Raw genomic sequence first — 57,671 nt, 5'->3', positions numbered from 1 at the left:
GTTTGCAAGAGGGCATCGCCGCCTGTTTACAGCATATTCAATCAACGGAAGTGAGCTGGCTATGAGTGAAACACAGACCGATGTAGACAATATTTTCCTCAATCCAGGTAGCGAGGATCTGACAGAAACAACCTATCGACAGCTACTGGAAATGATCCAGCAGGGACGGATCCCCACCAATATGCCATTGCAGGAACGGGCGCTGGCGGCCGCGCTGGGGGTCTCGCGCACGCCGCTGCGTGAAGCCTTCAGCCGTCTGGTTGGCGGCGGCTTCGCGACGCGGGTCGGTCGTGGGCAGCTCATCGTGAAAGAGCCCACACTCCGCGAATATCTGGAGATACTGCAACTGCGGATTCTGCTTGAGGGGGAGGCTGCGTTTGCCGCCGCGTCCCGCATGCCGACGGAGCAGGCGCAATCGGTGATTAGCGTGTTGGCTGCCCACCGTCAGGCGCGGGACTTTTCCGCTTCTGAGAATCATCGTATCGATAACCTGGTCCACCAGACGATTGCCGCCCACTGCGGCAACGCCATGCTTGAAAGCATGATTTTTGATTTACGTATTAAAGCGCGCACTTTTGACCAGAACGGCACCGTCGCCCGCTTCGAGCCCGGCTGCCAGGAGCATATCGCGCTAATGGAACGCATTCTCGCCGGTGATGCGCCGGGGGCCAGAGAGGCGATGGTCTTTCATCTGACCCAGGCGCGGGCCGGTATCGTCGCCCGATTTACGGCAATCTGAGTAGGGAAGAAGGGTAATGAACAAACTGAACGAACAAGCCAATGGGGTTTACATTATTTCCGCGACGCCGTTTACCGACAGCGGCGAGCTGGATTTAGCCAGCGCGGATAGCCTGACCGATTTCTATCTCGAAAAAGGCGTTAGTGGGATCACTATTCTCGGCATGATGGGCGAGGCGCATAAGCTTACCGAAGAAGAAGCGTTGAGCTTTATGCAGCGGGTGCTGGCGCGGGTGAACGGGCAAGTGCCGGTGGTGGTTGGCGTCAGCCATGCTTCCCACCGTCATGTGGAGCGTCTGGCGAAAACGGCGATGGATAAAGGCGCTGCCGGGGTCATGCTGGCGCCGGGTCCGAATCTGGCAACCGACCCGCAGGTGGAAAACTATTTTCTTAGCGTTGCGAAGCTGCTGGGCAACGAGGTGCCCATTTGCCTGCAGGACTTCCCGCAATCGACCAAAGTTCATACCTCTGTTCCGGTGATGTTGCGGCTGATCGAAGCGCTGCCGCAAATCGTGATGCTTAAGCATGAGGATCTACCGGGAATGCGCAAACTTAGTCAGCTGCGCAGTCAGAGCGAGGCGCAGGGGCTGCGCCGCATCAGCGTGCTGGTGGGTAACGGCGGGCTCTTTTTGCCGCAGGAGCTGGCGCGCGGAGCCGACGGGGCGATGACCGGCTTTGCCTGGCCGGAAATGCTAGTGCAGGTGTGCCAGGCCTATGCCGAGGGTAATCCGGGACGCGGTGAGGATATTTTCGATTGCTACCTGCCGCTGCTGCGCCATGAGTTTCAGTACGGCATTGGGCTGGGGCTGCGCAAAGAGGCGCTACATCGGCGCGGGGCGATAAAAAGTGCAGCTGTCCGCCAGCCGGGGCCGACTCTTGACCGTACCGATCTCCAGGAACTGAGCGGGCTGATGGCTCGCCTGGAACGCAAACTTGCCGACAAGGGGCTGAACTGATGGATTTTATGATTAGCGGAAAAACGGCGCTGGTTTGCGGAGCGGGAAGCGGTTTAGGGCGCGCGATGGCCCAGGCGCTGGCCGCTGAAGGCGTAAAGGTTGCGGTAACCGGACGCAATGAAGAAAAGCTGGCGGAAACGGTGGCGCTGATTACTCAGGCCGGAGGGGAAGCCCGGGCCTGGCGGCTGGATCTGACAACTCCTCAGACCTTCGATACGGTCCTTGACGAGATCCGTCGACGCTTCGGTGCGATAACCATTCTGGTAAATAACTCGGGCGGTCCCGCGCCTTCCACCGCTTCTGGCGTTGACGCGGAGGTCTGGCAGCAGCAGTTTAGCGCCATGGTCAGCTCGCTCATTCAGTTAACCGATAAGGTGCTTCCCGATATGCGTGCGGAGGGCTGGGGGCGCATCATTACCAGCACCTCTTCCGGCGTAGTCGCGCCGATTGCCAGGTTAGGGGTATCAAATACCCTGCGCATGGCGCTGGTGGGATGGTCGAAAACGCTGGCTGCGGAGGTTGCCGCCAGCGGAATTACGGCGAACGTGTTGGTGCCGGGACGCATTGCCACCGAGCGCGTTGGTCAGCTTGACGCCGCGCGCGCCGGGCGTGAAGGGATCAGCGTTGAGACGGTGCGCAGCAGCAGCCAGCAGACCATCCCGGTCGGACGCTACGGTCGCCCGGATGAATATGGCGCGGCGGCCGCGTTCCTCGCCAGCCAGCAGGCGTCGTTTATCACCGGCAGCGTGCTGCGGGTTGATGGCGGCATGATCCCCTCTCTTTAACGTGGAAAATGCCGATGAATGAGGCTATACGTAGTCCGACCCTGGTGATTCGTAACGTGCTGCTGTTTGATGGCGGCGGTGAGCCGCCGATACCCGCGGATGTGGCGATTACTGGCGAATTTATTACGACCATCGGCGCACCGGGTTCGCTGGCCGGGGAACGTATCGTTGAGGCGCACGGCCTGGCGCTGGCGCCGGGGTTTATTGATGTTCATACCCATGACGACCGGGCGCTGTTAATGCCGGGGATGATGACCGCAAAATTGTCCCAGGGCGTGACGACGGTGATGACCGGCAACTGTGGTCTGAGCCTGGCGCCGGCCCGAATGGCGAACGTTCCCGCACCGCTGGATCTGATAGCGACTCCCGAATGGTTACGCTTTCCCCATTTTGCCGACTATCTGGCGGAGCTGGCCAGTAGCGGTATTGCCGTCAACGCCGCCTGCATGGTAGGGCATACTACGCTTCGCGCCAGCGTGATGGGGGATTCTCTGGATCGTCGCGCCAGCGAAGAGGAGTGTTGCCGGATGCGGGAACTGCTTGAAGCATCTCTTGCCGCCGGTGCGTTTGGTTTCTCGACCGGGACTTTTTATCCGCCAGCGCGGGCTGCCACTATCGATGAGATTGTCGCGGTGGCTGAACCCCTGGCGCGCTACGGGGCGTTCTACGCGACCCATATGCGTAACGAGGCTGAAGCGGTGCTGGACTCGCTTGATGAAACCTATGAGATTGGCCGTCGGTTGGGGGTAAGGGTACTGATCTCTCACCATAAATTAGCCGGGGTGAAAAACCATGGTCGTTCGCGGGAAACGCTGGCCAGTATTCAGGCCGCCCGTGCTCGCCAGCCGGTATCGCTGGATTGTTACCCCTATAACGCCTCATCCACGACCTTAAACCCGGACTTTATCGCCAGAGCGGCCAGGGTGCTGGTGAGCTGGTCGACGCCGTATCCCCAGCATGCCGGACGGCTGCTGGCTGAGATTGCGGTCGAATGGGGCATTAGCGATGAAGCGGCCGCGCAGCGGCTGATGCCCGCCGGAGCTATCTATTTCATGATGGATGAGGATGATGTCCAGCGTATTCTGGCTTTCCCGCCAACTATGATTGGTTCTGACGGCATGCCGCACGATGAGCATCCGCACCCGCGCTTATGGAGTACTTTCCCCCGCGTACTGGGTCATTACAGTCGCGAACTGGGGCTGTTCCCGCTGCACACGGCGATTAATAAGATGAGCGGCCTTCCCGCTGCTGAACTGGGTATTGACCGTCGCGGGCGGATTGCCGCCGGGCATTATGCCGATATGGTGCTTTTTAACCCACAGACGGTGCAGGACAGCGCCACTTTTGCGCAACCACGTACCCGGGCTGAAGGTATTGAGAAGGTGTGGGTCAATGGCCATCTGGCCTGGGATGACGGTGAAATCCGCCATCAGACGGCGGGGCGGGTTATTCGACGCTAAAAAAGTACCGTTCACCGGCTCGGGCCAGCGTTGATGGCTGGCTTCGGTGAACGGCAGGAATTATGTTGAGGAGAGCACGCGGCTTAAAAAATCGCTCACCGTCTTCATGCATAGCTCGCGCTCTTCCACGTGCGGCATATGGCTTGAGGATTCAAAAATGGTCCACTGCGCGCCGGGGATGTGGTCCATAAAGGGCTGTACCACTTCCGGAGTGGCTTCATCGTAGCGCCCGGAAATCAGCAGCACCGGAATCTGAATTCGCGCGAGGCGGTCGATAATTGTCCACTCTTTCATACTGCCGATGACGTGGAATTCGGTGGGGCCATTCATCGCGTGATACACCGTTGGGTCGGCATCCATCGCATCAAAGGTGCGCCGTACTTCCGGCGGCCAGGGATCAAGCCGACAGACGTGGCGTTGATAAAATACTGCACTTGCTGCCTTATATTCTGCACTGTCCAGGGTACCCACAGCCTCATGTTCGAGCAGCGTCTGCTGGACGTCGGCAGGGAGCTGCGCCCGGAGTTCTGCTGCGCCCTGTAGCCACAGCGCCATTGAGGCCGGAGAGTTGGCGATAATCAGCGCTTTCAAGCCCGTTGGTTGCGTCACGGCGTGTTCCGCGCCTAGCATGCCGCCCCACGATTGACCGAGCAGGGCGTAATTATCGGCAATATCGAGATATCGCAGCAGGTTATCCAGTTCGTCGAGGAAGAGCGCTGGTTGCCAGAAATCGGCAGGATGCTGCGGCAGATGAGTTGAACGGCCGTTGCCAAGCTGATCGTAGTGGATCACCGCTCGCCCGCTGAGGGCGATATCACGGAACGCATCGACATAATCGTGCGTACATCCCGGCCCGCCGTGGGCAATAACCAGCGGCGTCAGTCCACTATGGGTATCGCCGCAAATACGAAACCAGGTTTGGTATTCCCGAAACGGGGCGTAGCCTTCGCTAATGGTGTACATGAATGATCTTTACCCTGATAAGTGGACCGGCTTTCAGGGTAAAGGGTCGCAACCAACGCTGAACACTAGCAAAAATGCTAGTTCTTAGCTGTCGAGCAGACGGTAATGCAGGGCGCGAACCACCGCCTGTACGCGATTGCTGGCGCCGAGTTTTCTGGCTGCGGTATTCAGGTGCAACGTCACCGTTGCTACCGAGCGATGCAGTTTGCGGGCGATCTCTTTGGCGGTGAGCCCTTCAGCAGACCACGCCAGACATTCGCGCTCACGATTGCTTAGCTTCACGTGGCGACAGGTCAGCATGGTGCTGTCGAATAGCGGAAAGGCCGACTCCTGGAACTGGTGGGCTATCAGCATCAGCTGCGCCAGGGTCGCGCCGATTTCCCGTTCCTGACGCTGGCCGGTATGGATGCCGGTGAGGGTCACGAATCCGCCGTTGGGGAGATGCAGGGGAACCGTTGCTCCGCAGGGCATATTGTGTTCACGCATATAGTCGGTGACGGCGATAGCATGATCGTCCAGCCTGCCGCGCAGCATGCTACTGTCTGGTCGTTGATAGGACCAGACAAAGGGCGCGCAGCTCTCCAGCGCACAGTGCTGTACTGGATCAACCTGGTAATATCCTCGCTCGCACCATAGCTGGCGCATATCCTCCGGCACATTGCACGTTTTCAGCAGAGATGGCGTAATCAGCTCTCCCTCCAGCGAACGCGGGACCGGCGTGTAGTCGTAAATGACCGCGTCAAATCCCAGCGTCCGGGTGTGTTGGAAAAGCCCTATGAATGCGTCATCCAGGCTGGCTGCCTGGGTGCTGCCGGGGCGTTCAAACTCCAGTCGCATATAACCCCCTTTACGTTAAACGAGACCTGCGACGGGCACGATTTGTGCAAATCCGTCAATAGCTCGCTCTGAGGTATGCAATTCCGATGCCGTCCCGGCGCAGCGCAAAACTAGTATTTTTGCTAACTGTTCAGCTTCTGACGTTGCCGTTAGCGTTAAGGCAACGCCACACCAGCAGCATCGACGACGAGGAACACACCATGTGGAGCGAAATAGCGCCCGATCAGTGCCATAACATTGCCGTGGATGGTTATAACGTCGTGGCTTATCAATTTGGCGATGGCGATGAGACCGTTCTCTGCCTCAACGGCGGACCGGGGCTGCCCTGCGACTATTTGCGAGAGGCTCACTCCTGCCTGAAGCAGCACGGCTACCGGGTGATTGCCTTTGATCAACTGGGAACCGGGAAATCCGACCGACCGGATGACGCCAGCCTGTGGACCATGGCGCGCTACGTACGTGAAGTGGAAACCGTCCGCCAGGCGCTGGGGCTCGGTAAAGTGCACCTGCTTGGTCATTCGTGGGGCGGATGGCTGGCGATTGAAGTGGCATTGCACCATCCTGGCGCAATTCGCTCGCTGATTCTCGAAAATACCGTCGCCGATATGCCACATCTGGTGCAGGAACTGAACCGCCTGCGCGGTGCGCTGGGACCCGAAACCGTCGCCATGATGCAGCGCTATGAGGCGCTGGGCTGGCTGGAGCACCCGGCCTATCAGGCGGCGATTACGCTGCTTAATTATCGCCACGTTTGCCGCCTTGATGTGTGGCCCGAACCGGTTAAGCGATCGCTTGAGGACTGGAATATGGGGCCGTATATCACGATGCAGGGGCCGAACGAATTCCTCTATACCGGTAATTTAAAAGCGTGGAACCGCAGTGCTGAACTGGGTTCGATCCGCTTCCCGTGCCTGATAACCAGCGGGCAGCATGATGAACTTACCCCCGCCTGCGCCCTGAAGATGAAGCAGGGACTGGCGAACGCCGAAATAGCCATTTTTGCCAACAGCAGCCATATGCCGTTTTACGAAGAGCCGCAGGCTTACTACCCGATACTGCTCGATTTTCTGGCGCGCCAGCGCGATGCGGGAGGCTGTTGATGCATCGTTACCGCTTCCTGCTTTTTCGCCCGCTGCAGCTGCTGCCGGTTCTGCTCGGCATCAGCTTGATCACGTTCATGATGGTGCGGGCGATCCCCGGCGATCCGGCGCGCATTCTGCTGGGGGTTCGCAGCACTCCGGCTGCGCTGGCCCGCATTCGCGCGCAGTTTGGTCTTGATGAGCCGCTATGGGTGCAGTACGGCTTTTTTCTGCGTAACCTGCTGCAAGGGGAGCTGGGAAAGTCGATTGTGTATCGAGTGGATACCCTGAAGCTGATTGGTTCGCGTCTTGAACCGACGCTGTGGTTGGTACTGGGTAGCGTTCTGCTGGCTATTGCCTTGACGGTGCCGCTGGCGGCGATTGCCGCACGCCAGCGTGGACGTCTCGCCGATCGGCTGATTCGCCTTTTTACCACCGCCGGGCTAGGGTTTCCGGCGTTCTGGCTCGGCATCATGCTGATTTTGCTGTTCAGCATCGTGCTTGGCTGGTTTCCGGTTTCCGGCTACGGCAGCGATTTTTTAGATCAGCTACACCATATGGTTCTGCCGTGCCTGACCGTGGCGCTGGCGCTTTCAGCGGTATTGATTCGTAACCTGCGTGCCAGCCTGCTGATGGAGATGAATAGCGACTACGTCGTGGCGGCGCGGGCGCGCGGGCAGCGGGAAAGACGCATCTTCTGGCGGCATGTACTGCCCAATTCGCTGGTGCCGACCATCAATCTGCTGGCGGTAAATATTGGCTGGTTAATCGGCAGTACGGTGGTTATCGAAAGCGTATTTGCCATCCCTGGTCTTGGGCAACTTCTGGTAAAGGCGATTTTTAGCCGTGATTACATGGTGGTTCAGGGCGTGGTCATGGTCTTTGCCCTTGCCACCGTGGCGGTCAGCCTGCTTGCGGATATTCTGACCGTGGCTCTCGACCCGAGGATAAAACTATGAAGGCGACAGCGACGTTTTCCCGTCTGCGTCAGCGGGTTATTCCGCGTCAGCAGGCGCTATATGCCGGGCTGGCAATTGTCGGACTGTGGTTGCTGGTGGCCTGCCTGGCGCCGTGGATAGCGCCGTTCGATCCGATTGCTCAGGACGTGTCCTCCAGCCTGCTGTCTCCGGGCGGCGCGCACCCGTTCGGTACCGACAACTTTGGTCGCGATGTCTTTTCCCGGGTGCTATGGGGAGCGCGGGTTGATCTGCAAATTTGCCTGCTGGGAGTACTGTTCCCCTTTATGCTCGGCACCACGCTGGGTGCGCTCTCCGGCTATCTCGGCGGCGTCGTGGATGCGCTGGTGATGCGGGTGATCGATATCGTGCTGGCCTTTCCGTTTCTGGTATTGATGTTGGCAATTATTGCCATCCTTGGGCCGGGGCTGAGCAGCTTTTATATTGCCATGGCAATGGTGGGCTGGGTCTCCTATGCCCGGCTGGTGCGCGCTCAGGTACTGACGCTGAAACAGCGCGATTTTATTCTGGCGGCCCGTAGCCTGGGCTATGGGCACTTGCGCATTTTGTTTCGCCATCTGTTGCCGAATGCGCTGACCGGCGCGATCGTTTTTTCGATGTCCGACTGCGTTCTGGTGCTGCTAAACGGAGCCTCGGTGAGCTATCTCGGGCTCGGCGTGCAGCCGCCAACCGCTGAATGGGGCGTGATGGTTGCCGAAGGGCAGAGCTTTATCACCACCGCGTGGTGGATAACGACTTTTCCGGGGATCGCCATCGTGCTGTTGGCGATGGGGTTCAGCCTGCTGGCCGATGGGCTAGGGGATAAGTTAGGGGAGCGCGTATGAGTTTGCTTAAGGTGAATCACCTGACGGTCACGCGTGGTGAAGATATCGCGCTGGTGGATAACGTCTCGTTAAGTCTCGAAGCCGGTGAGATGCTTGGGCTGGTCGGCGAGAGCGGGTCGGGAAAAACCGTAACCTGCCGGGCGCTGATGCGCCTGCTGCCGGGGGCCGGACTGCGGATTACTGGCGGCGAGGTTCTGCTGGGAGGGCGCGATATCTCGTCCCTGAGCGAAGGACAAATGTCGGCGGTGCGCGGGCGGGAAATCGGCATGATTTTCCAGAACCCCACCAGCCACTTAAATCCGGTGATGACCATCGGGGAACACATTGCGGAAAGCCGCCGCCTCCATTTTGGCGCTAACCGTCGTCAGGCGCGAGAGGATGCGCTGGCGCTGCTGCGCCAGGTGGGGATCCCGGACCCACAGAATCGGCTTAATAACTATCCGCATGAATTTTCCGGCGGCATGCGCCAGCGGGCGATGATTGCCGTTGCCCTCGCCCCGGAGCCCGCCCTGCTGATTGCCGACGAACCGACAACCGCGCTGGATGTGACCGTACAGATGCAGATTTTGCGCCTGCTGAGCGACCTGCGTGCTGAGCTGGGGCTGGCGGTCATTATGATCACTCACGATCTCGGCGTGGTGGCGCAAACCTGCGATCGAATTGCGGTGATGTACGGTGGCCGACTGTGTGAGGTGGGCGACAAGCGAGAAGTACTGGCCGGGCCGCTGCACCCATACACTCGCGGACTCATTGATTGCCAGCCGGTCAGTGAAGGCGGGCTGGGGAGGTTGACGACCATCGACGGCCAGCCGCCGGTTGCCGACCACTTTCCATCGGGCTGCCGTTTTCATCCGCGCTGTCGACGCGCCGATGCGTCCTGCCTGCACCAGCCGTTGCTGCTCGACGGGCAGGCTAGTCATAGCCATGCGGTAGCCTGCCATCATATATTGCCGACGCTTACCCGGCGGGAGGGATAATGGCTTACCCTAACTGGCCGCTGCTTGAGGCCGATAATCTTTCCGTCACCTTTCCGGTTTCCGGCGGGCTTTGGCAAGCGAAAAAAGTGGTGCATGCGGTTAACCAGGTCACGGTGCAAATTTATCCCGGCGAGACGCTGGGCCTGGTCGGCGAGTCCGGTAGCGGTAAAAGCACCCTTGGACGGGCGCTGCTGCAGCTCGAACGGGTTGCTGGCGGAGAGGTCCGGTTCGATGGTCAGCGTATTACTCATGGCTTAACCAGCGATATAGCCCGTCTACGCCAGCAAAGCGCGATGATTTTTCAGGATCCTTTTGGGTCATTAAACCCGCGCCAGACCGTGGGAGAAAGTATTGCGGAGGTACTGTGCGTTCATCAGAAGGTGCCGCGCGCGCAAGTTGCTCAGCGGGTCGCGGAACTGCTCACCCAGGTTGGCCTGCGTGCGCAGCAGGCCAGCGCGAAACCTTCTCAGCTTAGCGGTGGTCAGTGTCAACGCGCCGGTATTGCCAGAGCGCTGGCTATTGAACCGCGGCTGATTGTGGCGGATGAGTGCGTTGCGGCGCTGGACGTCTCTATTCAGGGGCAGATCGTGAATTTATTGATGGATCTGCGGGAGAAAATGGGTCTGGCGATTCTGTTTATTGCCCACGATCTGGCGATTGTGCGTCGGCTCTGCGATCGCGTCGCGGTGATGTATCTCGGGCGAATTGTAGAGGAGGGGCCTGCGGAAGTGGTCTTTACCCGCCCCCTGCATCCTTATACCGCCGCACTGGTATCTGCTATCCCGGAAATTGACCCGGATAAACCGCTGCCAAAGAATTTGCTGGGGGGCGAGCCGCCCAGCCCCGTCGCTGTTCCACAAGGCTGTGCATTCCATCCGCGCTGCCCTTATGCGCAGGTGCAGTGCCGCACCGGCGAACCACCACCAACCCGGCAGATTGCCGACCGCGCTTATGCCTGCGTATTGAACCATGCGGGCGATGAGACCGTTTATCCTTTGACAGGGGGATCTTTTGATGAAGCACAGGCAAGTTAAATTACTGGCGGCGAGCGTTTTTCTGGCGCTCAGCGTGGTGAGCGAAATAGCGCAGGCGGCAGGGGTATTGACCATTGGCCGTCGCGAGGACAGCACCACTTTTGACCCGATAAAATCGGCGCAAAATGCCGACAACTGGGTTTTTTCCAACGTCTTCGATCCGCTGGTACGGGTGGATAAAACCGGGACTAAGCTGGAGCCTGGCGTGGCAGAGAGCTGGACGATTTCCCCGGATGGTAAGGTCTATACCTTTAAAATTCGCGATACCAAATTCTCTGATGGTACAGCGCTGACCGCCAGCGATGCGGCGTTTAGCCTGTTGCGTATCCGCGATGATGAAGGTTCGCTATGGCGTGATTCCTATAGCATTATCGCCAAAGCGGAGGCCACGGACCCGCGCACCCTGGTGGTCACGCTGAAATCGCCCTCCGCGCCATTCTTATCGCAGCTGGCGCTGCCGAACGCCTCGGTGGTTTCACAGCAGGCGATGAAGGCGGAAGGTGAAGAGGCGTTTGCCGAAAAACCGATAGGTTCCGGCGCGTTCAGTGTTAAAGAGTGGCTGCGCGGCGAAAAAATCGTGCTGGTTAAGAACCCGAACTTCTGGCAGGCGAAAAACGTCAGCCTGGACGGCGTGGAGTGGTTAACCATTCCGGATGATAATACCCGAATGCTGAAAGTGCAGGCTGGTGAGCTTGACGCCGCGCTGACCGTGCCTTTCTCGCGCATTGCCTCGTTACAAAAAGACGCCAATCTGAAGGTTGAGCTGGATCCTTCCACTCGTGAAGACCATCTGCTGATCAACCATTCTCACGGCGCGCTGGGTAAGGTGGAAGTGCGTCAGGCGCTGGACTTTGCGATTGATAAAGACGCTATCGTGAAGACCGTGACCTTTGGCTATGGTCAGGTGGCGAACTCCTACATTCCTGCCGGGGCGCTTTACCATTACGCGGACAATCTTCGCAGGCCATACGATCCGCAAAAGGCCAAAGAGATGCTGAAGGCGGCGGGGGCCGCCGACCTGAAGCTGAACTACGTGGTTAACGCCGGGGATGAAGTGGATGAGCAAATCGCGATTTTGCTCCAGCAGCAGCTGGCAAAAGCCGGGGTGACGGTGAATTTACAAAAAGTCGACCCGAGCCAGAGTTGGGATATGCTGGTCGCCGGGGATTATGATATTTCGGTAATGTACTGGACGAACGATATTCTTGACCCTGACCAGAAAACCACCTTTGTGCTTGGTCATGATGCCAATATGAACTATATGACCCGCTATCATAATGAGCAGGTTAAAGCTCTGGTGGCCGCTGCGCGCGTAGAAATGGACAGTAAAAAGCGCGAGCAGATGTATATTGACCTGCAAAAAATGGCCAAAGCCGACGTGAACTGGGTTGATCTGTATTACAGCCCGTACCGCAACGTCAGCCGCAAGAATATCGACGGTTTTTACCAGAATCCGCTGGGGCGCTTCTTCCTGGAGGATACCGTCAAAAACTAATGCCTCTTTGCGCCGGCTGGCCTCGACCACCGGCGCTTTTTTTGATCTTTTCGGACAACCCGCCGCGGCTTGATGCACGTCAACGAGCATATCAACTTTTACTATAAAAACTAAAAAAAGAGTTGTAACCCCGTCTGCTTTTATTCAATTTATGTGGTGAATGTTTGGTGCGTTTCAATAAAAAAAATACATACGCATTGAAAACAACACGTTAAATAAATCAGGGGTTAATTTTTGTGGCAAGTGCAAACAAACTCACGCTGTTCATCGTCATTTTCATGCTCTTGGGGATCCTCTCCGGCGCGGCCATCCATGCATATGCCGCGCAAACGACCATTACCGCATGGTCTGAAAACATTACGCTGCTAACAGACGTCTTCCTGCGTCTGATTAAGATGGTGATTGCGCCATTAGTCTTCAGTACCCTGACGGTTGGTATTATGCGTCTTGGCGAAACGGCGACCATCGGGCGGGTCGGCGGTAAAGCGATGGTGTGGTTTATCACCTCGTCAATTCTCTCCATTCTGGTTGGGCTGGTGATCGTGACTCTCGAACATCCCGGCGCCGGTTTGAACCTCGCTATTCCTAAAGAGTCCGTGGATACCGGGCTGGCGGTAAGCGGAATGAGCTTAAAAGGCTTTCTGACGCATACTATTCCGACCAGCATTACCGAGGCGATGGCCAACAACGAGATTCTGCAAATAGTGGTGTTCTCAATGTTCTTTGGCATTGCCGGGGCATCTCTGGGCGAAAAGTTTAATGCCCCGCTGGTGGCTGCGCTCAACGTGGTTTCCCACATTATGCTGAAGGTGACCGGGTACGTCATGTATGTGGCACCGCTGGCGATTTTCGCGGCGATTTCATCGGTTATCGCCTCTCAGGGGCTGGGGATCCTGCTTAACTATGCTTCGTTTATTGGCGGTTACTATGTGGCGATTCTGCTGACCAGCGTCGTGCTGTTGGCGGTAGGCTATATGGTGTTGAAAAAAGAGGTTTTTCGCCTGCTCAATATGCTGAAAGACCCGGTACTGGTGGCGTTTACCACCAGCAGCTCGGAAGCCGCTTATCCGAAGACCCTGGAGCGGCTGGTGAAATTTGGCTGCTCGCGTAACATCGCTTCGTTTGTGCTGCCCATTGGTTACTCTTTTAACCTGGTTGGCTCGATGGTGTACTGCTCTTTTGCCGCCATGTTTATCGCTCAGGCCTACAATATTCAGCTGAGCTTTAGTGAGATTACCGTGATGATGCTGACGCTGATGCTGGCGTCGAAAGGGATTGCCGGGGTGCCGCGTTCGGCGCTGGTGGTGCTGGCCGCCACGATCCCCAGCTTCAATGTTCCTGTTGCGGGCATCTTGCTGCTAATGGGCATTGACCACTTCCTGGATATGGGGCGTTCGGCGATAAACGTACTGGGTAACGGTATCGCGACGGCAATGCTGTCAAAAAATGAAGGTCTATTGCAGGAAGAAGTACTGGAAGCTGAAGCTGAACCTCAGCAGGTCGAAGCCTGATCGTCACGCGCCCTCGTTTATGGGGCGCGTTTACTCATCACGGCGAAAAAGAGGCCCCTAACAGGCACGCAAGGGGCAATGTGACGAAGTAACTCATTCCTCGATAAAGACGTTTTTCTTATTGTATAAAAATACGCTACGGTATCTTCATACCAAGGAACCGCATGATGTTACCTGCTGCTTGTCGCACCTGAGTAGATGTTTTTCATCTTGTTGATATTTTTCGGAATCCTATCCTGTACAAACCATCAAATTCCTAATTTTACCGTGCATAGTGTTATCAATGATCAGCATAAGCGAGGATTTACCAGCGCTCTTTTAACAAATTCATAAACTGGAAAAAATCATAATTATTATTAAGGCTGAATTTTTCCATAATTTTACTTTTGTGCCAGGTGGTGGTTTTGATACTCACCTTGTTGAGAGCAGATATCTTGCTAATGTCAAAGCCATGAATAATACCGGTGGCGACGGCGACCTGCGATCGGGAAAGCATTTTATGCGGGCAGTTGGTGCAGGTTAGCGTTGAATCTGTAACCTGCGCCAGCGTTAGGTGTTCACACCTTTTTAGTTCCTGGGCAATGATTTCAAACATTTTATCAATATTAACGGATTTGATTGAAACGAAGATGACGCCTTTCAGGCAGTTAACAATGAGTTCTTTTTCCGGGAGTTTGTCATAGCTGTGCAATATAATCACTGAACTATTTTTTTTACGATTTTTTATGCTGGTATTGCACAGATAGATCTCTCCAGGGAGAACTTCAGCGATAATGATATCCTTATCTAAAAAATCATTATGCTTATAAGAAAAATTAACATCCAGATTAGCATTGCTGCGGATAAGTTCATTGACCATTGAAACCAAAGATTCTCTGAGGAACGTATTTTTAGTATTGATTGCGATGTTTATTCTTTTCATGGCGTTATTTTCCTGATAAATCAACATAACGCCATGTTGTGATCAATCCTCCGGGCGTATGCGGTGATTGTTGCTGTGCAGATTTTTTATTATTGCTGTGGCTTTAATTATCTTCTGCGCGAAGAGTTTTTCGTTGAAAACGGAAACTTCTGTTTTCTCCTGTCTCTAATATAAGAAACAAGACTATAGACGGAAACGCAAAGGCAAAATATGCACAGCAATAAGGCTAACCATGTTTGCATGGCCATGATTGATATCCTTTAACTTAATTTTAGGTGTTAAAACAGTACATCGTACGCACGAGAATATTTTTATACTCTTCTTCAAAATCGTACTGGCGATCGTGGGAGCAAAGCGTGCGGCAAACGGCCGGAATTCAGAGGTTGCTGAATTTATCGACAGTCCATTATCTTAATGACGCTTTGACGTGGTTCGCTCACGACACCATGTCAATGTAGGAAAATTCTTAATGTGCTGTCAGTCTCATTTCTCTCATTCCTCTCAAAAACTGAAAAAAAGTTAACAAGAAAAGCCGAATTCATAACGTAATAGTAATGAAACAGTACAGAAAGGACGGACTAAGCCGGCAGGCTGGTGACTGCCGGGGGGAGACATCAGGAAATAAACGCCAGACCTTTGCCAAAAATGGCGCGAATGGGCAGGGTAATGCCGTGCAGGCGGGCTTTGTGCCGTAAACGACTGATGACCACGTCGATTCGGTGCAGCTCCGGTTCGCCTTCATCGGTGAACAGGCAGTCGTGCAGGGCAACTTTGTTACAGACTTCATTACGATTACGCATTAAGACCTCCAGCAGCCGGTACTCTTGTTGCGTCAGCGGTAGGGTCAACCCCGAAGGTGCGACAAGCTGCTCAACTTGTAACGTCCAGGGCGACGACGCTGACCGTTCCGCTGATATTGCTTGAGGAGCGTTAACCGGCGGTTTTTGCTGCCGAAGTCGGGAGCCAAGCGCATTAATGCTATCGGCGAGATCGGAAAAGTTTACCGGCTTGATGAGATAGAGGTCGGCACCGGAGTTTAACGCCTGCAGTCGGTCCTGTTCATGCCCTCTGGCGGTAATGACCACCAGCCCGAACTGGCCAATTTCATGCAGATAGTCCAGTACGCTAAATCCGTCTTCCCCCGGCAGGCCGATATCGATGAGCACGATATCGACGGGGTCGCGATGCAGCTGCCGCCAGAATGCTTCGGCGCTGCGTACGCCCCAGGCGTCAAAGCCGCGATGGCGCAAAAAAGCCAATAGTTCATCCAATAAATCAGCGCTATCTTCGATAATAGCCACGCGTAATGTCATGATTTGTCCTTCTGCTGTCCATCCAGCGGGAGAGTAAGCGCAAATTCGCATCCGGCTGCGGTATTTTTTGCCAGCCACAGGTCCCCGTCGTGGGCCTGTACGATTTGTCGGGCAACATACAATCCGAGGCCAGTTCCGGCAGGTGTTGTCGTATGTGTCTCACCGCGGCGATAGCGCTCGAAAATATGTTCGACCTGTTCAGGTGGAATGCCGGGACCGCGATCGCCAATGCGGATTTCAAAATGCTTTTCCTGCTGAAAAATCTCGATTCTTATCTCACCCGATTCTGAATATTTGACCGAGTTATCAAGCAGGTTAGCGATAGCAATACACAGCATCCCGCTATCAATGAACAGCATCGGCGAAGAGGATTCAGGGCCAACATTTTGCCCCTCTAGGGTGACATTTAAATAATGGTTCAGCGACAGATCCACCACCGTGGCGGCCGTATGGATAACCGGCAGCAGTTCGGCATTTTGTTTATCCGCGTGCAGGTCGTAGGAGGAGAGACGGGCATCGGCCAGGCAATTATCGGTTAGCTGTACAAGGCGGGTAGTTGCCCGCTGCATACGATCGAGACGTGAGCCCTGGCTCGCGGATGAGGTGCACAGGCGCAGGTTCTCCAGCGCGGCCTGAATAATTGCCAGCGGTGTTCTGAACTCATGCGCCACCATACCCATAAACTGGCGCTGATGGAAACTGGCTTCGCGCTCAATCTGTAGCTCTCGCGCTAACTGCTGTTTCTTCATTAACTTGCGGTTTTCCGCGCGAACGCGCAGCACGGCGATAATCAATACGGTGACGATATGGATAATCAGCGCGTACTGCCAGATTGAATAAACCATATTATGAAAGGGAATAACGCCATGGATGGAGAGCAAAACCAGTGCGGCGGACACCACGTATACCGGTGGTAGTAGCCCCAACAGTAACGTATTCAGGTCAATCGCTTTACGCCGCCACAGCGTCCAGGACGTTATCAGCAGAATAGGGGCGGCGATGAAGAATATCCCTGCTTCTATCTGCATCGCCAGGCCATAGAAGCCCAACGGGATACTGATTTGCAAGACAATATTTAACCCGATAGCCGCCAGCAGCAGTTTATGCAGCCGCGGCATATTCTTCTTAAGATCAAAGACTTCGCTGTGCATCCACAGGGCAGTGGCGTAGCTCACCAGCGACAAACAGCTGATCATGTAATCCTGCACCGGCAACACCACATCGCCAAAGAGCCATTCAGGATATCCGTGCAGTGCTGCTACCAGCGGATAGTTGAGAGAGAATAAGCAGATCCCCCACAGTAAACGGCGGCGTAGCGCAACGGCGAGCCACAGTGCGATGCCGCTGGCAATCACAGCCAGACCAAAATAAAAGCTCCAGAAGGCCGTGTCGAGAGTCGCAGAGCGCACAAACTCCTGTGGGGAAGAGAGGGTTGCCAACAGAATGAGTGTGCTGCTGCTCTGGAGACGGAATGCTATCTCGTAACCCTCAATGGTGGGGGGCGGCGGTAAAATCAGCACGCTCTCCCGATAGTCGAGATCGTTATCCCGAGCGGGAGCATGATCGCCAAACTCTTTTCGTATCCACGGGCTATCGCTGCCATAAGGACGATAAAATACGCTTAAATGATCAACAAATGACGGGCCCAGCTGCAGCCAGCGTTGTTCACCGGCGAAGTATGCCGCAGGAAGCGTGGTACGCAACCAGAAGGTCTTTGGCGAATAGCCAAACGAGGGGATCAGCGGTGCCGTTTTCAGCGCATCTTCCGGCAGAGAAAGAAAGGCATCTAACGTCATCTTGTCGCTGGCGTCAGCGTACCAGTATACAGGAATATCGATACCCAGTTGACGGACTTCCGCGCGAGCCGGGGCCAACATCTGTAGGACCAAAAATACGCCACTCCATGCCCAGAAATGAAGTCTGTTGCATCGGCAAACAATATCAAAAACTGCGCACACACGATTCAATCACGACCCCTTGCGGTATGGATTAATAAAACCAGTACGATATGAACGGCGATGAAGCCTGCTGCTGGCACAGGCAATCCCCCGGAATCCGGGAAATAAACTCGTAGGGTTGGACGACGCAGCATTCTGCTGTTGTCAAAGATATTATTCCAGCGTTATTTGCATGTCGGGCAACTGGCCAGACCTGCCTTGGGTAAATTCTCATGTCAGGTTAACGTATGGGGATGATGGGATGATATGCAAGCTAAAAACTCCGTCAAGGCATAGGCGTTTTTGATATTAGCCAGTGGGCCATTGGTATAGATATATAAAATTTGCAATAGCTTATTTAATAACAACGGCTACTGATAGTTGGCAGATATTACACTTTAATTAATTTTTTATTTTTTGGTGTGTTGCGGGGGAGCCTGAAAAAGCGCCACCGTCGATCGGTATCAAACGATCGAACCTGCAGTCTCGCACGTAGGCCCTCCTGTCGTCATTGAGGGGGCCAAGGATAGATATTATTGGGTAATGATGTAGATGTAAATTCCGAATGAAATGAGAAACCACGGTTGGCTATCGAATGTAAAATAAAATTATCCTTTATGCGTATGGTTGCAGGATTTAAGTAATGCGAATGATCGGTTGTTCATTATTTTATTCGATGGGGAGTGTGGCGAAGTTTCACTGAAACGATGAATAATAATGCGCCTTTGTGAATGTTTTGGTTATTCATATCAAAGAATCCTGGGGCGACTCTGGTTATGTTGGCAATTCCGCCTGGGGAAATGGCCAGGCAAATTATTCATTTGTTGTGCAGGGGGACCTTACAGGATGACGACGAAATCGTTAATGCTTTCTTTGGATGAACAACGGTCAATTCCTTTGAGTACGGTCACCGGGACTCTCGGCCACGTTGGCATGGATATACGCCCGTTAGCGCCTTTAGGGATATGCAGTTTTGACCCCGGTTTTAGCAACACTGCAGGCTGTACGTCAGCCATCTCCTGGATTGATACCGAAAATAGCGTTCTACTGCATCGCGGGTACCCGGTGGATCAACTGGCCCGTCAGTGTGACTTCCTTGAGGTCGCTTATATTCTACTGCGTGGCGATGCGCCAGACGAAGCCAGCTATCAGGTTTTCAACGAAACAATTACCCGCCATAGCCTGGTGCACGAGCAGATTGCTCGCATGTGCAGCAGTTTTCGTCGCGACTCCCATCCGATGGCATTAATGTGTGCTTTGGTAGGGACCCTGGCAGCGTTTTATCACGATGTGCTGGACGTCGAAAATCCGGAACACCGCGCGCTGGCCGCGACGCGTTTACTGTCGAAAATGCCAACCCTGGCGGCGATGAGCTATAAGTTTTCCATTGAACAGCCGGCGCAGTATCCACGTAATGATCTCTCTTATGCGGGGAATTTCCTGCATATGCTGTTTGCGATCCCGGCAGAAAAATATCAACTTAACCCGGTGATTGAGCAGGCAATGAACCAAATTCTGGTGCTGCATGCTGACCACGGCCAGTGTGCATCGACCACGACAGTGCGAGCAGCGGGCTCTTCCGGGGCAAATTTATTCGCCAGCGTTGCCGCGGGGCTTGCGTCCCTGTGGGGGCCAGCACACGGCGGGGCTAACGAAGCCAGCATGCGAATGCTGGAAGAGATTGAGACCGTTGATCAAATCCCCGCCTTCCTGAGTAGAGCAAAACGCGATCCGCAGGCATTCCGTCGCCTGGGCTTTGGTAACTCTCGCTATCGTAATCTTGACCCTAGAGCGGCTATATTGCGTGAGACCTGTCACCGGGTACTGGAAGAGCTGGGCATGTGTGATATGCCATTGCAGGTGGCGATGGCGCTTGAAGAGGTGGCGCTGACCGACCCGTATTTTGTTGAGAATGGCCTGTCGCCAAGCGTCGACTTTTATACAGCCGTGATCCTCAAAGCAATGGGGCTGCCAGCGTCGATGTTTGTGGTGATTACCGCCGTAGGCAGAACGCTCGGTTGGGTGGCGCACTGGAACGAAATGCATGAAGCGCCGTTGAACATTTATCGCCCGCGACAGATTTATACCGGAGAAGGGATGCGAGATTACGTTTCGCGTCGTGAAGGGAAATAACAGAGCGCGATTTTGATATTCTGTTCGTATTGTTGCCGGGCGGCGGCTGACGCTTTGCCCGGCCTACGAAACCCCGATCATCCGGGGAAACAATCAATGATTAACGAAACACCACCTGCGCCCAGCGGGCCAATCCTGCCGTTACTGAGCCAAAATCATCGCCACCGGCAATTGGAATGCCCGGCAGATGAGCCGTCAGCGCTTTTTTAATCAATGGCGAGCGAGCGCTGCCGCCGGTCAGGTAAATCACATCCGGTTTATCGTTGCTGTTATCCAGCGCCAGCTGCACCTGTTCCATTATGCGGGTTAACGGCTGATCTAAAGCCGCTTCCAGACCCTGCTGGCTGATAGCCGTCGCCAGCTCGTCGCTGATAAACGGTAGCCCGGTCGTGACGCTCGACTGTGCGGAAAGGGCGATCTTGCTCTCTTCCGCGCTGCGAACCAGACGATAGCTCAGACGCTGACGCCAGACTTTCAGCAACAAAGCAACCTTCTCGCTATCGCGGGCGCTGCGCAGTAAGTCGTTCAGCAGACGGCCATTGGCGGTGCTGTAAAAATCAGTCTGTGCGGGAACGTCGTTAATTGCTACCGCATTCCACCACGGCAAAATCGGCAGGGCGATGCCTTTTTCGGTATCTCCGCCCATGCCCAGCAGCGGCATCAGGCATTTAAAGGCGAGCGCGATGTCCAGATCGTTACCGCCGACGCGACAACCGCTGTGCCCGAGCAGACTTTGCTGGCGATCGGCTTTTTCTCGCCATTGCGGCCCCATCAGCAGTAACGAACAGTCAGTGGTACCGCCGCCGATATCGACAACCAGAACGCGTTTTTCCTCGCTGAGTGTTGCTTCGAAGTCCAGCCCTGCCGCAACCGGTTCAAACTGAAATACTACGTCGCGAAAGCCTGCGCGTTTTGCCGCACGTTCCAGAATTCCCTGCGCCTGGGCGTTGGCCTCATCGCCGCTGAGCCCCTGGAAGTTAATCGGTCGCCCAATCACTGCCTGGTCGATGGTTTCCGGCAGTTGCGCTTGTGCCTGCTGCTTAATATGCAGCATCATGGCGCAGACTAAATCTTCAAATAGCGCAACCTGCTGCGGCTTGAGTCCGCTGGCACCGAGGAACGACTTCGGCGATTTCACAAAGTAGACTTCTTCCGGATCGTCGACGTATTGATGCAGCGAGGCGAGGCCAAACTGCACGCTATTGCGTAACACATCGATATCTTCATCACGGTTGTAGTTGATCGCGCGCCGCAGCAGCGCCTGGTTTTCATCACTGCTGGTCGGGACTTCATGATGACGGTAGAGCCATTCGCTGACCGCTTCGCGAGTGGGCGCTGAAAGCATTGATGGCAGCAGTGAACTGCCGTTTTCCAGCGTTAGCAATTGCGGAATATTGTCGCGCATCACCGCGACTGAACAGTTAGCGGTACCGTAGTCAAAACCAATAAACATAGCCTGCAAAATCCCCATGCCAGTGAAGAAGGGGGGCGACTTTAGCGGATTGATGCCATCGCGACAACTGGAATTTAAAAGCAAGGCAAATGCGACGTTCCGCAGCTATGATTGAAGCGCTGAAAAAGGAGAAATAATGACGCTGTTAGCCTGGCACCCTCCCTATGACTGGGAGTGGATGTTTAGTTTTCTTGGCGCTCGTGCGGTGCAGGGGGTTGAGACCTTCGTTGACGGGCGCTATATCCGCAGTTTTGCGCTGGCGGGCCATGCCGGTCTGATTACTGTCACGCCGGACGAAGCGGCACAAGGAATGCAAATCGCGCTTTCCCCCGGGCTGGAGCCAGTGGCTGATGAGTGCCTGGCCCGTATTGCGCGACTGTTTGATTTATCCTGCGACCCGCAGCAGGTCGCTTTGACGCTGGGGGAGCTGGCGCAGGCGAGGCCGGGTTTACGCCTGCCGGGTTCCCTTGACGCCTTTGAACAAGCGGTACGCGCGGTGCTGGGGCAACTGGTCAGCGTGGCCATGGCGGCGAAACTTGCCGGAAAAGTCGCTGCTGCCTGGGGGAAACCGCTCGCCGATGCGCCGGAGTTTTACCTTTTCCCCACCGCGCACCAGTTGGCACTCGCTGACCCGCAAGCGTTAAAGGCGCTGGGAATGCCGCTTCGGCGTGCAGAAGCCCTGATTCATTTAGCTCAGGCGGCAATTAGCGGCGAGCTGCCTTTAGTTGCGCCAGATAATATAGAAGCCGGAATGAAGCAGTTGCAGACGCTGCCCGGCATTGGCCGCTGGACCGCCAGCTATTTTGCGCTTCGCGGCTGGCAGGCGCAGGATATCTTTCTGCCGGACGACTACCTGATTAAACAGCGCTTCCCTGGAATGACGCCGACGCGTATTGCGCGTTATGCCAGCCGCTGGCAGCCGTGGCGATCGTATGCGTTATTGCACATATGGTATACGCAAGGCTGGTCGCCGGATGAGGAATAGCCGGGCAGGGCGCTTAGCACTAGTATCGCAGGCCTGAAATCCCTATAATTGCCGAGTTTGGCGTTCAACCGCCACCCTTCCTACATTCCCAGGTTAATCAGGTCGCAAAAATTTATGACTGATACGTCTCATCAGTGCGTCATTATAGGCATCGCCGGCGCATCGGCTTCGGGCAAAAGCCTCATCGCCAGCACGCTTTATCGTGAACTACGTGAACAAGTCGGCGATGAGCATATCGGCGTTATTCCGGAAGACAGCTATTACAAGGATCAAAGTCATCTGTCGATGGAAGAGCGTGTAAAAACCAACTATGACCACCCAAGTTCGATGGATCATAGTCTGTTGTTTCAGCATCTACAGATGCTGAGAAGCGGCCAGCCGATTGAGTTACCGGTTTACAGCTATGTCGAGCACACTCGCATGCCGGAAACCATTCATATTGAACCGAAGAAAGTGATCATCCTTGAAGGGATCTTACTGCTGACTGACGTTCGCCTGCGTAATGAACTCAGTTTCTCTATTTTCGTTGATACCCCGCTGGATATCTGCCTGATGCGCCGCATCAAGCGTGATGTGAATGAGCGTGGGCGTTCAATGGATTCGGTGATGGCGCAGTATCAGAAAACCGTTCGCCCGATGTTCCTGCAGTTTATCGACCCTTCCAAGCAGTATGCCGACATTATTGTGCCTCGCGGCGGTAAAAACCGCATCGCCATCGATATTCTGAAGGCCAAAATCAGTCAGTTCTTTGAATAACACGAACGAATTGTGTAACGTGCAAAGAGAAGCCAATTTGCCCTTATCCCCGGAAGGCGTAAGGGCGCGATGCCTTAAAGGAGAACGTTCATGCGTCTGTGCGACCGAGATATAGAAGCCTGGTTGGATGAGGGGCGGTTGGCCATTAATCCACGCCCACCTGTAGAGCGGATTAATGGCGCGACGGTTGATGTCCGCCTGGGGAATAAATTCCGCACGTTTCGTGGCCACACCGCAGGTTTTATTGACCTGAGCGGGCCAAAAGCGGAAGTCAGCGCAGCGCTGGATCGCGTGATGAGCGAGGAGATTGTGCTGGCGGAAGGAGAGGCGTTTTTCCTGCATCCTGGAGAGTTGGCGCTGGCAGTAACGTATGAATCCGTGACCTTGCCTGCAGACCTGGTCGGCTGGCTCGACGGGCGTTCTTCGCTAGCGCGTCTTGGATTGATGGTCCACGTCACCGCACACCGTATCGATCCGGGCTGGTCCGGTTGCATCGTGCTCGAGTTCTATAATTCCGGCAAGCTGCCGTTGGCGTTGCGCCCGGGAATGCCTATCGGGGCGCTAAGCTTTGAACCGTTATCTGGCCCGGCTGCGCGGCCTTATAACCGTCGTGAAGATGCCAAATATCGTGACCAGCAGGGTGCGGTGGCGAGTCGAATCGACAAGGACTGATAATTTAAGCGGTTTGCTGAGGAAGCCATGAGACGAATTCTGACGACGCTGATGATCTTGCTGGCGGTGGTTGTCGCCGGTCTTACCGCGCTGGTATTGCTGGTCAATCCCAACGATTTTCGCGCCTATATGGTCAAAGAGGTTGCGGATCGTAGCGGCTATCAGCTTGAGCTCGATGGTCCGCTGCGCTGGCACGTCTGGCCGCAGCTCAGTATTCTCTCTGGTCGCATGACGTTGACCGCGCCTGGCGCTGCCGAACCGATCATTCGCGCCGACAACATGCGCCTGGACGTTGCGCTGATGCCGCTGATTTCCCATCAGTTGCAGGTAAAGCAGGTGATGTTGAAAGGCGCTGTTATCCAACTGACCTCCAAAACCGAAGCCGTGCGTAGTCAAAATGCGCCGGTGGTTCCACATGATAATACGCTGCCGCAGGTATCTGAAGATCGCGGCTGGTCGTATGATGTCCGGCAGCTACAGATCGCCGATAGTGTGCTCTTCTTTCAGCATGAAGACGGTGAGCAGGTCACGGTGCGCGATATTCGTCTGCAGATGGAACAGGATGAACATCATCATGCGACGCTCGATTTTTCAGGCCGGGTAAATCGCGATCAGCGAGACCTGGCGCTTTCGCTCTCCGCTCAAGTGCAGGGCGGAGACTATCCTCACTCCCTGAAGGCGGAAATTTCACAATTGAGCTGGCAGCTTCGTGGCGCTGAGCTTCCTGCTGCGGGGATCAGTGGTCAGGGCAGCCTGCAGGCAAGCTGGTTCGAAGACGCGAAAAAGCTCAGTTTTGACAAACTAAATTTAAGCGCCAACGGCAGCGCCATTACCGGCAATGCCAGCGTGGTGTTAGGCGAACAACCTGACTGGACGCTGAATCTTCAGGCGAGCACGCTGAACCTGGACAGCTTACTGACTCATACTTCACCTGCCACTGATAACGGAGCTAACCAGCAAGGGCAGAGTCAGACTCGCCAGCTGCGTCCAGTTATCGCCAATAGCGATATTCAGCAAGATTACAATGCTCTGCGCGCTTTTAATGCGCGAATGACCCTGACGGCTGACCAGCTTCAGTGGCGAGGAATGAATTTTACCCAGGTTAAAGGTGATATCAGTAATCAGCAGGGGCTGTTGACGATCAATCAGCTGCAGGGAAATCTGGATGGCGGCAACCTCTCTCTGCCCGGTTTGCTGGACGCCCGTAGCGATACCCCACAGGCTTCGTTTCAGCCGAAACTCGACAATATTGAGATCAGCTCGATTCTGAAAGCCTTTAACTATTCGTTAAATCTCACTGGTAAGCTGACGCTGAGCGGAGACTTTTCCGGCGAAAAAATAGATGCTGATGATTTCCGTCGTAACTGGCAAGGGCAGGCGCAAATCCAGATGACGGATACGCGTACTGAAGGACTCAATTTCCAGCAGCTGGTGCAGCAGGCCGTGGAGCGCAGCACCAATGTGCAGGCGCAGGAAAACTACGATAACGCCACTCGGCTCGATTCTGTCAGCAGTGCGCTGGAGCTGGATAATGGTTTGGTGACGTTAAGGCGAATGCAGGGGCAATCTGAACTGATGGCGCTCACCGGACAAGGTGAGCTTAACCTGCTGAAAGAAGACTGCGATATGCGTTTTAACGTCAGGGTATTGGGTGGCTGGAAAGGCGAGAGCAAGCTCATTGACAGACTCAAACAAACCGCAATTCCGCTACGTATTTATGGTAACTGGCAGACGTTGAGCTATAGCCTGCAGGTGGACCAGATTCTGCGTAAACAGCTGCAAGATGAAGCCAGAAAACGCCTGAACGACTGGGCGGATCGCAACAAAAACTCCCAGGACGGGAAAGATGTGAAGAAGCTGCTTGATAAGCTGTGAGTTTGGCCTGGAAAAGCAGAAGAAGCGTCTCGTACCCGGATTGCTGGCAATAGCTCAGTTGTGAAATCGCCCGGCGGCGCTTCGCTTGCGCGGGCCTACAGGCTAAGAGTGTGCGGGTTTTATTAGCCGGGTAAGGCGCCAGTCGCCACCTGGCGTGAATACGAGTACGGGTTTTGTTGGGCGGTAGGGGTAAGCCGTCACCTGGCGTGAATACGAGTGCAGGTTTTGTAGCTACCGTCGTGTAAGGCACCAGCCGTCACCCGGCGTTAATACGAGTACGGGTTTTGTAGGTCGGGTAAGGCGTTAGCCGCCACCCGACATAAACATTAGCGCACTTTCTACAACTGATTTACCACCCTTCACCCTGTTCACATATGAAGGCATTACACTTCATAATCCAGTTCATCTTCTTCCGGCGCTGGCGGCACTATCTGTACTTTTTGCACCCGGTGACTTTCAACCTGCAACGTGCGCAGAATATACCCGCCGATTGCCACTTCTTCACCTTCCTGCGGAACATGCTGCAGGTACTCCATCAGCAGACCGGCAACCGTGTGGTATTCCCTTTTCTCATCCAGTGGAAGAGGGAGGTACTGAACTAAATCTTCCAGCGGCATATGACCGTTAACCGTCCAGCTACCATCGCCATTTTTATGAATATCGTGACGCGCATCGGTCTCTTCCACTTCATTAGGCAGATTACCTGCAATGGTTTCCATCACGTCGCTGAGCGTAACAATCCCTTCAACGGAACCAAACTCGTCAACAACAAAGGCAAAGTGGGTCCTGGCATTACGGAACTGTTCCAGAGCAGAAAGCAGCGGCAGCGCCTCCGGAAATACCAGCGGCTGGCGGATAAGAACGTGTAAATCGAGCGGCTCGTTACGCAGCGACTGTTGCAGTAGATCGATAACGTGCACGACGCCGAGCATATCGTCGTCGTCATTGCCACCGGTGACCACCACGCGCGTATGCTGATTTTTATCGAGTAATGCACGAATCTCATCTTCCGGCGCACTCAGATCGATATGTTCAATATCATGACGTGAGGTCATGATGCTGCTGACTGTGCGTTGGTTAAGATTGAGGACCCGCTCAATCATTCTTCGTTCCTGGGGATTAAAGAGCGGATTGTCATCATGGTCAGCGATGAGCGATGAAGCATCACTATCGAGTTCGGCTTTTTCTTTGTGGCCACTTAACAGGCTCATGACCGCCTCAGTCGTTCTCTGACGCAGGGTCAGATTGGCCGAAAGAAAACGGTGACGGTTGAACATCGCCAGCTGGTTAAAGGATTCAATCATTATCGAGAAGCCGATAGCGGCATACAAATAGCCTTTCGGGATCGGGAAACCGAAACCTTCGGCTATCAGGCTAAAGCCAATCATGAGCAAGAAGCTCAGGCAGAGAATAACGATCGTCGGGTGGCTGTTAACAAAGCGGGTTAAAGCTTTACTGGCCATTAGCATCAGGCTAATGGCAATAACTACCGCTGCCATCATGACGGCTAAATGATCAACCATTCCGACCGCCGTAACGACGGAGTCGAGGGAAAAGATGGCATCAAGTACCACAATTTGCGCCACCACCCCCCAGAATTTTGCCCCTTTGCGCTGACTGGGATTATCGCTATCTTTCCCTTCCAGCCGTTCATTGAGCTCGACAGTGGCTTTAAAGAGCAGAAATAATCCTCCGAATAGCATGATCAGATCGCGGGCGCTAAAGCTCAGATCGTGCCAGGTAATCAGTGGTTTAGTCAGGGTGACCAGCCAGGAGATAGAAGCCAGCAATAGCAAACGCATCAGCATTGCCAGCAACAGGCCCGTTACCCGCGCACGGTCTCTTTGCGCCGGGGGAAGTTTTTCCGCGAGAATAGCGATAAAGACCAGATTATCAATACCGAGAACCAGCTCAATAACCACAAGAGTTATGAGTCCGGCCCAGATCGAGGGGTCGGCAATCCATTCCATAATCAGTTAAAACCTTTACAACCTAAGAGTGCCATGTACCGATCATGGATAAGCCATAGATAAAATGCAATATTTTCAGCCGTAATTTGCCTGATGGTCAAAATTCAGGTCCTTGTCATACCAGAAAACAAAATAGCCAGTTGTCAACGATGTAACCTATTAAGTTCCTGCGTCCAGGATTTTACTTATTCATGGTTGTGCTAATTTTCATCAATGTCGGAGGGCCGTCTGATTTCCGATCAAATTCATGGGCTGAAAATAGTTCAACAGCTCCTGAGGGATAGCCAGCCGCTGATGCAGCGTCCGCGTAGTAACAAAACCCCATCAATAGATTTGATGTATATAACTTCATTTTTCTATAATTTGAATTTTTATACTACTTAATATCGTGGCTTGCCGGAGAAAAATTTTTGCTAGACGATATTATCAGCGTTATATGGAGATAAATGGTAAGGAAATTAGATGAGAAGGGCATTAGCAGAGATGACTGGATAAGTCTGAGGTCTGGCTGAAAGTAGACCATGACAGAGATGTTGCTGAAATTTAGTCGCTTTTATACCTGCAAATAATTTTATTATCACTATAAGCGATTATTTTGGCTGATTTTCTATTTTTTTCTGGTCACTTGCTCTGTATCAACTCAAGCTGAAAGATAACAGAGTATCAAAAGGGTGTTGATGGCGAAAAGAAGAATGTCACTGCTCTCTCTGACAAATTAAAACAGATAGATAGCTATGATAAGTCATTGTAAATATTAGTAAATTCGTGTTAATAATCATACTTAAGAATTTTCTTAAGTCTGTCTATTGGTCTACACGCTTTACGTGTATTCTTAAACTATTCTTGTAATTTCGGAATTTGACGGACAGTAGAACAGACTGCAACCGTGTATCATCATGGATAATTGCCAGTGATACATACAATCTGACAGGAATCGAGAGATTTATAACCATACGGGTGGAAATGATAATGGTGAGTTTGAAAGCAGTTATACCGGTAGCAGGACTAGGGATGCATATGTTACCCGCCACCAAGGCCATTCCGAAAGAGATGTTGCCGATCGTCGACAAGCCAATGGTGCAGTACATTGTTGACGAAATCGTAGCTGCTGGTATCAAGGAAATTGTGCTGGTCACCCATTCATCTAAGAATGCTGTTGAAAACCATTTTGACACCTCCTACGAGCTGGAAGCTTTGCTAGAGCAACGTGTGAAGCGTCAACTGCTGGCAGAAGTGCAGGCTATTTGTCCACCGGGCGTAACCATTATGAACGTGCGTCAGGGTCAGCAGCTTGGATTAGGGCACTCTATCCTTTGTGCGCGTCCGTTAATTGGCGATAACCCATTTGTGGTTGTATTGCCGGATATCATTCTTGACGACGCTAGTGCCGATCCGCTGCGCTATAACCTTGCTGCTATGGTCGCTCGCTTTAAGGAAACTGGCCGCAGTCAGGTTCTGGCAAAACGTATGGCTGGCGATCTCGCTGAGTACTCTGTTATCCAGACCAAAGATGCGCTGGAATCAGCAGGACAGGTTGCGCGTATCGTTGAGTTCATCGAAAAACCTGATGAACCGCAAACGCTGGATTCTGATCTGATGGCGGTAGGCCGCTATGTACTTTCTGCTGAGGTGTGGTCTGAACTGGAACGTACCGAGCCAGGTGCCTGGGGTCGTATTCAGTTAACCGATGCCATCGCTGAACTGGCGAAGAAACAATCTGTTGATGCCATGCTGATGACTGGCGAAAGCTACGATTGCGGTAAAAAAATGGGTTATATGCAGGCTTTTGTAAACTACGGGCTGCGTAACCATAAAGAAGGCGCTAAATTCCGCGAGAGCATTAAAAAGCTGTTAGCGTAATTCGTTAACATAGGTTTTTAGGTATATGAAAGTGAACGATCTGCGGCAATATTAAAGACAAGCATCAGAGACTGCAGTCGTTCACTGACTGAGAGTATGGCTGGCTTTGAGCCTGATTGACGTTAAAATACAACGGATTAGGTTGTGCTCTGTTATGTTGTATCATTTGCGGACGTAAATTAGGTTCGGAGACTTCTGGTAGTCAGACAGGATGTATCATGATGCAATGAGTAGGTGAGTGAAATTTAATCTTAGCTAATAATTACTTACTAAGATTTTTCTTAATGAGATGGTCGTTAATAAGATCACAATATAAAAATAAAACTTGACTGAGATCATGTTTGCGCATTAAACAACGGTTATACATGCATAAAAATGTGAAGTTACGAAATGTGCATGTCCACAAAGATATCGTGGGAATGGCGTTCCAGACAGGAGAGATCGTTAAAGGATGAAAGGTAAATGAACTGGCAGGTTGTCACATTTTTTGGCGATAGTACTGTGCTGTTACCCAGTGCGGCCGTGTTGTTTATCGTCCTTTTGCTGCGAAAAGACTCAAAGCAGGTTGCCTGGAATTGGGCGCTGCTGTTCGGTATCACTGGCGTGATTGTGTGCGCATCAAAACTGGCATTTATGGGGTGGGGGATAGGCATTCGCGAGCTGGATTTCACAGGCTTTAGCGGACACACTGCATTATCCACCGCTTTTTGGCCAATTCTCTTATGGCTGCTGTGCGCACGTGCAGCACCAGCGATTCGTCGTATTTCTGTTCTGTTAGGCTATGCATTGGCCGGGCTAGTAGGTTACTCGCGATTGGTGATTCACGCGCATTCAACTTCGGAAGTCATTGCCGGTTTACTGCTGGGGGCCGCGGGAAGTGCTCTGTTCTTATTGATGCAGTCGCGTGGTGAAAGCGCTCATGTAGCACAACTCTCATGGGGAGGGTTGGCAAGCGTTGTTATCATCCCGCTGATGCTATTGAATACCGGCGCTAAAGCGCCAACTCAGTCTCTGCTGGGCGAGATAGCGGTGAAGCTGGGACCACTGGAAAAACCGTTTACCAGAGCCGATCTACATAAGCGTTTTTACTGAATGTACTGATGGTGAGGATCATATTTGGGAAAAGCTGGCACATAGCATGTTCACATATTACGCAATATGGAAGATCCGAGCGAAAATGTACGAGCTTGTCGATATTTCATATTCATGAAATAAATCAGTGATAGCACATTGTGTACGGTATTTGTCACAATGATAAACTGCCAGGATGTATCCTAAATAGTATTTTTAACTTAACATCGAATTTATTAATGATAACAACAATCTGGCATAACTCTTTTAACTATTAATTTTTGTAGTTGACTAGCTATAATTAATTTGAAAGTAAATCAGCATGATTAGTGTGGTGAAAAGTCAGAAAAATCATGCTGTTGAGATTGGATCTACTGCATGTGTCTATCGTACTTATAATCGCTCGTTGATAAATAATAATGTTATTGCACGGCTTGTGCGTGCTATCACCCGAGCGGCTAATAATTCGAGATTAGACTCCCAATTGTGAGCAGAATCTCGTAAACTTGTGCCGCGAAATTGATTGCTTTGATGGATTAATCACCGATTTTTCGAAAATAGTGATTAAATTAAGAATGGAAGAAGTACAGTGCATTGGTAGCTGGTAAGCCAAGGGCGGTAGCGTACCTGCGAGCTGGCATTTTCTGTCAACCACATCCCATTTCATGCGACCGAAATTCCTAAAGTTGGTTCCCCACAGGTGATTATCCTCACAACCTGTATATACTAGCGAGTTTGTCAGCAAACAAGCGTTTGCCCACTCTGGGTGAATGATAGAAAACCGTGGGTATGAAGCGCGATGGAATGGCCTTCAATAACAATTTCGCATACATTGTGTACTGCAGGTTGCTATAAAAAGCTGGCTATGGCCTGAGATACAACCAGGCCTGCACTTTCGCGTGGCCAGTCCAGAACCTGTAGGACAATCATACTTAAGGTTGGCGTCAGAGGGCGCTGCATCTAACAGTGTTCCCCATGTCGCGCCAGCTTGCGGAAACGGGGCTTAAAATGGATCTTGTACAATGATAAAAATTGCGCGAATCGCACTCGCATTAGGGCTGCTTACTTCTGCCAGCTCACTTGCCTATGCCTCTGGTCTGGTAATGAATGATAACGAACTCCGTAACGATCTGGCCTGGTTGTCCGATCGCGGAGTCATTCATCTCAGCCTGTCTACATGGCCTCTGAGCCAGGAAGAGATCAATCGAGCGGTCAAAAAAGCTAAACCATCCTACTCTTCCGAACAGGTTGTTCTGGCCCGAATTAACCAGCGGCTTTCTTCTTTGAAAGCCGATTTTCGCGTGAGCGGCTATACCTCAACGGATAAACCTGGCACTCCGCAAGGGTTTGGTCAGAACCAACCCGCAGATAGCTCATTATCATTAGCTTTTAATAATAGCGGCGAGTGGTGGGATGTTCATCTGCAAGGTAACGTTGAAGGTGATGAGCGCATAAGCAACGGTTCTCGTTTTAATGCCAACGGCGCGTACGGTGCAGTGAAATTCTGGAACCAGTGGCTCTCATTTGGCCAGATGCCGCAATGGTGGGGACCGGGATACGAAGGCAGCCTGATTCGCGGTGACGCCGCGCGCCCAATGACTGGCTTTTTAATGCAGCGTGCTGAGCAGGCCGCGCCAGAAACATGGTGGTTACGCTGGATTGGCCCGTGGCAGTATCAAATTTCCGCCAGTCAGATGAACCAATATACCGCCGTGCCACACACCAAGATTATTGGTGGGCGTCTGACTTTCACTCCGTTCCAGTCTCTTGAACTGGGCGCATCGCGCATTATGCAGTGGGGAGGGGAGGGGAGACCGGAATCGTTTAGTAATTTTTGGGATGGCCTGACGGGGAAAGATAATACCGAAGCAAACGATCCCAATGAACCAGGTAACCAGTTGGCTGGTTTTGATTTCAAGTTAAAACTGGAACCTACGTTGGGCTTGCCGATCAGTTTGTACGGTCAAATGATTGGTGAAGATGAGTCTGGTTTTTTACCTTCAGCAAATATGTTCCTTGGGGGAGTCGAAGGTCATCACGGTTGGGGCAAAGATGCCATCAACTGGTATCTTGAGGCGCATGATACTCGATCGAATATGAGTCGAACCGACTATAGCTACACGCACCATATTTATAAAGATGGCTACTACCAGCAAGGCTACTCACTCGGGGATGCGATGGGAGGTGATGGCCAACTATTCGCAGGTAAAGTCGAACTAGTGACCGAGGATAATCAACGTTGGAGCGCGCGTTTAGCATATGCGAAGGTTAACCCGGAAAATCAGCTAATTAATAAGGCGTTTCCTCGTTCGGATACTTTGAAAGGTGTACAACTGGGCTGGAGTGGTGATGTGTACAAATCGGTACGACTGAACACTTCTCTCTGGTATACCGATGCGAACCATAATGATAGCGATGACGTAGGTGCAAGCGCTGGGATAGAAATTCCATTTAATTTATAGCCTTAACACAGCTCTTGAAAAAAGACTGTTGTTGGGGGATTAGAAACTTTTGGTTTACTGATGATGTGACATTATGAAGAAAAAAATTGTTAGATTTTCGGCGTTGGCATTGGCAATAGGTTTTTTATCGGGCTGTACCATTTTGCCGGGACAGGGGTTAAATAGTCTGCGCAAGAATGTGGTTGAGCTGCCGGATAGTGATTACGACCTTGATAAATTGGTTAATGTTTATCCAATGACACCGGGCTTGGTTGATAGACTCCGCCCCGAAACAGTCTTAGCTCGTCCTAATCCACAATTAGATAATTTGCTCAAAGGTTATGAGTATCGAATTGGTGTGGGTGATGTGCTAATGGTGACGGTCTGGGATCACCCTGAATTAACAACTCCAGCGGGTCAATATCGTAGCGCTAGTGATACTGGCAACTGGGTTAATTCCGACGGAACAATATTCTATCCATATATCGGTAAAGTTCAGGTCGCTGGTAAAACATTAAGTCAAGTGAGGCAAGATATTGCAAGCCGCTTAACAACGTATATTGAAAGTCCGCAGGTTGACGTAAGTATTGCAGCATTTCGTTCTCAGAAAGTTTATGTCACGGGGGAGGTTAACAAATCTGGTCAACAACCGATTACAAATATTCCTTTGACTGTAATGGACGCAATCAATGCTGCTGGTGGATTAGCGCCAGATGCCGATTGGAGAAATGTAGTACTTACTCATAATGGAAAAGATACTAAAATATCACTTTATGCATTAATGCAAAAAGGTGATTTGACAAACAACAGATTATTGTATCCTGGAGATATTTTGTTTATTCCGAGAAATGATGATCTTAAAGTATTTGTTATGGGGGAAGTAGGTAAGCAAAGTACTATGAAAATGGATCGTAGCGGCATGACGCTAGCAGAAGCTATTGGTAATGCTGACGGAATATCACAGTCCATGAGTGATGCAACTGGAGTTTTTGTTGTTCGCCAGCTTAAAAATGATAAAAATGGTAAAATAGCGAATATATACCAGTTAAATGCCCAGGATGCATCAGCTATGGTACTTGGCACTGAGTTTCAGTTACAGCCATACGATATTGTATATGTCACGACAGCACCGCTTGTGCGTTGGAATCGCGTTATATCACAGCTTGTTCCGACAATCACTGGTGTTCATGATATGACAGAAACCGCGAAATTTATTAAAGATTGGCCATAAAATTATGTTTAATTCGATTCTTGTAGTATGTACTGGAAATATTTGTCGCTCTCCAATCGGAGAGCGTTATCTCCGTAGTGTGTTTCCGAATAAAAGAATTGACTCGGCTGGTACGAATGCGCTGGTTGGTCATGCAGCTGATGATAGTGCCGTAAAAGTTGCTGCTGAACATGGCATATCATTAGAAGGACATAAGGGAACTCAATTTACCTCGTCTCTAGGACGAAATTATGAATTAATTCTGGTAATGGATAAAAGCCATTTAGAACAAATTGGTAGAATTGCTCCTGAAGCTAGGGGGAAATCTATGTTGTTTGGTCATTGGCTTGAACAGCGAGAGATTCCAGATCCATATCGGAAAAGCCAAGAGGCATTTGCATTAGTTTATAATTTAATTGAGCAGGCTGGCAAATGCTGGACTGAAAAATTAGGCGAGTAATCTTCAGGAAAAATTGCATGTCACCAGTAATAAATAAACCACAAGCAAAAGACTCCGATGAGATCGATTTAGGTCGCCTTATCGGTGAGTTGATTGATCATCGTAAACTTATTATATCCATTACATCTTTATTTACGCTAGTAGCGTTAGCATATGCTATTTTATCAACTCCCATTTACCAAGCTGATGCGCTAATTCAGGTAGAACAAAAGCAAGCAAATGCACTACTGAGTAGTCTAAGTCAGGTGCTGCCTGATAGCCAACCTCAATCAGCACCTGAAGTTGCGTTGCTCCAGTCAAGAATGATTTTAGGTAAAACTGTTGATGATCTTAATTTACAAACGAGAGTGAAGCAGAATTATTTACCTATAGTCGGAAGAGGTTGGGCTAGATTGATGGGGGAAACTCCAGGGAATTTAAAAATTTCGCGTTTATATTTGGTTTCTTCATCTGAAGATTCACCAGAAATTATAGTTAAAGTAAAAAACAAAAAAGATTTTATTGTATCAGGAGATGATTTCTCAATTGAAGGCCATGTTGGAGAGTTAATTGAAAGTAATGGTATTTCAATTAAAATTGATGAAATTGATGCTGAACCAAATAGTAGCTTTACAGTTTCTTATGTAACGAAATTAAAAGCAATTACTGATTTGCAAGAAATACTTTCAGTCGGAGATCAAGGTAAAGATACTGGAATGTTGGCGATTTCTCTTACGGGGGCAGATCCAGAGTTGATCGTTAAGATTATTGATAACTTAAGCAATAATTACCTTGCGCAAAATATTGCAAGACAAGCGGCTCAAGACGCTAAAAGTCTAGAATTTTTAAATAATCAGTTACCAAAAGTTCGCAGCGAATTGGATTTGGCTGAGGATAAGCTTAATCAGTACAGAAGGCAGAATGACTCAGTAGATCTTTCACTTGAAGCTAAATCCGTTTTAGATCAAATTGTTAATGTAGATAACCAGTTAAATGAATTAACTTTCAGAGAATCGGAGATATCTCAACTTTATACAAAAGAGCATCCTACATATAAAGCTCTAATGGAAAAAAGAAAAACTTTACAGGATGAAAAAACAAAGTTGAATAAACGAGTTTCGGCTATGCCTGAGACTCAACAAGAGGTATTAAGATTAAGCCGAGATGTTGAATCTGGCCGCATTGTTTATATGCAGTTATTAAACAGACAGCAAGAGTTAAACATTGCAAAATCAAGTGCAATTGGTAATGTAAGAATAATTGATAGTGCAGTAACGCAACCAAAACCTGTTAAACCTAAGAAAATATTAATATTGGCTGCTGGTATTATATTTGGTATTGTATTTTCATTTGGTCTGGTTTTACTAAGAGTTGTATTGAGAAGAGGAATTGAAACTCCAGAACAGCTGGAGGAGTTAGGGATCAATGTGTATGCTAGTATCCCTGTCTCTGAAACTTTTACCAAAAAAGCTGATCAAGCAAAAGGATGGCGAAAAAAACCACAGAGCGAAATACAAGGTTTTCTTGCTATCGATAATCCTGCGGATCTTGCCATTGAAGCTATTCGAGGGTTACGAACTAGTCTACATTTTGCAATGATGGAAGCCAGAAATAATGTTCTGATGATATCAGGTGCAAGTCCTAATGCAGGCAAAACGTTCGTAAGCTCAAACCTTGCGGCTGTTATTGCACAAACAGGTAAAAAGGTTCTTTTCATTGATACAGACATGAGGAAAGGTTACACGCACAAACTATTCAACATTAGCAATGATAATGGATTGTCTGATGTGCTCTCTGGTAAAGTTGAGAAAGAAAAATCTATAAAATCAGTAAATACTGCTGGTTTTGATTTTATATCCAGAGGAATTGCCCCTCCAAATCCAGCAGAATTACTTATGCACAAACGATTTGGTGAACTAGTTTCGTGGGCAAGTCAGAACTATGATATTGTTGTATTAGATACACCACCGATTCTGGCCGTAACAGATGCAGCAGTCATAGGTCACTATGCCGGGACAACATTACTAGTCGCTCGCTTTGAATTAAATACAGCTAAAGAAATTGATGTTAGTATTAAACGATTTGAACACAGTGGTGTAATTGTTAAAGGATGTATTCTGAACGGTATAGTTAAAAAAGCTAGTAGCTATTATGGCTATGGATATAGTCATTATGGATATAGTTATACAGAAGATAAATGAGTTAGCTAACCGGGCTTAACAAGCTCGGTTTCTTTTTTCCCCTCTGTAAATACGTAATAATTAATTATCAATAACAATTAGTATCTGAAATAATGAGAGGATATTATGACGCTTCTCGGCAGGAATTTTTTAGTAAGTTCAGCTCTTGCCCTATCTGATTTATTTAGTTTTATAATTTCGGCATATTTAGCTATGGGGTTATTAACAATAACCTCTACAAATTACAATGATATTGTTCCTGCAAATCAAATAGAGGAATGGTTGGCTTTACATTGGGTACTTGCATTTAGTTGTGTTGGATGGTACTCAGTTAGATTAAGACACTATTTTTACCGTAAAACTTTCTGGTTCGAATTAAAAGAAATACTGCGTACATTGGTTATATTCGCGATTATTGAGATCGCAGTCATGGCATTTACAACTTGGACGTTTTCTCGTTTCCTCTATATCATAACATGGTGTTTTATACTATTTTTTGTACCTTCATTTAGAATGTTAACCAAGAGAATTCTAGATTTTTTTGGTTACTGGCAACGTGAAACGTGGGTTATAGGGAGCGGCTCTAATGCTTATGAAGCATATAAAGCGATAAGTAGCGAGAGAAATCTTGGATTATTAATTGTTGGTTTTATTGAAAGTCCTGGGGGAGTAAGTCAAGGGCAATATATAGATGGTGTGCCTGTATTATCAAATGAGTTAGAATGGTTATCATCGGTAGATAAGAAAACTCAGTTTATTGTTGCAGTTGAATCCAGTCAAAGTGATATACGAAATACTTGGTTAAGAAATTTTATGATTAAAGGATATCGTTATGTTTCGGTAATTCCGACACTTCGAGGAATGCCTTTAGATAGTACTGATATGTCATTTATTTTCAGCCATGAGGTTATGATCTTCAGGGTTCAGCAGAATTTAGCAAAATGGTCCTCAAGGATAATTAAACGTTTTTTTGACATTATAGGCTCACTGTCTATTATCATTATTCTTTCACCTGTTTTAATTTATATTAGCAAAAAAGTAAAAAAAGATGGTGGCCCTGCCATTTATGGGCATGAAAGAATCGGGAAAGGAGGAGCATCGTTTAAGTGCTTGAAATTTCGGTCGATGGTTATTAATTCTAAAGAAGTTCTTGCTGAACTACTAGACAAAGACGATGCGGCCAGAAAAGAATGGGATGCAACATTTAAATTAAAAAATGATCCGCGCATCACTGCTATCGGACATTTTTTACGAAGAACAAGCCTTGATGAATTACCTCAACTTTTCAATGTACTCAAGGGTGAAATGAGTTTGGTTGGTCCAAGACCAATTATTACTGCAGAACTTGAAAGATATAATGATGAAGTTGACTATTATTTGTTGAGCAAACCAGGAATGACTGGTTTGTGGCAGGTTAGTGGAAGAAGTGATGTAGATTATGAAACAAGAGTTTATCTTGATGCATGGTACGTTAAAAATTGGTCAATGTGGAATGATATAGCTATTCTTTTTAAAACAATAAACGTTGTATTAAAAAAAGACGGTGCTTATTAGATGAATTATGTACAAACGAATTACGCACATAAGCGAATTTTGCATATTGCTGAAACCACAATGGGTGGGGTTGGCACTATCATTAATGGATTGACTAAGAATAAATTAGCTTATTGCAGTGTCATTTGTCCAGAACAACAAAGCGGAATGATTGAATGTGAGAAAAAGATTACTTTTGAAAGAACAGGAAGAAATGTAAAATCTTTTTTTAATCTTGCAGTTACTGTTTTTAAAGAGCTTAGAAAAAATAAGTACAGTACAATACATATCCATAGTTCATTTGCAGGTGTAATAATTCGTTCGCTTTTTCTATTTAAAATACTAGACAGGAAGAAATACTTTGTGGTTTTTACGCCTCATTGCTTCTCATTTATTATGAATGTTAGTGCATCTAAAAAGAGAATATATTCTTTCATCGAAAAAATATTGTCTCACCAGAATGATGTTATTACTACAAATAGTGTTTTTGAGTATGAACAAGCTATACAAAATGGTATTAATAAAGATAGATTAAAGATTGTTTATAATGGTGTAAGCTTTAATAAGATAGCAAAACATGGCTTAACTTCAAGCAATAGTGTTATCAATATTCTTTTTGTTGGGCGGTTTGACCGACAAAAAGGATATGATTATTTGACCCAAATTATACAGAGGTTAGATAAAGATAAGTTTTTTTTTAATATTGTTGGAGATGCAGTTCATGATAACATCTGCAAGGTAGATTCCAAAAACGTATTGTATCATGGCTGGAAAAAGAAAGATGAATTATGCGATTTTTTTTCAAGTAATGACTTCTTAATTATGCCGAGTAGATGGGAGTCGTTTGGGTTGGTTGCTGTGGAAGCTCAAATGAACGGCCTGCCAGTTCTTGCAAATAACACAAGCTCGCTGCCTGAAGTAGTGCTCGATAAAAAAACGGGGATATTAATTGATTTCAATAATATATCTACTGTCATAGATTTCATAAGCGCACATGACTCATCTTTTTGGAATAGTATGCGAAGTGAATGCATGGATTTTGCTCATGAAAAATTTCATGAAGAGAAGATGGTTAACGAATATTTAAATTTATATAAGTAATGGTGTTAAAAAATGGAAATAGCTGCAATTATTGTTACATATAATCCAGATGTTAATGTGCTTGAAAATTTAGTTACAGCATTGTGTCAGCAAGTAGAAAAAGTAATCATTGTAGACAATAACTCAGAAAATCACAATGAGATAGTGTACTTTGATAATAAAGTTTCTGTTATAAAAGAAGATATGAATATTGGACTAGCTAAGGCACAAAATATTGGTATAAAAAAAGTGATTGATGTATGTAGCCATGTTTTGATCTTTGATCAAGATAGTGCTATAGATTCTAACTTTGTTGAAAAGCAATTAAAGTGTGAAGCTGAACTATTGAGTCAAAATATTAAATTGTCTGCTGTGGGTCCGACATTTATTGATGAAGAAACAAAATATGAATATCCAGCAACTGTATACAAAGGTCCATTTATTAAACATATCGATATTAAGGATAGCCCTGTTAAGGCAACTTTTGTCATAGCCTCAGGTTCGCTTATAAGAACTTCAGTCCTAAAAGATGTTGGATTAATGCTGGATGATTTTTTCATTGATTTTGTGGATGTAGAATGGTGTATACGAGCCAACGGGAAAGGATATTCTTGTTTTATTAATCCTTACATAAAGATGTCACACTGTATTGGCGAACGACGAATTAAACTTTTTGGCCGTATGATCTCTATGCATTCTGATTTTAGAAAGTTCTATATATACCGAAATGGTCTTTATATGATTAGATTACCATATGTACCATTAGGGTATAAGTTAAGAGTATTTGTTTTTAATATTATAAGAAGTATGTTAGGGGTTTTAACTAGTACTGATAAAAAGCAAAGCCTTAAAGCGACAATAAAAGGCTGGGCTTGCGGTTTTTCTAAATTTCGTAGAGTATCACAATGATGCATCTTCTAATTCTGTCTCTAATTTTAAACGATAAGTTTAATATACTCAATTGGTAAAGTGATGACTTTATTTATTGTTAATTTAATTTTATTATTATGTGCAATTAAAGAAAATGAACGCTTATATAAATTATCATTAATACTTATTGCTGCATGTTTTATATTATCATTTGGAAGAAGTTATGATTGGATTAACTATTATGATGTATACATAAATATTAATGATTATGGTATTGTAAACTTACCGTTTGAGCCTGGGCTTTTCTGGGTCATGAAAATATTTGATAGTGTAGGATTACCATTTTCAATTCTTAACGGGTGTATGGAGCTGTTTATATTTTATTCGGTTTATCAGTTCTGTAAAGACAAGGAGAATAAATCTTTATCTCTTTTTATTCTGTTCGCGATCATGGGAAATACTCTGCTTACAGAACAGATACGTCAGGGGCTGGCGTTTGCTATAATTCTTCGTTTTTATTATTTATTTGAAGAGAAAAAAAATCTAAAGTCATGTTTGGTTATTTTAATTGCAATGCTCTTTCATATGTCTGCTGTTATATGCTTTTTATTTTTTCCTTTAAATAAAAAAGATGGAATGCCCAGCATAATCAAATTTTCAATCTATTGTGTTGCTTTTTTAATTGTTTCTTATTTTTTATGGTTAAAGCCAGATTTAGTCTCAAGTATTGGTATTTTATACGGGAAGTTAGTCGATTACAAAAACTCATATACGGAAGGTTTTGTTTCATGGAGTAACTTATATGAGTCCAAAGTACTTATACTATATTTGGCTATATTAACTCTGACATTTATAATTCGCAGAAAGAAAAAGAACACATGTGGAGTTGGAATTGACTCATCTATTAAAGCATTAATATTTATGTCGTTAACGAAGATAACTGTTTTCTTTGGGCGTTTTCAATACTTTATGTTACCAATATTTATATCTGGAATCGATAAGTATTTTACATCATCATCGCCTAGACGAATATCTTTTTATAAGATTCTATTGTTAGTAATTCTTTACTTTATATCGTTAACTCCTTTCTGGAGTAATACTTATGTGCATTCAATGAATGATCCAGTTTATTTGTTTTCAAGTAAAAGTGATATTAGTAGCACGATAAATAGACGCTGTGCAGCATTGCATGCTTATGATAAAACTAATAATGCAATTATTAGGTGTAGATAAAATCGCTAGGATGAAAGAATGAGTGACGTTTATAGTATTACTGTTGTTATCCCAACAATTGGACGTGAAAGTATTTATTTATCAATAGACTCAGTATTATCGCAAACACATAAGGTAACAAAAATAATAGTCTGTTATGATGGAAATGAATTTGATAAGTTTCATCAAGCTTTAGAGTCTCATTATAATAAATTATTTTTTAATAAAGTTATTGCTTTATTGAACGTTGGACCATTTTCAGGCGGGAACGTTGCCAGGCAACGTGGAATAGAAAGTGCTAGTAGTCAATTTATTGCGTTACTTGACGATGATGATATTTGGGAGGTAAATCATTTAGAGGACTTAGTATCGTTAATAACTGCTGGGACAGAAAACATTTTACTCTCATCATGCGCAACTATAATTGAAGTTGGGAAAAGGGACCTAATTGTTCCACCACGTCTTATAAACCATGGTGAATCAATACCCAATTATTTATTTCGTGTTAATGGAATTAAACTTGATTGTGGGTTCATTCAATCTTCATTAATGCTTTTTTCGAGAGAACTTGCGATTTTAGTCCCATTTGATACGAAGTTAAAGTACCATCAGGATATAGACTGGCTTTTACGACTAACGTATAGCGATATAAATTTTTCATACATTCAATCACCAAAACATACTGTGAAATATATGTCTACACCTTTTAGTGTGTCAAAAAAAATATCCAGTATGGATTCTATTTCTTGGGCCAGTCGTAGTTTCAAAGATCTAAGATTACTAGGAGATTTTGTACTTACTCAATCTTATAACTATGCAAAGAGCAACGGTTCGGTTTTAGACGAAATTCGAGTTCTAATTTGGTCTCTTTGTAACGCTAAACCTTCTTTCTATGCAGTAATACGCTTTTTCTTGAAATTTTCACGGTTTGATTCCATATTAAAAAAACTATTTCAATAAAAATGGAGTATAGTTAACCTATTATAAGGTGAATAATGAATACATTAATTACTGTGATTTTATATGGAAAAAGGCCGGTTGAGTCTTTAACTTTGAATAAATTATTAGATATAAATTATGATGAATATGAATTGATGTTAGTTAATAATGGGCCCGATTTAATTGATTGTAATGATTCATTTTTAGAGTTGCTATCTTCAAAAAAAATAAAAATCTCACTTTTTAATTTTATTGAGAATAAACCTCTTAGTCTTATTTATAACCAAGTGTTAAATGACAATGAGTTATTCGATCGTTTTATTTTTTTTGATGACGATTCTGAATTAGATGATGACTTTTTTGGAACCATAAATTCTGCATATGTAGATGGGGTGGATTTGCAATTACCTCTTATACTTGATGGCGGTATCGCGTATTATCCAGTTGTAGATGGTGTCATTTTCCAAGGCGATGTTTCTACAGGTTTTTTAACGAAGTATAATGAATTGTTTTCAATTGGTTCTGGATTAATCATATATTCAAATCTAATAAAGAAATTTAAAAAAATAAACATGAGTCTCTTCGACGAAAATTTTGCTTTGTACGGTGTTGATTATAGCCTGTTTCGCAGAATATCTATTCTGAAAAAAAAATATAAGGAAGACATTAAAATCTCAATTTGTTCTAAAATTAATCATTCTTTATCAAGAACGGATTCTAAATTTTCTCCGTCGCGTCATAGAGAACGCTTAATAGATATTGTATTAACTGAAAGACATTATTCAAAAGTTGCTGTTAAATCTTTTATAAAGTTGATTAATCTTTCTTTAATTGAGTTGTTAAAATTTAGATTCAGTAATATTTATTTAATTGTGTCCACTTACCTAAGAGGTCATCATCCGAGATGCAGATAAAATATTTTCATTGTGCTTGTTGATAATTATTTATTAATAAATGTGTAGGCTTTAAATGTATTACCTATTATTCGGTTGAGATGTAATTAACCATATGCTCCATAGTTATTCCTAATTGGGAACAACATGTTAATATTAACCTACTGAATTCAGAGAAGTCGTCTCAATGAGTAAACATATGGATGCGTTACGAAACAGGTCGTTCAAAAATATAATTTGGTTATCGGGCGACAGCATATTTCGAATGGGCTTGGGTTTTTTGGTATCAGTGTGGTTAGCTCGATATTTAGGTCCTGAACATTTCGGACTTTATAACTATGCTTTAGCGATAATTACTATCTTTGTATCTGTAGCTTCGTTAGGGATGAATGGTGTTGTAGTCCGAGAACTAATAAAAGATGAGCACTCGACTTCGACTATTATGGGTACTTCTTGCTTACTACAGATGGTAGGGAGTATATTTTCTAGTATTCTTGTGCTATTAACAATTTATATTCTTAAACCTGATAATTGGGATCTTTTTTTAGCTGCTTTGGTAATGATACCATCTGTGCTTTTGAGAACGTCTGATATTTTTAAGTATTGGTTTGAGTCGCAAGTCCAGGCTAAATACACTGTCTTAGCTCAAAGTATCGCTTTCTTCTCTAGCTCGGTATTTAAAATATTAGTAATATGCTATGGTGGTTCATATATATATATATGTGCCTCAGTATCTTTTGAGGCTTTTATCCTTACATTAGCGTTATTCTTTTTTTACTCAAAAAAAGGGATAAATAAAAATTGGAACTATAATTTATCAGAAGCAAAGCGATTATTATCGATTAGCTGGCCTTTGATTATATCAGGCGTCGCATTTATGCTTTATATGCGAATAGATCAAGTTATGATTGGTAATATGTTGGGTGCCTCTGCTGTAGGTGTATATTCAGTTGCGGTAAAAATGGTTGAGGTTTGGTATTTTTTCCCTATAGCAATCGTAAGTTCTTTATTTCCTAAGATTATTAAGTTAAGACAGGAAAGTCTCGAAAAATACCATGAGAGATTGCAGTTTCTTTACGATATATTAGTTGTTATTAGTGTATTGATTGCATTGTCTGTTACTTTATTTTCTGATTTTATTATCGGCCTGTTTTATACAAAAGATTATGCAGCTGCATCTTCAGTTATTAAAGTATATTCATGGATAAGTATCTTTTATTTTTTAAGCTCAGCAAGCGGTCGTTGGTATATAAATGAAGGCTTACAAAAGTATGCATTGAATAGAAATATTCTTGGGTTAATAATGGGCGTTGTTCTTAATTACTATTTAATTCCGATATATGGGATTATAGGCTCAGTATACGCAACATTAATTGCCTATGCTTGTGCTGGCTATCTTTTTGACTGTCTTACACATCATACAAGAATTTCATTTATCCAAAAAACGAAAGCTCTTTGGTTGCCCGGTACATTTGTCAGATTGTTTCTTGTGTTTAAAGGTGGATTTAAATAAATGAAAAAGTATGTTGTTTTATATGGTGCGTTTGACCGCTATAATTATGGCGATAATTTAATGCCAATTTTGCTCGAGCGTTTTTTTTTGAGTGGCTATGTAGATGGTTTAACAAATTATGAATTTATTTACGCTTCTATTAATTCTTCAGATTTAAGTGGCTATAAGTGCAAGGTTACTGTTCCAATTAAATCTCTGCTTCAAAATGATATTAATTATAATATCATAATCGTCGGTGGGGAAGTAATGGGTGCTGATATTGGAACTTTATTTACTCATGTCCAAAAAAATGTTTTTTATGCAAGAATGATTAATCTTGTAAAAAAAATATCACCTAGTTTAGTTAATATATATGCGAAGTTTTTTTACCCTGCGGTTTGGGATTATCCATACATTCCTCATAAATCATCATTCAAAGGTAATGTTAAAGTAATTTATAATACAGTAGGGGGTATTCCTCAGAGGTCTCAATGGGAATATGTTAAAAATGCTGATTATATTTCTGTAAGGGATCAGCGCTCCTATGATGGAGCGAAAGAATTTTGTAATCTGAATCTAATTCCAGATTCAGTTTTGATCGCTTCTAAATTAGTTGATGATGTTTTCTTTTCTAAAAATGTGAGAGAAAATATTATTTCTCTCTGTAAAGAAAATCAATTTATCACTATTCAGGCTTGCCCTTATAAGGTGAAATTTACTGCAAAAGAGATGGCGTCTGTCTTGGATACTATTAAGCAACAAAAAGCACTAGATGTAATTTTGTTACCTATAGGTTATGCAAGTGGACATGATGATTCTATTTTTCTTGAGGAAGTTAGAAAATATTCGAAAGAAGAAATAACGCTTCTAGATGAACTAAATGTATGGGAGATTATGTATGTAATTTCTAAATCTAAAGCGTTTTACGGTACCAGTTTGCATGGTGTTATTACCGCTATGTCATTTGGCATCCCTCACTACTGTATTAACTCTGATATTAAGAAACTAACATCTTTTCTTAAAACTTGGAGTATATCACCCTTTAATGAACCTTTAGAAATAGATGGTGTATATAAATCTTTAGACTTCATTGACGGATACGATAATACCCATTTAATTCGAAGTGTCGAGTATACTCAAGAGTTAATTATTTCAAGTTTAAATGAGATAGTTAATATATTAGAGTGATTGGTTCCATCTTCTTTATCTGAGATTGTGATATGACACGAATTTATCTTTGGCTTCCGTTACTGTTTTCGTTGATCTCCTTTTCCTCCTTTGGTGAGAATAAAGATTTTTATTATGGCGTTGGTCTTCTTCCTAATCGCACTGATTTAAGTTCTGGGCAGTTGTTTGAGCTAATGCAGAAATATAAGATTTCTTCATTCCGTGTTGACTATTTTTGGAGTCGTGTGGAGCAAAAAAAAGGAGTTTATGAACTAACTGATAAGCGATTGGATAATTTAGTGAAAAATTCTGCAAAAATTAATATTAACCCTCTGTTGATTTTAGATTATGGTAACAATAATTATGGCGGAGGACGACCCGTAAATACAAGAGATGTCAATGCATATGCAAACTACTCTGCTTGGGTTGTTGAACATTATAATAAAAATGTTCATCTATATGAGATATGGAACGAATGGTGGCATGCGCGACATGGTGATAATTACCCAGCCTTAACTAATTCATCTGCAATTGATTACTTTAATTTAGTTCGTGCTGCGTCAATTAAGATTAAAGAAAAGAACCCTCAGGCTATAATACTTGTGGGCAGCTTTAATCCTTTTAAGAAAGAACAACTCGCATGGGCTGAGTCTTTAGTAAAATTGGGTGTTTTGAATTATGCTGATGGGTTGTCTATTCATCCTTATTCGCAAGATGAGCCTTCTAAAGACTTTTCTCGATTAGATGATTTTTATGAGTCCATGAAAAAATTAACAGGAAAAGATAATATTGATCTTTATATTACTGAAATGGGGTATTCTGATTTTTCGGGAAGTAAATTAACCGATAATGAGATTGCGCGTTATATTCCTGAATATTATTCGTTAGCTAGAAGTCGTTCATATATAAAAGGGATGTGGTGGTATAGTTTTATCAATGATGGATATGATAAATCTAATAGAGAACATAATTTTGGTTTGCTAGACAAAAATCTTAAACAAAAATCAAGTATGATGGGGTTTATTGAAACAATACGGTAGACCATAATTTTAGATTCGTTGTTGATTGCGCTCTTCAATAGTCCTCATTTTTTCCTATATGTCTTTGTCCCTTTACGATAACATAATCATCACATTTAAGCTGCGAACAAGTCGCAGTGACCACACCTGACAGGAGTATGTAATGTCTAAGCAACAGATCGGGGTTGTCGGTATGGCAGTGATGGGTCGCAACCTCGCGCTCAACATTGAGAGCCGTGGTTATACCGTCTCCGTTTTCAACCGCTCCCGTGAAAAGACTGAAGAAGTGATTGCCGAGAATCCAGGCAAGAAACTGGTCCCACACTATACAGTGCAAGAGTTTGTTGAATCGCTCGAAACTCCACGCCGTATCCTGTTAATGGTAAAAGCGGGCGCTGGCACTGATAGTGCCATCGACTCTCTGAAGCCGTACTTGGACAAAGGGGATATCATCATTGATGGTGGCAATACCTTCTTCCAAGATACCATTCGTCGTAATCGTGAACTTTCTGCTGATGGCTTCAACTTTATTGGTACTGGCGTATCAGGCGGGGAAGAGGGCGCTCTGAAAGGTCCTTCTATTATGCCTGGTGGGCAGAAAGAAGCTTATGAACTGGTTGCTCCAATTCTTAAGCAGATTGCTGCCGTCGCAGAAGATGGTGAGCCGTGTGTAACCTATATTGGTGCGGATGGTGCTGGTCATTATGTAAAAATGGTCCACAACGGCATTGAATACGGTGACATGCAGCTGATTGCTGAAGCTTACGCTTTACTGAAAGGTGGACTGGCACTTTCTAACGAAGAATTGGCACAAACCTTCACCGAGTGGAATGAAGGTGAGCTGAGTAGCTATCTGATAGACATCACCAAGGACATCTTCACCAAAAAGGATGAAGAGGGTAAATACCTGGTTGATGTGATTTTGGACGAAGCCGCTAACAAAGGCACCGGTAAATGGACCAGCCAGAGTTCTCTGGACCTGGGTGAGCCTTTATCGCTGATTACTGAGTCTGTATTCGCTCGCTATATCTCCTCTCTGAAAGAGCAGCGTGTTGCAGCGTCAAAAGTTCTGACTGGACCGCAAGCAAAGACTGCTGATGATAAAGTCGAGTTTATTGAGAAAGTACGTTGCGCTCTGTATCTGGGCAAGCTTGTCTCTTACGCTCAGGGCTTCTCTCAACTGCGTGCGGCGTCTGATGAATACAAATGGGATCTGAACTACGGTGAGATCGCTAAAATCTTCCGTGCTGGCTGCATCATTCGCGCTCAGTTCCTGCAGAAGATCACTGATGCCTATGAGCAGAATGCTACTATCGCTAACTTGTTGCTGGCCCCTTACTTCAAGCAAATTGCTGATGACTATCAGCAAGCGTTGCGCGATGTCGTTGCCTATGCGGTGCAGAATGGTATTCCGGTTCCAACCTTCTCTGCGGCCATTGCTTACTACGATAGCTATCGTTCCGCAGTTCTGCCTGCCAACTTGATTCAGGCTCAGCGTGACTACTTCGGTGCCCATACTTATAAGCGTACCGATAAAGACGGTATATTCCATACCGAGTGGATGGAATAAATAATTCTACAATAATTAGCCCGAGATAATTATCTCGGGCATTTGAATTTATTGATAAATAAATATTTTTCCATTGTCTTTTTTTATAGCTCTAATTTGTAAGCATTCTATCTAAATATGCTTTAAATGGTTTTTATATTTAAAGTGAACGCTTGTAATATCTATTTATTCTTGGTAATTAAAGGTAAATTAAATATGAAGATCCTTGTCACTGGTGGCGCTGGATTTATTGGTTCTGCAGTTGTTCGTCATATTATTGAAAACACCTCCGATATTGTTCGTGTTATTGATTGTCTTACTTATGCAGGTAACCTTGAGTCCCTGGCTCCAGTATCCGGTCATGAACGCTATTCCTTTTCCCAGACAGATATCACAGATGCCGCAGCGGTAACGGCGCAGTTCAGCGAATTCCGTCCGGATATCGTGATGCATTTGGCTGCTGAGAGTCATGTTGACCGCTCTATTGATGGCCCTGCAGCCTTTATCCAGACCAACCTGATTGGTACCTTCACCCTTCTGGAAGCAGCCCGTCACCACTGGTCTACTCTTGATGATGTGCAGAAACAGGCTTTCCGCTTCCACCATATTTCTACTGATGAAGTTTATGGTGATCTGCACGGTACCGATGATCTGTTCACCGAAGAGACTCCGTACGCGCCAAGTAGCCCGTACTCTGCCTCCAAAGCCGGTAGTGACCATCTGGTTCGTGCCTGGAACCGCACCTACGGCCTCCCGGTGGTGGTGACCAACTGCTCTAATAACTACGGCCCGTATCACTTCCCAGAAAAACTTATTCCACTGACCATCCTCAATGCGCTCGCCGGGAAACCGCTGCCGGTCTACGGCAACGGTGAACAAATTCGTGACTGGCTATATGTGGAAGATCACGCCAGGGCACTTTACAAAGTTGCAACCGAGGGGCAGAGCGGTGAAACATATAACATCGGTGGACACAATGAGCGTAAAAACATTGATGTCGTGCGCACCATCTGCGCCATTCTCGATAAAGTGGTTGAGCAGAAGCCGGGCAATATCAGCCAGTTTGCCGATCTGATTACGTTTGTGAAAGACCGTCCGGGTCATGACCTTCGTTATGCCATTGATGCGGCGAAAATTCAGCGCGATCTGGGCTGGGTGCCGGAAGAGACCTTTGAAAGCGGAATTGAAAAAACGGTCCACTGGTATCTGAACAACACGACATGGTGGCAGCGCGTGCTGGATGGCTCCTATGCCGGTGAACGTCTTGGCCTGAACAACTAAAAAGGAAAGAAGCATGAAAGGTATTGTACTGGCCGGCGGCTCCGGCACGCGTTTATATCCGATCACCCAAGGCGTATCTAAGCAACTGCTGCCAATTTATGATAAGCCTATGATTTACTATCCGGTCTCAGTGCTGATGCTGGCAGGGATCCGCGATATCCTGATCATCACCACGCCGGAAGATATGCCAGCATTCCAGCGGTTGCTAGGTGATGGCTCACAGTTTGGTGTTAACTTCAGTTACGCCATTCAGCCATCGCCAGATGGCCTGGCGCAGGCCTTTATCATCGGTGAGAAGTTTATCGGTAATGATTCTTGTGCGTTAGTCTTGGGCGATAACATTTATTTCGGCCAGAGCTTTGGCCGAAAACTGGATGCGGCCGCCAGCAAAACATCGGGTGCTACCGTATTCGGTTATCAGGTTCTCGATCCAGAACGTTTTGGCGTAGTAGAGTTTGACGAGAACTTTAAGGCGCTGTCGATTGAAGAGAAACCGCTGAAGCCGAAATCAGACTGGGCGGTGACTGGCCTCTATTTTTACGATACGGATGTGGTGGAGATGGCCAAAGAAGTTAAACCATCCGAGCGTGGTGAGCTTGAAATCACCACCCTGAACCAGATGTATCTGGACCGAGGCGATCTGCAGGTAGAGCTGCTGGGCCGTGGCTTCGCATGGCTTGATACCGGTACACACGACAGCCTGATTGAAGCCTCGCAGTTTATCCATACCATCGAAAAACGTCAGGGAATGAAAGTCGCCTGTCTGGAAGAAATTGCTTACCGCAATCAATGGCTAAGTGCCGAAGGTGTAGCTAAACAGGCTGAGCGTCTGAAGAAAACCGAATACGGTGCGTACCTCAAACGTCTGCTTAACGAACACTAATGGCTGCCGGTCATAAACAGGGTATTAACCTATGAAAATTTTGCTGATTGGTAAAAATGGTCAGGTTGGCTGGGAACTGCAGCGTTCGTTATCCACGCTGGGCGAGGTGGTTGCCGTGGATTTTTTTGATAAAGATCTGTGCGGTGATCTGACTAATCTGGAAGGGATTGCTCAGACCGTGCGTACGGTAAAACCGGATGTTGTTGTGAATGCAGCTGCGCATACGGCTGTGGACAAAGCTGAAAGCGAACGGGAGCTGTCCGACCTGCTGAATGACAGAGGTGTGGCGGTGCTGGCAGCAGAGTCAGCGAAGCTGGGTGCACTAATGGTGCACTACTCAACGGACTATGTGTTTGATGGTCAGGGCACTCACTATCGTCAAGAAGATGAGGCAACAGGTCCGCTGAACGTATATGGTGAAACCAAACGTGCCGGAGAGATTGCGCTGGAGCAGGGTAATCCGCGGCATCTGATTTTCCGTACCAGCTGGGTATATGCCACCCGAGGGGCAAATTTTGCCAAAACGATGTTGCGTCTGGCAGGTGAGAAAGAATCACTGTCGATTATTAACGATCAGTATGGCGCACCAACTGGTGCAGAGCTGCTGGCGGACTGCACGGCAATAGCTATACGCGAAGAGCAGCGCAATCGCGATGTTGCAGGGACTTATCACCTGGTCGCCAGTGGGGAAACCAGCTGGTATGACTACGCGAAATTTGTCTTTGAGGTGGCGCGCGCGCAGGGTACGGAGCTGGCGATTAAAGAAGTGAGCGGTATCCCGACCACGGCCTATCCGACACCCGCAAAACGTCCGCTGAACTCGCGCCTGTCAAACGAGAAATTTCAGCGCGTATTTGGTGTGACGTTACCGGACTGGCGTCAGGGTGTGGGGCGTGTGGTAACTGAAGTTCTGGGTAAGTAAACGGGCAGACAAGATATGAATATTATTAAGACAGATATCCCTGAAGTGCTTATTTTTGAACCGCGTGTTTTTGGTGATGCACGTGGTTTTTTCTTTGAAAGCTTCAGCAGCAAAGTATTTGATGAAGCTGTCGGGCGGAAAGTCGAGTTTGTGCAAGATAACCACTCTCAGTCACAAAAAGGAGTCCTGCGCGGGTTGCATTACCAGCTTGATCCACATGCTCAAGGGAAACTTGTGCGCTGCATTGAAGGTGAAGTTTTTGACGTAGCAGTTGATATTCGCCGTTCTTCACCGACTTTTGGCCAATGGGTCGGGGCGGTACTGAGCGCGGAAAACAAGCGTCAGCTGTGGATCCCGGAAGGATTTGCCCATGGCTTTATGGCGCTGAGTGAGACGGTACAGTTTGTGTATAAAGCGACTAATTACTACGCACCGCAGTCAGAGCGCAGTATTATCTGGAATGATCCACAAATTAACATTCAGTGGCCTGAGATTTCAGATTGTTCTCTTTCTTTATCGGATAAAGATTTGCAGGCTCATACCTTAGAGACTGCAGAAGTATATAAATAGTTATTGAATATTACTTACCTTACTGGATAGGTTTATTTTAGGCCTATCCAGTATTTTAGATGTCGTTTAATAGTATTTACTCCATCTCGACCTTGCTTGACTTACAACCCTTCTAAGAGTAGAAATATCAACAGTTTTGATTAATTAGCGGCCACCCGCCGCCGTCCAGTTAACTGATTAAAGTGTGATCGAATGAAAATTACAATTTCCGGTACCGGTTATGTTGGTCTATCGAATGGCATCCTGATTGCGCAGAACCACGAGGTGGTTGCACTGGATATCATTCAATCTAAAGTTGATATGATTAACCAAAAGGTCTCCCCGATCGTCGATAAGGAGATCCAGGAATATCTGGCGGAAAAACCGTTGAATTTTCGTGCAACAACTGACAAGCATGATGCCTATCATAATGCTGATTATGTCATTATCGCCACGCCGACTGATTACGACCCAAAAACAAATTACTTTAATACCTCAACCGTTGAAGCCGTTATTCGTGATGTCACGGAAATTAATCCTAATGCGGTAATGATTATTAAATCAACAATTCCCGTCGGTTTTACGCGTGATATTAAAGAGCGTCTGGGGATTGATAATGTTATTTTCTCTCCAGAGTTCCTGCGTGAAGGTCGTGCGTTATACGACAACCTGCATCCATCCCGCATCGTTATTGGTGAGCGTTCAGAACGCGCAGAACGTTTTGCTAACCTGCTGAAAGAAGGGGCGATTAAGCAGGATATCCCGACGCTGTTTACCGACTCTACTGAAGCAGAAGCAATTAAGTTATTTGCGAACACCTATCTTGCATTGCGCGTGGCTTACTTTAATGAGCTGGATAGCTATGCTGAGAGCCAGGGCCTGAACAGCAAGCAGATTATTGAAGGTGTTTGCCTCGATCCGCGTATCGGCAATCACTACAACAATCCTTCGTTTGGCTACGGCGGCTACTGTCTGCCTAAGGATACCAAGCAGCTGCTGGCAAACTACGAATCCGTGCCGAATAACATCATTGGCGCAATCGTTGATGCTAACCGCACACGTAAAGATTTTATTGCTGATTCTATCCTTGCGCGTAAGCCTAAAGTTGTTGGCATCTACCGCCTGATTATGAAGAGTGGCTCTGATAACTTCCGTGCTTCATCGATTCAGGGCATCATGAAGCGTATCAAGGCCAAAGGCATCCCGGTCATCATTTATGAGCCAGTGATGCAGGAAGATGAGTTCTTTAACTCTCGCGTCGTGCGTGACTTTGATGCTTTCAAACAAGAAGCTGATGTTATTGTTTCCAACCGCATGGCTGAAGAATTATCGGATGTAGCCGAGAAGGTTTATACCCGCGATTTGTTTGGCAGCGACTAATCTCTCCTCTGACCGGTGGTTTTCGCTGCCGGTCAGAAATTTTCACCAGTGCTTTCTCCCTCCTGAGCTGTTCAGTTATTCGCCTGGCAAATCATCCCATTTTTCTTCCCTGACTAAACACCCAAAAAACGTGACCCCGCTTGTATTCTTTAATCGATCATCTTGCCGTAATCATTGAGGTCGGATATGTTAAATCTACCTTGTGAAGAGCTACCGTCACTGAGATGTAGATGCTGGAGATAAGCGCCGGAAGGTAAAACAGAGCCTGCTTGCAGGCTTTTGTTATTTCTGAATCCAGGATTCTGGAAGCTGCAACTCCCAATCGTGCGATGCACTCCTGGTCAATGTTTGCTCGGTGGATGGGCAGGGGGCATTGTGGGAAGCTGCAATATTAGTGGCTTATAATGCACCTGTAGTCATATACCCGTCATACTTCAAGTTGCATGTGCGTTGGCTGCGCTCGTTCACCCGAGTCACTTACCAGAGTAAGCTCATCGGGATTCACTCTCTTGCCGCCTGCCTGCAACTCGAATTATTTAGGGTATAGAGATGTATTATTGATGTCTTAATACATAATATCGATTTCCGATAGCTGAATAACTTAAGGTTATCACCACTACCAATTTCCCAATGCCAGCTGATAAAGACCGTACAGCTCCCCACCGCTGGCAGTGTTTTATTCTTATATTATTATTTCCTATGCCAGCATTATAATTATATTAATTTTTCGTTTCACCACTTGCGCTTGTTAAATGTTAGTTTGGTTTTTTTCTGATCTTTGAGATAAGAAATCAGAAAGAAAACTGAAACAATCAGTAGGATGGCAGCAACGACCAAGAAAAAAATATTTTCCATGATACATACCAGATTGGGAGTAATGTTATAAGTCCATTTGCCTGAGCACTTATGATACATCTGCTAAAGTTTGCTTTAGCTTGATTAACATAACCTAAGTTTAAGAAAATTCCTATATGCTATGTGTGGTATTTATCAGGAAAGAATATAACACTTTTTCTATGATTTTTTACTGAATCCTGAACCCGTAGTCATTATTTTTTATGGATTAAAAACCTGTCTTTTACAGATATTGTGAGATTATAGGCTGCATGGGAGGTGGCAGAAGAGAGGGGGAATATGAGGTTACGATAAAAAATATTTCCAATTAGTTTATTCTTGGTTGACTTTGGCAAGATTTAGTCGGTTTTATGAACATTGCACATAAGTCGAGTCCGATCAGTGAGACTAACTAAACAAGGCCTTTGAATGACGTTTCCCCCCGGCGTAAAAAAGCCGCAATGTAGACACTGCGGCTTATCGTTTGCTATCTCCGGATATTACGCTTTGTAATATGCCTTATACCAATCAACGAAATTCTTCACTCCCTGCCTGACCGTTGTCTGCGGTCTGAATCCAACCATATCATACAGCGGTTTGGTGTCGGCACTGGTTTCCAGTACATCTCCGGGTTGAATCGGCATCATATTCTTCTCAGCCTTCATCCCTAAAGCCTCTTCCAGCGCAGTGATGTAATCCATTAGCTCAACGGGTGAACTATTACCGATGTTATAAACGCGATATGGGGCTGAGCTGTCTGCTGGCGAACCCGTCTCAACCGTCCACTCAGGGTTGGCTTGCGGAATGATATCCTGCATGCGTACTATCGCCTCGACGATATCGTCAATATAAGTGAAGTCGCGCTTCATTTTCCCATAGTTGTATACATCAATACTCTTCCCTTCCAGCATAGCCTTCGTGAACTTGAACAGCGCCATGTCCGGCCGACCCCATGGGCCATAAACGGTAAAGAATCGCAGTCCGGTAGTTGGGATCCCGTAAAGGTGGGAGTAGGTATGCGCCATCAGTTCGTTTGCTTTCTTGGTGGCCGCATACAGTGAAACCGGGTGATCAACCGAATCGTCGGTTGAGAATGGCATCTTGCGGTTTAAACCATAGACCGAGCTGGATGAGGCATATAACAGATGTTCGACTTTGTTATGTCGGCAACCTTCCAGTATGTTCAGATAACCAATCAGGTTGGAATCAGCGTAAGCGAACGGGTTTTCCAGGGAATAACGCACGCCAGCCTGGGCGGCGAGGTGGATCACTCGATTAAACTTCTCACTAGCGAAAAGTTGAGCCATACCTTCACGATCGGCCAGATCAATTTTGTGAAAACTGAACAGGGGAGATTGCAGTAAGTCCAGGCGAGACTGTTTAAGATTGACGTCGTAGTAGTCGTTCATATTGTCGATACCGACAACCTCATGACCCGCCTCCAGAAGGCGCCTGCACGCATGAAAACCGATAAATCCTGCGGCTCCAGTCACTAAAAACTTCATATTTATCCTCCGGGTTTGCTGTGCCCCGCTCAATATAATCATCGATTTTACACTGGCTTGCCGCGTGGATCACCCGCTTTCCCAGTGCAGGCTACGTTGTTGCTATAGATGTGGCCAGTTAGAAGGGCCTCTGAAGGTTCAAAGTCATGTGGTTATTGGTAAATAATAATTATTATCATCATTCAGTGAGGTTAGCATTCAAATAATAACATTGTGGTTTTTATGCTTTGAAATGATTTGTTTGTACATTGAATGCGCTATCAATAGCGTTAAGCTGATGCGGTTTTATATTGTTAGAAATTATGTATTCTCCGAGTGTTTCCGCAGGAATCATTCGTGAATTCCATTTGTTTAATTTTTTACATTATGTAACCACCTGTTTTTAATCATGTTGTGTAATTTTTTTTGTGTGGTTCAATTGATTGCCTTTGATCATTCATTCTTTTTGTGAATTAATTATTAAGCTTTTCCATTTTTATTCTGACTAACCAGCGCTATACTACGCAGATAATTCATCTGCTTGGTGTATGTGTTGTTGGCGTATGATCTATCTATCCCATCTTCTGGAACATATCGTGAGCGTTTTACCCAAAAAGATAGTCGATCTGCTTTGGTCAGATGTTGTTGGCCAAAAGTGGGGCCTGGCCTTATGTTGCAACTCCGCGGTTTATTCCACCATTCAGATTTTTTCTCAGGGTACTTCCCACACTGACATCACGTCGCCTCGATTCACTTTAACTGCTGGTAGCGGCAGGACCTTGTTATTACTAAATGAGAAAGTCCTGATAGATGTCCGGCCTATAAACGGGGAGAGTATCTATCGTTTTTTGGCGGGTTGAATTTGCGGTTGTAGTTTGAAAACAGAGATATGGCAGCTGGCATATCTCTGTTTTTAGTTTTACTGAGCACTCAGGCAGAGCTTGCTAGCGACAAGTTAGTTAGCGTTCTTCTTACGTGGCTTGAGGATTAGCTTAGCTGGTGTTGGCGCAGCTTCTGCGGCTTATACCGTGAAATTGTGGGCATAGCGATAAAGCCTGACGCGATTTGGTTGCGATAGCCAAGGGCGGTAGCGTGCTCAAAATATAGTCTGAAGTCAGAAGTCTCCGGTTAATTGATAGTAAACAAAACGATTATTTATTTAAGGATTTTATCATGTTACTTCCTGTGATTATGGCTGGTGGCACCGGTAGCCGCCTGTGGCCGATGTCCCGTGAGCTCTACCCAAAACAGTTCCTGCGACTGTACGGGCAGAACTCCATGTTGCAGGAAACCATCTCGCGCCTCTCCGGGCTGGATATCCATGAGCCCATGGTCATCTGCAACGAAGAGCACCGTTTTCTGGTAGCCGAACAGCTGAGACAGCTCAATAAGCTGTCGAAAAATATCATCCTTGAGCCGGTGGGCCGCAATACCGCCCCGGCCATCGCGCTCGCGGCATTGCAGGCCACGCAGAATGGCGATGACCCGCTGATGCTGGTGCTGGCGGCTGACCATATCATTAATAATCAGCAGGTCTTCCACGACGCCATCCGCGTGGCGGAACAGTACGCGCAGGACGACCACCTGGTGACCTTCGGCATTGTGCCGAACACCCCGGAAACCGGCTACGGTTATATCCAGCGTGGCGATGCGCTGAGTGAGGGGGAACACACGCCTGTAATGGCTCAATAGTAATGTCCGCCTGTGGCTCAATTCAGATGTCCGCGCTAT

At 47.1% G+C, this 57,671-nt stretch carries 48 protein-coding genes and 1 pseudogene (1 of these 49 running past the window's edge); 39 read left to right on the top strand and 10 right to left on the bottom strand.

Annotation, left to right across the window (positions count from 1 at the left end; genetic code table 11):
- The 5 genes in view from QVF11_RS01635 to QVF11_RS01615 are tightly spaced (at most 16 nt apart) and all read left to right on the top strand, a layout consistent with a single transcriptional unit that may run on beyond the window.
- Positions 1 to 65, top strand: partial view of a 5-oxoprolinase subunit C family protein gene (locus QVF11_RS01635; protein ID WP_287855073.1) — the end only. The gene continues 895 nt to the left of window position 1, outside the view; only the last 65 of its 960 coding nucleotides appear in the window; its start codon lies beyond the left edge, outside the window; it ends in the stop codon at positions 63 to 65.
- Positions 62 to 739, top strand: coding sequence for a GntR family transcriptional regulator (locus QVF11_RS01630; protein ID WP_110275508.1), 678 nt, complete (start codon positions 62 to 64; stop codon positions 737 to 739). The genes QVF11_RS01635 and QVF11_RS01630 overlap by 4 nt, the downstream gene beginning before the upstream one ends.
- Before the next feature lie 16 nt (positions 740 to 755).
- The gene (locus tag QVF11_RS01625) at positions 756 to 1,694 is read left to right on the top strand and encodes a dihydrodipicolinate synthase family protein (protein ID WP_139536521.1); all 939 of its coding nucleotides are present in this window, start codon (positions 756 to 758) and stop codon (positions 1,692 to 1,694) included.
- Complete coding sequence (locus QVF11_RS01620; RefSeq protein ID WP_112213176.1) at positions 1,694 to 2,479, top strand: SDR family oxidoreductase; 786 nt, start codon at positions 1,694 to 1,696, stop codon at positions 2,477 to 2,479. The genes QVF11_RS01625 and QVF11_RS01620 overlap by 1 nt, the downstream gene beginning before the upstream one ends.
- Before the next feature lie 14 nt (positions 2,480 to 2,493).
- On the top strand, positions 2,494 to 3,939 hold the full coding sequence (locus tag QVF11_RS01615; RefSeq protein ID WP_287855020.1) for an N-acyl-D-amino-acid deacylase family protein: 1,446 nt from the start codon (positions 2,494 to 2,496) through the stop codon (positions 3,937 to 3,939).
- Positions 3,940 to 3,999: 60 nt separating this feature from the next.
- Here the strand turns inward: QVF11_RS01615 and QVF11_RS01610 are convergent, their stop codons facing one another.
- Both QVF11_RS01610 and QVF11_RS01605 read right to left on the bottom strand, forming a co-directional pair.
- Positions 4,000 to 4,902, bottom strand: a complete 903-nt coding sequence (locus QVF11_RS01610; RefSeq protein ID WP_142512927.1) for a proline iminopeptidase-family hydrolase — start codon at positions 4,900 to 4,902, stop codon at positions 4,000 to 4,002.
- 84 nt (positions 4,903 to 4,986) lie between these two features.
- Positions 4,987 to 5,739 (bottom strand): helix-turn-helix transcriptional regulator, encoded by a 753-nt coding sequence (locus QVF11_RS01605; RefSeq protein WP_110275503.1) that lies wholly within the window; start codon positions 5,737 to 5,739, stop codon positions 4,987 to 4,989.
- A gap of 200 nt (positions 5,740 to 5,939) precedes the next feature.
- Between QVF11_RS01605 and QVF11_RS01600 the strand changes: the two genes are divergently transcribed.
- The 7 genes from QVF11_RS01600 (at position 5,940) to QVF11_RS01570 (ending at position 13,636) form a co-directional block, all read left to right on the top strand.
- Positions 5,940 to 6,839 carry a proline iminopeptidase-family hydrolase gene (locus tag QVF11_RS01600; protein ID WP_142512926.1) on the top strand — a complete coding sequence of 300 codons (900 nt, stop codon included), beginning with the start codon at positions 5,940 to 5,942 and terminating at the stop codon, positions 6,837 to 6,839.
- Entirely contained in the window at positions 6,839 to 7,777 is a 939-nt protein-coding gene (locus QVF11_RS01595; protein WP_110275501.1) for an ABC transporter permease, read from the top strand. The genes QVF11_RS01600 and QVF11_RS01595 overlap by 1 nt, the downstream gene beginning before the upstream one ends.
- Entirely contained in the window at positions 7,774 to 8,619 is an 846-nt protein-coding gene (locus QVF11_RS01590; RefSeq protein ID WP_110275500.1) for an ABC transporter permease, read from the top strand. Before QVF11_RS01595 ends, QVF11_RS01590 begins: the two co-directional genes overlap by 4 nt.
- Entirely contained in the window at positions 8,616 to 9,596 is a 981-nt protein-coding gene (locus QVF11_RS01585; protein WP_287855017.1) for an ABC transporter ATP-binding protein, read from the top strand. Before QVF11_RS01590 ends, QVF11_RS01585 begins: the two co-directional genes overlap by 4 nt.
- Entirely contained in the window at positions 9,596 to 10,630 is a 1,035-nt protein-coding gene (locus QVF11_RS01580) for an ABC transporter ATP-binding protein (protein WP_287855015.1), read from the top strand. The genes QVF11_RS01585 and QVF11_RS01580 overlap by 1 nt, the downstream gene beginning before the upstream one ends.
- On the top strand, positions 10,611 to 12,125 hold the full coding sequence (locus QVF11_RS01575; protein ID WP_110275497.1) for an ABC transporter substrate-binding protein: 1,515 nt from the start codon (positions 10,611 to 10,613) through the stop codon (positions 12,123 to 12,125). Before QVF11_RS01580 ends, QVF11_RS01575 begins: the two co-directional genes overlap by 20 nt.
- A 236-nt stretch (positions 12,126 to 12,361) precedes the next feature.
- Positions 12,362 to 13,636, top strand: coding sequence for a dicarboxylate/amino acid:cation symporter (locus QVF11_RS01570; RefSeq protein ID WP_110275496.1), 1,275 nt, complete (start codon positions 12,362 to 12,364; stop codon positions 13,634 to 13,636).
- Positions 13,637 to 13,940: 304 nt separating this feature from the next.
- On the opposite strand, the gene QVF11_RS01565 is transcribed toward QVF11_RS01570, so the two are convergent.
- The 4 genes from QVF11_RS01565 to QVF11_RS01550 form a co-directional block, all read right to left on the bottom strand.
- Positions 13,941 to 14,558 carry a helix-turn-helix domain-containing protein gene (locus QVF11_RS01565; protein WP_142512925.1) on the bottom strand — a complete coding sequence of 206 codons (618 nt, stop codon included), beginning with the start codon at positions 14,556 to 14,558 and terminating at the stop codon, positions 13,941 to 13,943.
- A gap of 107 nt (positions 14,559 to 14,665) precedes the next feature.
- Positions 14,666 to 14,806: a small membrane protein gene (locus QVF11_RS01560; RefSeq protein WP_142462796.1), complete on the bottom strand. Its 141-nt coding sequence runs from the start codon at positions 14,804 to 14,806 to the stop codon at positions 14,666 to 14,668.
- A gap of 366 nt (positions 14,807 to 15,172) precedes the next feature.
- Complete coding sequence (locus tag QVF11_RS01555) at positions 15,173 to 15,871, bottom strand: response regulator transcription factor (protein ID WP_142512924.1); 699 nt, start codon at positions 15,869 to 15,871, stop codon at positions 15,173 to 15,175.
- On the bottom strand, positions 15,868 to 17,838 hold the full coding sequence (locus QVF11_RS01550) for a sensor histidine kinase (protein ID WP_287855010.1): 1,971 nt from the start codon (positions 17,836 to 17,838) through the stop codon (positions 15,868 to 15,870). Before QVF11_RS01550 ends, QVF11_RS01555 begins: the two co-directional genes overlap by 4 nt.
- Positions 17,839 to 18,654: 816 nt before the next feature.
- Here QVF11_RS01550 and QVF11_RS01545 point away from each other — a divergent pair.
- Positions 18,655 to 19,941: a citrate synthase gene (locus QVF11_RS01545; RefSeq protein WP_112213184.1), complete on the top strand. Its 1,287-nt coding sequence runs from the start codon at positions 18,655 to 18,657 to the stop codon at positions 19,939 to 19,941.
- 100 nt (positions 19,942 to 20,041) lie between these two features.
- On the opposite strand, the gene yegD is transcribed toward QVF11_RS01545, so the two are convergent.
- A complete protein-coding gene (gene yegD / locus QVF11_RS01540) occupies positions 20,042 to 21,394 on the bottom strand; it encodes a molecular chaperone (RefSeq protein WP_287855008.1) in 1,353 nt (450 codons plus the stop codon).
- A 136-nt stretch (positions 21,395 to 21,530) separates the two neighbouring features.
- Here yegD and alkA point away from each other — a divergent pair, with 136 nt between their 5' ends.
- From alkA to asmA, 4 genes are all read left to right on the top strand, one after another.
- Positions 21,531 to 22,379, top strand: coding sequence for a DNA-3-methyladenine glycosylase 2 (gene alkA / locus QVF11_RS01535; RefSeq protein ID WP_287855007.1), 849 nt, complete (start codon positions 21,531 to 21,533; stop codon positions 22,377 to 22,379).
- Positions 22,380 to 22,493: 114 nt separating this feature from the next.
- On the top strand, positions 22,494 to 23,135 hold the full coding sequence (gene udk / locus QVF11_RS01530) for a uridine kinase (RefSeq protein ID WP_110275489.1): 642 nt from the start codon (positions 22,494 to 22,496) through the stop codon (positions 23,133 to 23,135).
- A gap of 90 nt (positions 23,136 to 23,225) precedes the next feature.
- Positions 23,226 to 23,807, top strand: a complete 582-nt coding sequence (gene dcd, locus QVF11_RS01525; protein WP_110275488.1) for a dCTP deaminase — start codon at positions 23,226 to 23,228, stop codon at positions 23,805 to 23,807.
- A 27-nt stretch (positions 23,808 to 23,834) separates the two neighbouring features.
- Positions 23,835 to 25,682, top strand: coding sequence for an outer membrane assembly protein AsmA (asmA, locus tag QVF11_RS01520; protein ID WP_287855004.1), 1,848 nt, complete (start codon positions 23,835 to 23,837; stop codon positions 25,680 to 25,682).
- A gap of 383 nt (positions 25,683 to 26,065) precedes the next feature.
- On the opposite strand, the gene QVF11_RS01515 is transcribed toward asmA, so the two are convergent.
- Positions 26,066 to 27,652, bottom strand: coding sequence for a TerC family protein (locus QVF11_RS01515; protein ID WP_287855002.1), 1,587 nt, complete (start codon positions 27,650 to 27,652; stop codon positions 26,066 to 26,068).
- Between the two features lie 963 nt (positions 27,653 to 28,615).
- Between QVF11_RS01515 and galF the strand changes: the two genes are divergently transcribed.
- The 21 genes from galF (at position 28,616) to ugd (ending at position 53,622) form a co-directional block, all read left to right on the top strand.
- Positions 28,616 to 29,512: a UTP--glucose-1-phosphate uridylyltransferase GalF gene (gene galF / locus QVF11_RS01510; protein WP_167492739.1), complete on the top strand. Its 897-nt coding sequence runs from the start codon at positions 28,616 to 28,618 to the stop codon at positions 29,510 to 29,512.
- A gap of 462 nt (positions 29,513 to 29,974) precedes the next feature.
- On the top strand, positions 29,975 to 30,604 hold the full coding sequence (locus QVF11_RS01505) for a phosphatase PAP2 family protein (protein ID WP_142512919.1): 630 nt from the start codon (positions 29,975 to 29,977) through the stop codon (positions 30,602 to 30,604).
- A 1,001-nt stretch (positions 30,605 to 31,605) separates the two neighbouring features.
- Positions 31,606 to 33,045, top strand: coding sequence for a capsule assembly Wzi family protein (locus QVF11_RS01500; RefSeq protein WP_287855001.1), 1,440 nt, complete (start codon positions 31,606 to 31,608; stop codon positions 33,043 to 33,045).
- Positions 33,046 to 33,118: 73 nt separating this feature from the next.
- Positions 33,119 to 34,255 carry a polysaccharide export protein gene (locus tag QVF11_RS01495; RefSeq protein ID WP_287854999.1) on the top strand — a complete coding sequence of 379 codons (1,137 nt, stop codon included), beginning with the start codon at positions 33,119 to 33,121 and terminating at the stop codon, positions 34,253 to 34,255.
- Positions 34,256 to 34,259: 4 nt separating this feature from the next.
- Positions 34,260 to 34,694 carry an arsenate reductase/protein-tyrosine-phosphatase family protein gene (locus tag QVF11_RS01490; RefSeq protein ID WP_287854997.1) on the top strand — a complete coding sequence of 145 codons (435 nt, stop codon included), beginning with the start codon at positions 34,260 to 34,262 and terminating at the stop codon, positions 34,692 to 34,694.
- Between the two features lie 17 nt (positions 34,695 to 34,711).
- The gene (locus tag QVF11_RS01485; protein WP_287854995.1) at positions 34,712 to 36,874 is read left to right on the top strand and encodes a polysaccharide biosynthesis tyrosine autokinase; all 2,163 of its coding nucleotides are present in this window, start codon (positions 34,712 to 34,714) and stop codon (positions 36,872 to 36,874) included.
- 105 nt (positions 36,875 to 36,979) lie between these two features.
- Entirely contained in the window at positions 36,980 to 38,407 is a 1,428-nt protein-coding gene (wbaP, locus tag QVF11_RS01480) for an undecaprenyl-phosphate galactose phosphotransferase WbaP (protein ID WP_287854994.1), read from the top strand.
- Positions 38,408 to 39,487 (top strand): glycosyltransferase family 4 protein, encoded by a 1,080-nt coding sequence (locus QVF11_RS01475; RefSeq protein ID WP_287854992.1) that lies wholly within the window; start codon positions 38,408 to 38,410, stop codon positions 39,485 to 39,487. It begins immediately after the preceding gene.
- Between the two features lie 12 nt (positions 39,488 to 39,499).
- Positions 39,500 to 40,375, top strand: a complete 876-nt coding sequence (locus tag QVF11_RS01470; protein ID WP_287854990.1) for a glycosyltransferase family 2 protein — start codon at positions 39,500 to 39,502, stop codon at positions 40,373 to 40,375.
- A gap of 63 nt (positions 40,376 to 40,438) precedes the next feature.
- Positions 40,439 to 41,569 carry an EpsG family protein gene (locus tag QVF11_RS01465; protein WP_287854989.1) on the top strand — a complete coding sequence of 377 codons (1,131 nt, stop codon included), beginning with the start codon at positions 40,439 to 40,441 and terminating at the stop codon, positions 41,567 to 41,569.
- 18 nt (positions 41,570 to 41,587) lie between these two features.
- A complete protein-coding gene (locus QVF11_RS01460; protein WP_287854987.1) occupies positions 41,588 to 42,508 on the top strand; it encodes a glycosyltransferase family 2 protein in 921 nt (306 codons plus the stop codon).
- Positions 42,509 to 42,543: 35 nt separating this feature from the next.
- Positions 42,544 to 43,401, top strand: a complete 858-nt coding sequence (locus QVF11_RS01455; protein ID WP_287854985.1) for a hypothetical protein — start codon at positions 42,544 to 42,546, stop codon at positions 43,399 to 43,401.
- Positions 43,402 to 43,567: 166 nt separating this feature from the next.
- Complete coding sequence (locus QVF11_RS01450) at positions 43,568 to 44,893, top strand: flippase (RefSeq protein ID WP_287854984.1); 1,326 nt, start codon at positions 43,568 to 43,570, stop codon at positions 44,891 to 44,893.
- A complete protein-coding gene (locus tag QVF11_RS01445; RefSeq protein WP_287854982.1) occupies positions 44,894 to 46,060 on the top strand; it encodes a polysaccharide pyruvyl transferase family protein in 1,167 nt (388 codons plus the stop codon). It abuts the gene before it with no gap.
- 32 nt (positions 46,061 to 46,092) lie between these two features.
- Positions 46,093 to 47,079, top strand: a complete 987-nt coding sequence (locus tag QVF11_RS01440) for a glycosyl hydrolase (protein WP_287854981.1) — start codon at positions 46,093 to 46,095, stop codon at positions 47,077 to 47,079.
- A gap of 142 nt (positions 47,080 to 47,221) precedes the next feature.
- Positions 47,222 to 48,628, top strand: coding sequence for an NADP-dependent phosphogluconate dehydrogenase (gene gndA / locus QVF11_RS01435; protein WP_287854979.1), 1,407 nt, complete (start codon positions 47,222 to 47,224; stop codon positions 48,626 to 48,628).
- Between the two features lie 195 nt (positions 48,629 to 48,823).
- Positions 48,824 to 49,888, top strand: a complete 1,065-nt coding sequence (gene rfbB / locus QVF11_RS01430) for a dTDP-glucose 4,6-dehydratase (RefSeq protein WP_287854978.1) — start codon at positions 48,824 to 48,826, stop codon at positions 49,886 to 49,888.
- A gap of 13 nt (positions 49,889 to 49,901) precedes the next feature.
- Positions 49,902 to 50,771 carry a glucose-1-phosphate thymidylyltransferase RfbA gene (rfbA, locus tag QVF11_RS01425; protein WP_201357101.1) on the top strand — a complete coding sequence of 290 codons (870 nt, stop codon included), beginning with the start codon at positions 49,902 to 49,904 and terminating at the stop codon, positions 50,769 to 50,771.
- Between the two features lie 31 nt (positions 50,772 to 50,802).
- Positions 50,803 to 51,693: a dTDP-4-dehydrorhamnose reductase gene (gene rfbD, locus QVF11_RS01420; protein ID WP_287854976.1), complete on the top strand. Its 891-nt coding sequence runs from the start codon at positions 50,803 to 50,805 to the stop codon at positions 51,691 to 51,693.
- Between the two features lie 15 nt (positions 51,694 to 51,708).
- Positions 51,709 to 52,263: a dTDP-4-dehydrorhamnose 3,5-epimerase gene (rfbC, locus tag QVF11_RS01415; protein WP_287854975.1), complete on the top strand. Its 555-nt coding sequence runs from the start codon at positions 51,709 to 51,711 to the stop codon at positions 52,261 to 52,263.
- A gap of 192 nt (positions 52,264 to 52,455) precedes the next feature.
- A complete protein-coding gene (ugd, locus tag QVF11_RS01410; protein WP_287854973.1) occupies positions 52,456 to 53,622 on the top strand; it encodes a UDP-glucose 6-dehydrogenase in 1,167 nt (388 codons plus the stop codon).
- A gap of 732 nt (positions 53,623 to 54,354) precedes the next feature.
- Here ugd and QVF11_RS01405 read toward each other — a convergent pair.
- Complete coding sequence (locus QVF11_RS01405; protein WP_142512903.1) at positions 54,355 to 54,477, bottom strand: small membrane protein; 123 nt, start codon at positions 54,475 to 54,477, stop codon at positions 54,355 to 54,357.
- A gap of 479 nt (positions 54,478 to 54,956) precedes the next feature.
- Complete coding sequence (locus tag QVF11_RS01400) at positions 54,957 to 55,961, bottom strand: NAD-dependent epimerase (RefSeq protein WP_142512902.1); 1,005 nt, start codon at positions 55,959 to 55,961, stop codon at positions 54,957 to 54,959.
- Between the two features lie 1,152 nt (positions 55,962 to 57,113).
- On the opposite strand from QVF11_RS01400, the pseudogene QVF11_RS01395 reads away from it, so the two are divergent.
- Positions 57,114 to 57,617: pseudogene (locus QVF11_RS01395) on the top strand (mannose-1-phosphate guanylyltransferase); the annotation flags it as partial.
- Positions 57,618 to 57,671: the final 54 nt, after the last annotated feature.

The sequence above is a fragment of the Klebsiella sp. genome, assembly GCF_027492335.1.
Classification (GTDB): Bacteria; Pseudomonadota; Gammaproteobacteria; order Enterobacterales; family Enterobacteriaceae; genus Klebsiella; species Klebsiella huaxiensis.
The sequence above is the reverse complement of the archived record's forward strand: the minus strand, read 5'-3'. Positions and strand labels throughout refer to the sequence as shown.

What these genes read in the sequence shown, in the direction of transcription:
- QVF11_RS01630 (WP_110275508.1), top strand. Translation starts at nt 62, where the DNA reads ATGAGTGAAACACAGACCGATGTAGACAATATTTTCCTCAATCCAGGT.
- QVF11_RS01625 (WP_139536521.1), top strand. Translation starts at nt 756, where the DNA reads ATGAACAAACTGAACGAACAAGCCAATGGGGTTTACATTATTTCCGCG.
- QVF11_RS01620 (WP_112213176.1), top strand. Translation starts at nt 1,694, where the DNA reads ATGGATTTTATGATTAGCGGAAAAACGGCGCTGGTTTGCGGAGCGGGA.
- QVF11_RS01615 (WP_287855020.1), top strand. Translation starts at nt 2,494, where the DNA reads ATGAATGAGGCTATACGTAGTCCGACCCTGGTGATTCGTAACGTGCTG.
- QVF11_RS01610 (WP_142512927.1), bottom strand. Translation starts at nt 4,902, where the DNA reads ATGTACACCATTAGCGAAGGCTACGCCCCGTTTCGGGAATACCAAACC.
- QVF11_RS01605 (WP_110275503.1), bottom strand. Translation starts at nt 5,739, where the DNA reads ATGCGACTGGAGTTTGAACGCCCCGGCAGCACCCAGGCAGCCAGCCTG.
- QVF11_RS01600 (WP_142512926.1), top strand. Translation starts at nt 5,940, where the DNA reads ATGTGGAGCGAAATAGCGCCCGATCAGTGCCATAACATTGCCGTGGAT.
- QVF11_RS01595 (WP_110275501.1), top strand. Translation starts at nt 6,839, where the DNA reads ATGCATCGTTACCGCTTCCTGCTTTTTCGCCCGCTGCAGCTGCTGCCG.
- QVF11_RS01590 (WP_110275500.1), top strand. Translation starts at nt 7,774, where the DNA reads ATGAAGGCGACAGCGACGTTTTCCCGTCTGCGTCAGCGGGTTATTCCG.
- QVF11_RS01585 (WP_287855017.1), top strand. Translation starts at nt 8,616, where the DNA reads ATGAGTTTGCTTAAGGTGAATCACCTGACGGTCACGCGTGGTGAAGAT.
- QVF11_RS01580 (WP_287855015.1), top strand. Translation starts at nt 9,596, where the DNA reads ATGGCTTACCCTAACTGGCCGCTGCTTGAGGCCGATAATCTTTCCGTC.
- QVF11_RS01575 (WP_110275497.1), top strand. Translation starts at nt 10,611, where the DNA reads ATGAAGCACAGGCAAGTTAAATTACTGGCGGCGAGCGTTTTTCTGGCG.
- QVF11_RS01565 (WP_142512925.1), bottom strand. Translation starts at nt 14,558, where the DNA reads ATGAAAAGAATAAACATCGCAATCAATACTAAAAATACGTTCCTCAGA.
- QVF11_RS01560 (WP_142462796.1), bottom strand. Translation starts at nt 14,806, where the DNA reads ATGGCCATGCAAACATGGTTAGCCTTATTGCTGTGCATATTTTGCCTT.
- QVF11_RS01555 (WP_142512924.1), bottom strand. Translation starts at nt 15,871, where the DNA reads ATGACATTACGCGTGGCTATTATCGAAGATAGCGCTGATTTATTGGAT.
- QVF11_RS01545 (WP_112213184.1), top strand. Translation starts at nt 18,655, where the DNA reads ATGACGACGAAATCGTTAATGCTTTCTTTGGATGAACAACGGTCAATT.
- yegD (WP_287855008.1), bottom strand. Translation starts at nt 21,394, where the DNA reads ATGTTTATTGGTTTTGACTACGGTACCGCTAACTGTTCAGTCGCGGTG.
- alkA (WP_287855007.1), top strand. Translation starts at nt 21,531, where the DNA reads ATGACGCTGTTAGCCTGGCACCCTCCCTATGACTGGGAGTGGATGTTT.
- udk (WP_110275489.1), top strand. Translation starts at nt 22,494, where the DNA reads ATGACTGATACGTCTCATCAGTGCGTCATTATAGGCATCGCCGGCGCA.
- dcd (WP_110275488.1), top strand. Translation starts at nt 23,226, where the DNA reads ATGCGTCTGTGCGACCGAGATATAGAAGCCTGGTTGGATGAGGGGCGG.
- asmA (WP_287855004.1), top strand. Translation starts at nt 23,835, where the DNA reads ATGAGACGAATTCTGACGACGCTGATGATCTTGCTGGCGGTGGTTGTC.
- QVF11_RS01515 (WP_287855002.1), bottom strand. Translation starts at nt 27,652, where the DNA reads ATGGAATGGATTGCCGACCCCTCGATCTGGGCCGGACTCATAACTCTT.
- galF (WP_167492739.1), top strand. Translation starts at nt 28,616, where the DNA reads ATGATAATGGTGAGTTTGAAAGCAGTTATACCGGTAGCAGGACTAGGG.
- QVF11_RS01505 (WP_142512919.1), top strand. Translation starts at nt 29,975, where the DNA reads ATGAACTGGCAGGTTGTCACATTTTTTGGCGATAGTACTGTGCTGTTA.
- QVF11_RS01500 (WP_287855001.1), top strand. Translation starts at nt 31,606, where the DNA reads ATGATAAAAATTGCGCGAATCGCACTCGCATTAGGGCTGCTTACTTCT.
- QVF11_RS01495 (WP_287854999.1), top strand. Translation starts at nt 33,119, where the DNA reads ATGAAGAAAAAAATTGTTAGATTTTCGGCGTTGGCATTGGCAATAGGT.
- QVF11_RS01490 (WP_287854997.1), top strand. Translation starts at nt 34,260, where the DNA reads ATGTTTAATTCGATTCTTGTAGTATGTACTGGAAATATTTGTCGCTCT.
- QVF11_RS01485 (WP_287854995.1), top strand. Translation starts at nt 34,712, where the DNA reads ATGTCACCAGTAATAAATAAACCACAAGCAAAAGACTCCGATGAGATC.
- wbaP (WP_287854994.1), top strand. Translation starts at nt 36,980, where the DNA reads ATGACGCTTCTCGGCAGGAATTTTTTAGTAAGTTCAGCTCTTGCCCTA.
- QVF11_RS01475 (WP_287854992.1), top strand. Translation starts at nt 38,408, where the DNA reads ATGAATTATGTACAAACGAATTACGCACATAAGCGAATTTTGCATATT.
- QVF11_RS01470 (WP_287854990.1), top strand. Translation starts at nt 39,500, where the DNA reads ATGGAAATAGCTGCAATTATTGTTACATATAATCCAGATGTTAATGTG.
- QVF11_RS01465 (WP_287854989.1), top strand. Translation starts at nt 40,439, where the DNA reads ATGACTTTATTTATTGTTAATTTAATTTTATTATTATGTGCAATTAAA.
- QVF11_RS01460 (WP_287854987.1), top strand. Translation starts at nt 41,588, where the DNA reads ATGAGTGACGTTTATAGTATTACTGTTGTTATCCCAACAATTGGACGT.
- QVF11_RS01455 (WP_287854985.1), top strand. Translation starts at nt 42,544, where the DNA reads ATGAATACATTAATTACTGTGATTTTATATGGAAAAAGGCCGGTTGAG.
- QVF11_RS01450 (WP_287854984.1), top strand. Translation starts at nt 43,568, where the DNA reads ATGAGTAAACATATGGATGCGTTACGAAACAGGTCGTTCAAAAATATA.
- QVF11_RS01445 (WP_287854982.1), top strand. Translation starts at nt 44,894, where the DNA reads ATGAAAAAGTATGTTGTTTTATATGGTGCGTTTGACCGCTATAATTAT.
- QVF11_RS01440 (WP_287854981.1), top strand. Translation starts at nt 46,093, where the DNA reads ATGACACGAATTTATCTTTGGCTTCCGTTACTGTTTTCGTTGATCTCC.
- gndA (WP_287854979.1), top strand. Translation starts at nt 47,222, where the DNA reads ATGTCTAAGCAACAGATCGGGGTTGTCGGTATGGCAGTGATGGGTCGC.
- rfbB (WP_287854978.1), top strand. Translation starts at nt 48,824, where the DNA reads ATGAAGATCCTTGTCACTGGTGGCGCTGGATTTATTGGTTCTGCAGTT.
- rfbA (WP_201357101.1), top strand. Translation starts at nt 49,902, where the DNA reads ATGAAAGGTATTGTACTGGCCGGCGGCTCCGGCACGCGTTTATATCCG.
- rfbD (WP_287854976.1), top strand. Translation starts at nt 50,803, where the DNA reads ATGAAAATTTTGCTGATTGGTAAAAATGGTCAGGTTGGCTGGGAACTG.
- rfbC (WP_287854975.1), top strand. Translation starts at nt 51,709, where the DNA reads ATGAATATTATTAAGACAGATATCCCTGAAGTGCTTATTTTTGAACCG.
- ugd (WP_287854973.1), top strand. Translation starts at nt 52,456, where the DNA reads ATGAAAATTACAATTTCCGGTACCGGTTATGTTGGTCTATCGAATGGC.
- QVF11_RS01405 (WP_142512903.1), bottom strand. Translation starts at nt 54,477, where the DNA reads ATGGAAAATATTTTTTTCTTGGTCGTTGCTGCCATCCTACTGATTGTT.
- QVF11_RS01400 (WP_142512902.1), bottom strand. Translation starts at nt 55,961, where the DNA reads ATGAAGTTTTTAGTGACTGGAGCCGCAGGATTTATCGGTTTTCATGCG.